Origin of the sequence: Pseudomonas sp. ACM7, assembly GCF_004136015.1 — a bacterium.
In the GTDB taxonomy this organism is placed as follows: domain Bacteria; phylum Pseudomonadota; class Gammaproteobacteria; order Pseudomonadales; family Pseudomonadaceae; genus Aquipseudomonas; species Aquipseudomonas frigoris.
The window spans coordinates 3,992,327-4,049,412 of sequence record NZ_CP024866.1; the positions used below are offsets into that span (position 1 = coordinate 3,992,327).

Genomic DNA, 57,086 nt, shown 5'->3' on the forward strand with positions numbered 1-57,086 from the left:
GCTGCGTCGTCTGGCGACAATGGAAGCGGCCCTCAACGAGGGCACGTAACTTGATGCGCCTGGGGCTTAGCGAAGCTCGCGCCTGCAAATCAGCCTTCAATGGCCGAGGCCCATGGTGGAGCTCAGGCGCATCTCATATGAATCAGGCGCTGCCGAAGAAACTATGGGGTCAGCTTGGGTTAGTTTCGGTACTGGATACGATAAACCGGCTTAGCCGCATAGCTTGAACCGCCGTATACGGATCCGTACGTACGGTGGTGTGAGAGGACGGCGGCTGTAAAGCCGCCTCCTACTCGATCAAACGATCGCAGCCTTTGGCAGCTCCTACAAAGGAATGCAATCCCATGTAGGAGCTGGCGCAGCCTGCGATCTTTTGATCTTGTCTTCAGGTGTACTTGCGCTTCTCAGGCGCAGGCGGGAAGTACTGGTACAACCAGGTCTCACTCAACGTCCGGTCATTGGTGCGAATGAACAGACGCAGCTCAACCGGAGCCACGCTGTCATTGGTCGGGTACCAATCGAAGGTAATCCGATAGCCCTTGATGTCATCCAGCACCAGCACATTGAAGTCCTTCACCTCTCCGTTCGAGCAGGTCACCACCGGCTCGATCCCCGCGCCTTCAGGCAAGCGGTCCAGACCGCCACCCGTGAAGTCCACGGCAAACCGTCGAGCCCAAACTTCCGGGTAATGCTCGCCAGGTGCCCAACCTTCGATGAAACCGCCCATGCCCGAACGAGTGGCGTTGACCCGCGCCAACGGCGTGCCGACCGGTGGCAGTGCGCTCCAGTACAGCTTGTAGCCGTAGTTCAGTGAGTCCCCGGCCGCGACCGGTTTTTTCGGGGTCCAGAACGCGACGATGTTATCCAGGGTTTCGCCGGTTGTAGGAATTTCCATCAGATCAATAGAGCCTTCGCCCCACGCGGTCGTAGGTTCTACCCACAGGCTCGGACGCTTGCTGTACCAGTCAACGGTGTCTTGATAGCTGTCGAACTCATGATCGGTCTGCACCAGGCCGAAACCTTTCGGGTCGGTGTCGGCGAAGGCATTGAATTGCAGGGTGGACGGGTTGTTCAGCGGGCGGCAGATCCACTCGCCGTTGCCACGCCACATGGCCAGGCGATCAGAGTCGTGGATTTGCGGGTGAATCGTGTCGCACATGCGCCGTTCATGGGTGCCGCAGCTGAACATGCTGGTCATCGGCGCGATGCCCAGTTGTTCGATGGCGGTGCGCGCATTGATGTGTGCGTCGATGCCCATGACGACCTGGCTGGCCTGACAGTCGATGTCGAAACGGTAGGCACCGGTGGCGCTCGGTGAATCCAGCAGGGCGTAGACCACGAAACGGGTACTGTCCTTGTCCGGAGTCTCGAACCAGAATTTGGTGAAGTCCGGGAATTCTTCACGCTTCTTGGCATAGGTATCAATCGCCAGACCGCGTGCCGACAGACCGTACTGGCCTGAGGCATCGACCGCACGGAAATAGCTGGCGCCGAGGAAGGACAGCACGTCGTGCTGGTCCAGCTCCGGGGCCTTGAACAGCTTGAACCCGGAAAACCCCAGGTCGCCCGTGAGCTGTTTGGTATCGACCGTGGTTTTTTCATAGTTGAACAGGGACGGGCGGAAATGCACCTCTCGCGCCTGACGTGTCTTGGGGTCGACGCTGTACATGCGCACCGGTTGTTTGAAACCCATGCCCACGTGGAAGAACTGCACATCCAGCTGACCGTTGAGGTCATTCCACAGCGAGTGGTTGCCGTCGTAGCGGATCGCGTTGAAGTTCTGCGGCGTCATGGTCGCCAGGGTCGGCGGCAGCACCTGCTTGGTGTCCTGATAGCGATTGCCGGCGAGCTGCTTGGCCTGGATCTTCAGCGCTTCGAAGTCGAACGCCTGAGCTTCGCCATCCGCCGCGCCGGTACCGGCCCAGGCCCACGAAGCCAGCAGGCCGGTGGCTGATAATCCGGTATAGGCAGCGATGGCCATGGATGCTTTGAGCAAATTCCTGCGGTGCATAAGTTCAACCTGTCGTGAACAATCCCGCGCCGTTCCTGGCACGTGCTGGATCAAAAATAAAGGTTCGGACATGCCTTCGGCCAAACGCAACGGACATTAAACAGATAACAAATAGCTTAAACCGTTCGGTTGTGTAGAAAAAATGATTGGTAGCACTTTGGCTTCGTGGCAATGAAACAAGAAATGTCGGTTAAGTTTTCCGACAGTACTTTCTGATTTATAGGGCATTCCTGCTTTTTTCGACTAATTACTCTAAAAACGCTTTTCAGCGCCCGGATAGTTTCTATTCTGTGGTCATGACCGGTTTCTGCCCTTCAGGCCGGCGACTAACAAGAAGGAGAGGGCGATGCGGTTTTTGAAGTTTTCTCGGGCTTATAGAAGGACATCGTCCATGACGAAAGTACAAGGCATCACCCAGTTGCTGGGAATCTTTCCTTGCCTGACCACTGTGCGCCGAAGGCGTCGGCTCAGTTCGGATGAGATGAAGTTGCTTGAGCGCTATCGGGAGCTGTCGGAAAGCGACCAGATTGCGATGCGGTATCTGGTGGATGCGATGAGGAGTGTTTCGAGGTTTTGACCGAGGATGGTTACCGTGAAAGCCATTTGGCTTTTACGGTGGCCAGGCGGGTCAGCTTGCCAGTATCGGCGTCGATGATGCCTTCGTGGATTGCTTGGCGACGAGCCGCGATATTTTTTTGCTCGATGGTTTGTTGCAGATACTTTTCTGAAAAGGCGCTATCACTTGGAATCACTTCAGTGACGCTTTGGCTGGTGATGCGCGGTTTGCTCATGGCTGCGGATTGCTCTTGCGGGAGATTGAACAGGCGTATTCAAACCAAAGGGGGCGGACTGTGAAGTCCGCCCCTTTTTCATTTTTTCACTCTACCTTCAACTGCAAGTGCCCACGATCGTGAACGGCCGTTGTGCCTGCATCAGATCAGGCATGTCCCGCCACTTGATCCACGCTTGATGCTGCCAATGCAACAGCGGCACCGAGATGCCTGCCCACTGCAATGAACTCAGGCTTGGAATGTTATCCACAGATGTCGCTTTCGACTCACGCAGCGAAGGTATGACTTCGTTGCTCAGCCATTGGCGCAGGTTTCGGTTTTCCGGGACAAAATGGTGAATCAATAGGGCGTACATCCCTGATTCGCTGACCATCAGCGATTCGACCGTTTTGCCGTTCTTGAGCAGCCAGACGTATCGACGCTGGTCCGGATCGAGTTTCAGGGTGAGGCGTTGGTCCATCGGGCGGCCCATCAAGCGACCGAGATCCTGGACGCAGAACCAGGCTTGGTTGTCCTGCATGAAGGCATGGAGGAAGCGGTTGTGGCGGGTGAAGATGGTTGGGGTGAAGTAAGGTAGAAGCGAGTTTTGAGCGTGTGCTGACATGAAGTGACTTCCGTTTTGAGTAGGAAAGTCGCCACCAACCCTTCGACAGGTTGGGTGGCGGACCGAGTGGCGTTCGAAGTCGGGACACTTCCAATCAAAACGGAAGCCGGAAGGCCCGCGCCACACGGCCCGCCATAAATCAGAACTGAAGACATAAAACTGCCTCAATCCTATGGGGGGCGCGTAAGCACCGTTTTGAAATTTCCCGGCTTCGACCCCGGGTCGCTGATTTGACAGCGACGAGGTAAAGCCTATCGTTCAGGCGCTCGCGGCGCCAAGTCTACCTTGGCGCCGCATGCTGTAGGAATCGGTGTCTATGCCGGAAGGTTCGATCTGTAGGAATTGCCTGTTTTTGCATGAGGTGCAGTCAAGCAGCATCACAGCCGTGGTTTTTCCTATAGTTTTTCCTGCATTCAGGAACGAACTGCAGGTTTGCTACATGTTGATCGAATTTTCAGTTTCCAATTATCGCTCCTTCCGTGACAAACAAACCCTGTCCATGGCTGCGACGCCGCGCTTGAGCAAAAAGCGCAACGTGTTCACACCTATCGTAAATGGAGAAAAACTGCCTGATTTATTGAAGGTGGCGGCGATTTACGGACCGAACGCATCCGGTAAGTCTTCGCTTATCCGGGCGATGGGGATCATGGGGAGTTTGCTCGCTTCGATACCTTCATCAAATGATGAGCCGCTACCGGTCTCGCCATTTCGTTTTGACCCGCAACTTCAAAACGAACCCAGTTCTTTTGAGTACAACTTCATTCAACGCGGGATCCGATATCGGTTTGTTCTGCGCATGACTGCGCAGCGGATTATCGAGGAACAATTGGTTTCCTATCCCAAAGGTAAGGAAACGCTGTTGTATTCACGTCGTTTTGTTGATGAGGGGGAGCATTATGTTTTTGGCTCAAGCCTTGAGGGCGGTAAAGAGATGCACAACGCTTGGCGGCGTCTGACGAGTCCCAAGATGTTGTTTATTTCGCAGGCGGTTGCGAACAGTAGCGAAGAGTTGACTCAGTTGCGGGCGCCGTTTAGCTGGTTTCAAACCGGTCTACTCGTTATTGAGCAGAACAACATGATGGGGTTGTCAGCAGCGTCCATCAGATTTCTTCGGATGGCATCGGATTACACACATGATTTACGAGACTTTCTAAAAGAAGTGGATATCCCGGTGTCAGCGATCCGGCTCAACACCGAAGACGCAGAGTCTGTTCAACGCACCAAAAAACTCACACTGAAAGAGTTCTTCGCAGCAGCCCAAAAAGACAAAGTGACCCTGACGCATACGAGTCTTTTAGGCCAGGCGGAGTTTGATTTTTCCGAGGAGTCAGGCGGTACGAAAAACCTGGTTGGATTCTGGCTGCCCTGGTTCATGATCAATCACGCCGATGGTAGCGGGATACTGTCTGTCGATGAGTTGGACAGCAGTCTTCATCCCTCAATAGTCGCGGACTTGATTGAGAAACACCTGGACAGTGGGTTGGAGAATCAACTGATCTTTACCACTCACGACACTCATCTAATGAACGCCAAAGCGCTTCGCCGCGATCAGTTCTGGATCACCGAAAGAGACGCTAACGGTGCAACCTGCCTTTTTTCTGTTTACGACTTTGAAGGACGGGAAGGGGAGGATGTCGAGAAACGCTACTTTGAAGGCCGTTATCGCGGGTTACCACTGATAAGGCGGGGTTGATCATGGCGCGTTCGATACGACTATTTGATCGAAAGGCACCGCGGTTCAAGCCTCAACCCAAAGTGTTGATCCTCTGTGAAGACAGCAAGTCAGGAAAACGAGGAGGCTGCATTTCATTTTCGCGCCAAAGCTCAAGTGGAAATTTCCCACTGTGGCGTCACACACCCAAGCGGCATTGTAGAAACAGCAATAGCCCGCCAGAAATGCTTCGACAAGGTGTTTTGTGCATTGGATCGCGATACACATCTGTGTTTTGAACGAGCAATAAATCTGGCGAGGCCTCATCCGAAAATCAAAGTCATCGCTTCCTACCCCTGTTTTGAGTTTTGGCTGCTTCTGCACTTCGGTTTCAATCGAAAGCCATTTCGAGCGGTTGGAAAGCACTCTCCAGGCGACTTGCTGGCCAAGAGCCTCAGAGAGAAACCCAACATGGATAAGTACGAAAAAGGCGAAGACACCAACTATTTCGCACAACTTTTAGGTGAGCCCTTCCAAAGGGCGAGAGATTTAGCACCAAAGATTATCGAGGACGCTGCTATCAGCGGCGAACCTAACCCCAGCACCGAAATCCATCTGCTGATGGACGAATTCGAAATTCTCTCCAAACCCCTACCGATCTAACACCTCAAACCCAGCCCGCATCACTGCGGGCTGGGTAATTACCCTTATCGACTAACCTTCCAAGCATCCCCCGCAGGCGCAGTCCCATGGTCATACGGCTTGGCAAGCCACATGTAAATCAACCCCAACCCAATAACAATCGCAGTGCTCAACACCATCGCGTAGTTGATGTACCACGCCGCATCCGGCGTGCGCGGCCAGGCCATGTTGATGATCGCGCCGACGCCATACACCAGCGCACCGATGTTCACTGCCCAGCCCCAGGCGCCGAGGGTGAATTTGCCACTTGGTTTCCAGCCCTTCAAACGCGCATACAACGCGGCGAGCACGATCATCTGGAACGCCAGGTAGATGCCGATGGCCGCGAAGCTGACGATGGTTGCCACGGCATCCTGCAGGAAGAAGCCCAGCACAATGATCAGCGCCGGCAGGACACCGGACACGAACAGTGCCGCAACCGGAACCTGAGTCGTAGGGGAAATCTTCTTCAGCAGTGAGCTGCCGATGACCATTTCATCCCGAGCGTAGGAATACAGCAGACGACTCGCCGCCGCTTGCAGGCTGATGACGCAAGAGATGAAGGAAATCATCACCACACCCATCACCACTTTCGAACCGACCGGGCCGAAGGCGTTGTTGAGGATGGTGGTGACCGGGTCCTTGTCGGTGCCGTTGATCACCGCTTGCATGTCCGGCACCGCGAGGATCAGCGCCAGGCAGGCGAACATCGCCGCGATGCCGCCGATGTAGATGGTCATGCGCATGGCCACCGGGATCTGTTTGCTCGGGTTCGGGGTTTCTTCGGCCACATCGCCGCAGGCCTCGAAGCCGTAGTACAGGAACATCCCCGCCAGCGAGGCGGTGAGGAACGCCGGCAGATACGAGCCATCGACGCTGATATCGAAGGTGTTGAACAACACACTGATCGATTGATGACGCTCGAAGATCAGCAGGTATAGGCCGACGATCACCGCGCCAACCAGCTCGCAGAGGAAGCCGAACATGGCAATCCGCGCCAGCACTTTGGTGCCGCTGAGGTTGACCAGGGTAGCGAACAAGGTCAGGAACAGTGCGATGACGATGTTGGTGGTGTTGCTCGGTTCAAAGCCCATCATGGCGGCCAGGTACGGACCGGCGCCCACCGCAACGGCGGCGATGGTGACGCACAGGGCGATGGAGTAGATCCAGCCGACCATCCACGCCCAGCGCTTGCCCACCAAGCGACGAGCCCACGGGTACACGCCACCGGAAATCGGGAACTGCGAGACCACTTCACCGAAGATCAGGCACACCAGCAACTGGCCGCATCCGACCAGCAAATAAGCCCAGAACATCGGTGGCCCACCCGCGGCGAGACACAGGCCGAACAGGGTATAAACCCCTACGACCGGAGAGAGATAAGTGAAGCCCAGGGCGAAGTTTTCCCACAGGCTCATGCTGCGATTGAAGTTCGAGGTGTAACCCAGCTTGCGTAGTTGCTCGGCATCGCTGTCGGCAACGGCTGCGGAGAGTTCGGGTGATGCACTCATGGTGTGTTAGCTCCGGAAAATCGGCAGATTTCGGATGTCCGAAACCGTGACAGGGCCATGACGGCGCTGCCGGGATCGGTGGTTATTGTTTTGGTTGCTTTGGTGTGGAACCTGGAGGTGCTGGGTGCCGGTTTCTTCCTTGATGTTGCGGTGAGGCCATCGCGAGCAAGCTCGCTCCCACAGGGGAATGCGATCAAATGTGGGAGCGAGCTCGCTCGCGATGCTTTTAATGCTTGAACATCACATGCCGAACGACGGTGTAGTCCTCCAGCCCGTACATGGACATGTCCTTGCCATAACCGGACAGTTTCTGACCGCCGTGCGGCATTTCGCTGACCAGCATGAAGTGCGTATTCACCCAGGTGCAGCCGTACTGCAAGCGTGCGGACAAGCGATGCGCACGACCGACGTCCGAGGTCCAGACCGACGAGGCCAGGCCGTAGTTCGAATCGTTGGCCCAGCCCAGCACCTGTGCTTCATCGGTGAATTTGGTCACCGACACCACCGGCCCGAACACTTCGCGACGGACGATTTCGTCGTCCTGTTGCGCGTCGGCCAACACCGTTGGTTCGAAGAAGAAGCCATTGCCTTCAACAGCTTTGCCGCCGGTGATCAATCGGATATGCGGCTGCGCCACAGCGCGCTCGACAAACCCGGCCACGCGGTCGCGGTGTTGAGCGGTGATCAACGGACCCAACTCGGTCGCCGGATCATCCTGCAAACCGTACTTGATGCTGCTGACCGCTTCGCCGAGCTTCTCGACGAACTTGTCGTAGATACCTTCCTGCGCGTAGATGCGGCAGGCGGCGGTGCAGTCCTGGCCGGCGTTGTAGAAACCGAAGGTGCGGATGCCTTCCACGGCAGCATCGATGTCGGCGTCGTCGAAGATGATCACCGGGGCCTTGCCGCCCAGTTCCATGTGCATGCGTTTGACGCTGTCGGCGGTGCTGGAAATGATGTTCGAGCCAGTGGCGATCGAACCGGTCAACGAGACCATGCGCACTTTCGGGTGTGTGACCAGTGGGCTGCCAACCGTAGGACCACGACCGAACACCAGGTTAAGCACGCCGGCCGGGAAAATCTCCGACGCCAGTTGCGCCAGACGCAGCGCAGTCAGCGGGGTTTGTTCCGACGGCTTGAGCACCACGGTATTACCCGCCGCGAGGGCCGGCGCGATTTTCCAGGCGACCATCATCAGCGGGTAGTTCCACGGTGCGATGGACGCGATCACGCCGACCGGGTCGCGACGGATCATCGAGGTGTGGCCGTGCAGGTATTCACCGCCCGCCGAACCGCTCATGCAACGGCTGGCGCCGGCAAAGAAACGGAACACGTCGGCAATCGCCGGGATCTCGTCGTTCAGCGCGGCGCTGTAAGGCTTGCCGCAGTTGTCCGACTCCAGTTTGGCCAGCTCTTCGCCGTGGGCTTCAATGGCGTCGGCGAGTTTGAGCAGCAGCAGCGAGCGTTCTTTCGGCGTGGTTTGCGACCAGCCTTCGAAGGCGCTGTCGGCGGCACGCACGGCGGCATCGACCTGGGCTTCACTGGCTTCGTTGATTTCCACCAACACACGACCGAGGGCCGGGTTGAACACCGGTTGGGCGGGGCCTTCGCCGTCGATCAGTTGGCCATTGATCAAGAGTTTGGTTTGCATGGCTTTGTCCTCTTCGGAACGGTTGTTTTTCCTCTATAGGAACCGGCTCTAAATGTGGGAGCGGGCTTGCTCGCGAAGGGGCCATCACATTCAAAATTGATGTTGGCTGATACACCGCTTTCGCGAGCAAGCCCGCTCCCACATTTGAACCGGTTCCTACAGGGAGTAGTCGTTGTTCGTTATTTCCCGCCACTGCCCGCAACGCTTTCGCCGCCACGGGTCAGGTAATAGGCGCCGAGGATCGGCAGCATGGTCACCATCATCACCAGCATCGCGACGACGTTGGTCACCGGCACGTCCCGTGGGCGGCTGAGCTGATTGAGCAGCCACAGCGGCAGGGTGCGTTCATGGCCGGCGGTGAAGGTGGTGACGATGATTTCGTCGAACGACAGGGCAAACGCCAACATGCCGCCGGCCAGCAACGCCGAGCCGAGGTTCGGCAGGACGATGTAGCGGAAGGTCTGCCAGCCGTCGGCGCCGAGGTCCATCGAAGCCTCGATCAAACTGTGAGAAGTGCGCCGCAAGCGGGCGATGACGTTGTTGTAGACGATCACCACACAGAAGGTCGCGTGGCCGACGATGATGGTGAACATTCCCGGCTCGATCCCCAGCGTCTTGAAGGTCGCCAGCAACGCGATACCGGTGATGATCCCCGGCAAGGCAATCGGCAGGATCAGCATCAGCGAGATGCCTTGCTTGCCGAAGAAATCCCGGCGGTACAACGCCGCCGATGCCAGTGTGCCAAGAACCAACGCAATTAACGTTGCGACGGAGGCGATTTGCAGCGACAGCTTGATCGCTTCCAGTACGTCGGGACGCGAGAACGCCACGCCGATCCACTTCAACGTGAAGCCTTTAGGCGGAAAACTGAACGCCGCGTCTTCGGTGTTGAAGGCGTACAGGAAGATGATCAGGATCGGAAAGTGCAGAAACACCAACCCGCCCCAGGCTGCGATGCGCAGGCCGAGCGAAGCTTTCTCCCCGTGGGTTTCTGGCCTTTGTTTTTTAGAGCGCATCGAAGGCCCCCAGTCGTTTCACGATAGTCAGGTAAATGGCGATCAACACAATCGGCACCAACGTGAAGGCCGCGGCCATCGGCATGTTGCCGATCGCGCCTTGCTGGGCGTACACCATGCTGCCGACGAAGTAGCCCGGCGGACCCACCAGTTGCGGCACGATGAAGTCGCCCAGGGTCAGCGAAAAGGTGAAGATCGAACCGGCCGCAATGCCTGGAATCGACAGCGGCAAAGTCACTTGCATGAAGGTCTGGCGTGGCTTGGCACCAAGGTCGGCCGAAGCTTGCAGCAACGAGGGTGGCAGGCGTTCCAGCGAGGCCTGGACCGGCAGGATCATGAACGGCAGCCAGATGTAGACGAATACCATGAACCGGCCCAGGTGTGAGGTCGACAAGGTGCTGCCGCCGACGCCCGGAATGCCCAGAATGAACTGCAAAACCGGCTCAAGACCCAGGTGCTGAACGAACCACTGCGCCACGCCGCCCTTGGCCAGCAGCAAGGTCCAGGCATACGCCTTGACGATGTAACTGGCCCACATCGGCATCATCACCGCGATGTAGAAAAACGCCTTGGTTTTGCCAGTGGTGTAGCGCGCCATGTAGTAGGCGATCGGGAACGCGACGATGGCGCTGGCGATCGAGACGACGACGGCCATGCTCAAGGTGCGCAGGATGATGTCGAAGTTCGACGGCTGGAACAGGGCAGCGAAGTTCGCCAGGGTCAGGTCGGGCGTGACCGCCATGGTGAAGTCATCGAAGGTGTAGAAGCCTTGCCACAGCAGAACCAGCAGCGAGCCGAGGTAGATCGCGCCGAACCAGAGCAGCGGCGGTACCAGCAGCAGCGACAGGTAAAAGTTCGGCCGGCGATACAGCAGGTTGGAAAACCTGCGCAGCGGCGAGCCGCCGGCCGGGGTTTGAGGGATAACCACGCTGTTCATCTCACACCCCGCCGACAACGTTGTCGTGCAGCGGGATCATCGCTTCCCGTGCCCAGCGTGCGCTGATGCGTTGGCCGGTCTGATGTTGCGCGCTGACGTCCAGCCACTGGACGTTGGCCTGGCTGATGTTCAGGGTCTGGCCGTTCTCCAGTTTCAGTTCATAGCGCGTGGCGCTGCCCTGGTACTGAATGTCATGGAGCAAACCGCTGACTTCGATTTCATGACTGGCCAGCGGACCTTCGGCGAAACGCACGTGTTCCGGGCGAATCGAAAACGGCTGTGGATTGCCGCTCAATTGTTTCGCCAGATCGCCACGAATCACGTTGGAGGTGCCAACGAATTCGGCGACAAAGGTTGTAGCCGGTTTCATGTAGAGGTTGCGCGGTGTATCGACCTGCTCGATACGGCCCTTGTTGAACACCGCCACGCGATCCGACATCGACAGCGCTTCGGTCTGGTCGTGGGTGACGAAGATGAAAGTGATGCCGAGCTGGCGTTGCAGCTTCTTCAGTTCACCCTGCATTTGCTCGCGCAGCTTCAAATCGAGGGCGCCCAACGGTTCATCTAGCAGCAGCACTCGCGGCCGATTGACCAGGGCGCGGGCCAGGGCCACACGCTGGCGCTGTCCGCCGGACAGCTGCACCGGTTTACGCTCGCCGTAGCCGCCGAGGGCGACCATGTCGAGGGCTTCTTCGGCGCGTTTCTGGCGTTCGGTTTTGCCGACGCCTTTGACTTTCAAACCGTAGGCGACGTTGTCGAGTACGTTCATGTGCGGGAACAGCGCGTAATCCTGGAACACGGTGTTCACGTCACGCTGATACGGCGGCAGCCCGGCGGCCTCGAAGCCGTGAATACGGATAGAGCCTGCACTCGGTTGTTCGAAACCGGCGATCAGGCGCAGACAGGTGGTTTTGCCCGAGCCGGAAGGGCCCAGCATGGAAAAGAACTCGCCGTCCTGGATATCGATGGAAACCCGGTCAACGGCCTTCACTTCGCCGAACTGACGGGAAACGTTGGTGAACTGGACTGCAAGCGTCATGGTGCGGTGCTCCAAAAAGGCGCGCTTTCTATCAATTGAATCGGGTGTGCCCTGAAAAGATCGCAGCCTGCGGCAGCTCCTACAGGTTTTGCATAGGGCGCCACATTTGCGGTGCAAGCGATCGGCGTAGGAGCTGCCGAAGGCTCGGGCTGCGATCAGACGATCTTTTGATCTTAAAAGGGCTTAACGGCCGCCCATGATCGCGATGTAGTCCTGGGTCCAGCGGCTGTACGGCACGAACTTGCCGCCTTCAGCTTGCGGGGTTTTCCAGAAGGCCAGGTTGTCGAATTGATCGTAACCATTGGTTTTGCAACCTTCGGCGCCGAGCAACTCGCTTTCCTTGCACCCCGCCGGAACCGCCGGCAACGAACCAAACCAGGCCGCCAGGTCACCCTGGACTTTCGGTTGCAGCGACCAGTCCATCCACTTGTAGGCGCAGTTCGGGTGCTTGGCTTCGGCGTGCAACATGGTGGTGTCGGCCCAACCCGTTGCACCTTCTTTTGGAATGACCGAGGCAACCGGCTGCTTGTCTGCCACCAGGCCGTTGACCATGTAACCCCAGGTGCTGGACGCCGCGACGCCTTCGTTTTTGACGTCACTCATCTGGACCGTTGCGTCATGCCAGTAGCGGTGGATCAAGGGCTGTTGCTTGCGAAGCAGCTCCAGCGCCGCTTTGTATTGCGCTTCGTTGAGCTGGTATGGGTCTTTGATGCCCAGTTCCGGCTGTTTCGATTTGAGATAAAGCGCCGCATCGGCGATATAGATCGGGCCGTCGTAGGCCTGGACCCGACCCTTGTTGGACTTGCCGTCCGGCAGGGTTTGCTCTTCGAACACCACGCTCCAGCTGTTCGGCGCCGTTTTGAAGATATTGGTGTTGTACATCAACACGTTCGGGCCCCATTGGTACGGGGTGCCATAGGTTTGCTTATTGACGACATACCAAGGGCCATCCTTGAGGCGAGGGTCAATGTTCTTCCAGTTCGGGATCAACGCCGTGTTGATCGGCTGCACACGCTTGCCGGCGATCAACCGCAGGGAGGCGTCTCCGGATGCAGTCACCAGGTCATAACCACCCTTGGACATCAGGCTGACCATCTCATCGGAAGTGGCGGCAGTCTTGACGTTGACCTTGCAGCCGGTTTCCTTTTCAAAGCCGGTGACCCAGTCGTAGGCCTTGTCGCTTTCGCCACGTTCGATGTAGCCAGGCCAGGCCACAATATCCAGCTGACCTTCGCCGGCGCCAACGGCTTTCAGCGGTTCGGCGGCCTGGATACTGGCACTGGCCAGCAGCGCCGTGGTGATTGCACTGAGCAGTGCGGTCTTGTGCACGAACATTGGGTTTCCCTCTTCTTTAATTATGGTCGGGGCAGTTTTGAACGTGGTGAAGCATGCCGTTAGCGGCTTGTTATAAGCGTAGTCAGAGATGCTGGCCGTGACGGGCCATGATGTGCCGCACCACGCTGTAGTCCTGAAGCGAATCGCTGGATAAGTCTTTGCCGTAGCCCGAACGCTTCAGGCCGCCGTGGGGCATTTCGCTGACCAGCATGAAATGGCTGTTGATCCAGGTGCAGCCGTACTGCAACCGCGCCGCGACCTGCATCGCCTTGTCCAGGTTCTGGGTCCAGACCGAGGAGGCGAGGCCGTATTCCGAGTCGTTGGCCCAGTCCACGGCTTGTTCGAGCTGATCGAAACGGGTCACGGTGACCACCGGCCCGAACACTTCGCGCTGGACGATCTCGTCGGTCTGTTTGCAACCGGCCAGCAAGGTTGGCTGGTAATAGAAGCCGGCACCGGAATGCACTGCCGCGCCGGTCACCCGCTCGATATGCGGCTGGCCAAGGGCGCGCTCGACGAAACTGGCCACGCGGTCGCGTTGGCGGGTGCTGATCAGCGGGCCGATCTCGTTGTCGGCGTCGCGCTTGCCGGCAAACCGCAGGCTGCTGACCGCCGCGCCGAGTTCGGCCACCAAGCGATCATGAATCCCGGCCTGTGCATAAATTCGGCAGGCCGCGGTGCAATCCTGGCCAGCGTTGTAATAGCCGTAAGTACGCACGCCTTCGACCACGGCTTGAATGTCGGCATCGTTGCAGACGATCACCGGGGCCTTGCCGCCGAGTTCGAGGTGAGTGCGTTTGAGGGTTTTTGCTGCGGCTTGCAGGATTTTTTGCCCGGTGACGATATCGCCGGTCAGCGACACCATGCGCACTTTAGGATGACTGACCAAGTGACTGCCGACGCCTTCACCACCACCGCAAATGATGTTGATCACACCACGCGGCAGGATCTCGGCCAGCGCGGGCGCCAGGGCCAGAATCGACAGCGGCGTGTGTTCGGAGGGCTTGAACACCAGCGTGTTGCCGGCGGCCAGTGCCGGGGCGATTTTCCACGCGGCCATCATGATCGGGTAGTTCCACGGCGCAATCGAGGCGACCACGCCAATCGGATCGCGGCGGACCATGCTGGTGTAGCCCGGCAGGTATTCGCCGCTGAGCTGGCCGATCTGGCAACGCACGGCACCGGCGAAGAAGCGGAACACATCGACCGTGGCGCTCAAGTCATCCTGACGGGCCAGATGCAACGGCTTGCCACAGTTCAGGGATTCGAGGCGGGCGAGGAGGTCGGCTTGTTTTTCGATGGCGTTGGCGATGTCCAGCAACAGGTTCGAGCGTTGTTGCGGCGTGGTCCGCGACCAACCGGCGAAGGCGCGGTGGGCGGCGAGGATCGCGGCTTCGACTTGTTCGGTGCTGGCTTCGGCAATGTGCGTCAGCACTTCCCCGGTGGCCGGGTTGAGGATCGGTTCGACAAACCCCTGGCCCGCGACCAATTCGCCATCGATCAACAACGCGGTGAACAACGGGGTCTGCGCGCCAGCCATTTTTCGGGTTCTCTTTTCTTGTGTGGCCATGCTGCTCCCTGTGACCGGGGCGCGGCCGTCTTATAGATGTACCAAGACTAGGCGCCGCACCCGAGGTCGACAAATACTAAATACTGAAGGTGGCGTTCGATTAAATAGATGGCTTGCGTCCGCCGTGGGGTTGCTCGCGGGCGACGGTCAGGAATGGGTCCACCAGCGCTGGGCGCGCGGTGCCACGACGCCAGGCCAGGCCGACGTCGAGGGTCTGACTAAGGTCGGCGATCGGGCGGGCTTCGATGATGTCGCCCTCCAATGACCATGGGCGATAGGTCATGTCGGGCTGGATCGACACGCCCAAACCCGCGGCCACGAGGCTTCGCACCGCTTCCGTCGAGGCCGTTCTCAAGGTGATGCGCGGTTGTAGGGAGGCCGCTGTCCACATGCGCTGGGCGTTGCGGTCCATTTCATCGACGTTCAGCTGAATCAGCGGCTCACGGGCCACGTCGGCGAGGTTGATGCTGTCGTGTTCCAGCAGCGGATGCTGGGCTGGCAGCCATAACCGATGGGGCGAGTGGGTCAGCACTTCGGTCTGCAAGGCGTGGCGGTCCTCGAGGTTGGAGAGGATCAGCACGCCAACATCGATCTCGCCGCTGACCAGCAAATGCTCGATGTACGGCCGCTCGTCCTCCATCACGCGGATCTCGACGTTGGGGTAGGCGCGCTGGAAACGGGTGAGTAGATCCGCAAGGTAGTAACCGGCCACCAGGCTGGTCACGCCGATGATCAACTGCCCGGCGACCTGATCGGTGCTCTGTTGCAGGCTGCGTTTGGCGTTGTCCACCGTCGCCAGAATCAGGTGCGCCTGACGTAGGAATTGGTGGCCCTGGTGGGTCAGCGTCATGCCCTTGGCGTGACGGTTGAACAGGCCGACGCCGATTTCCTGCTCCAGTTGCTGGATGGCCAGGGTCAAGGTGGACTGAGAAATGAACGCGGTTTGCGCGGCGGCGGAGATTGAGCCGGTCTCGGCCACGGCGATGAAGTGACGGATCTGACGCAAGGTCATCATGGAGAAAGTACCCGGTGGGCGGTTTTTATAGATTTGCTTGAGTGTATATCCATTTTTCTGAAGGGCCGTGCTCCGCTGAACGGCGCTGCGCAACATCTCGAAGCACTCTCGCCCCCGAATGCCGGGCACTTTCGATCTAGGCTGGTGGCCTTATTGATCCGGTTAACCCCTTTTTGGAGGCGGCAAATGAACACGCGTGGATTGCTCGATCAGCTACTCAAGTCCGGTCAGGACATGTTGCAGAACAAGGCCGGCGGCTCACAAAACAAGACCTCTGGCGGTGGCCTGGGCGGATTGCTCGGCGGCAGCAGCGGTTCGGGCGGCCTCGGCAGTTTGCTTTCGGGCGCAGGCGGCGGGGCGTTGGCGGCGGGTGCCATGGGTTTGCTGCTGGGCAGCAAGAAAGGGCGCAGTGTCGGCGGCAAGGTCCTGACTTATGGCGGCCTGGCTGCGTTGGGCGTGATTGCCTACAAGGCGTATGGCAACTGGCAGGCTCAGCAGGGCACCGCACCACTTTCTAATACAAGAAACGAACCACAAACCATTGATCGTTTGCCAGCAGAGCAAGTCGAGTTGCACAGCCAAGCGATTCTCAAAGCGCTAGTGGCCGCTGCTAAAGCCGATGGCCATGTCGATGAGCGCGAACGTGCGCTGATTGAAGGCGAATTCACCAAGCTCGATAACGATCAGGAGTTGCAGCACTGGTTGCACGCCGAACTCAACAAGCCGCTGGACCCTGCCGACGTTGCCCGCGCTGCCAGTACGCCGGAAATGGCCGCAGAGATGTACATCGCCAGTGTGATGTTGGTGGATGAAGAGAGCTTCATGGAGAAGTCCTACCTCGATGAGCTTGCACGTCAGTTGAAGCTTGAGCCGGGGTTGAAGGCTGAGTTGGAGAAGCAGGTGCGTCAGGCTTCTGTGTAAGTCAGCAGGCCGCCTTCAGTCGCGCTACATGCCCCCTCAGGGCCAATTCCGAGTGTTTTTGCCGGGGATGAGACGTGGGGCGCAACCCTTTCTAGATGTAACCCCGCCCTCGGCTATACTCCGCAGCATTTGAAATGCCCCCCGAGGACTGACTGTGAAGAACTGGACGTTGCGCCAACGCATCTTGGCGAGCTTTGCTGTGATTATCGCCATCATGTTGCTGATGGTCGTCGTCTCGTATTCCCGGCTGTTGAAGATTGAAATCAGCGAAACCAGCGTCCGTGAAGACGCGCTTCCCGGGTTGTATTACAGCTCGATGGTTCGCAGCGCCTGGGTCGACACTTATGTTCGCACCCAGGAAATGCTGGGCTTCAAGGCGGGGCAGGGCTTCAGTGCGGAAGAGGCCGAAAGCTTCAAAAACTTTGAGGTGCGTCTGCAAGAGCAGATGAGAAACTACCAAGGCACCGTCATCAGGGATGAAGACAAGGTCGAGTACGCCGTTTTTGAAAAACTTCATGAGAATTACAACAAGGCGCTGGCGGCCGTGCTCGATTTGCATAAGCGCAATCAGGAAGCCGAAGCCATCAAGATGTTCAACGAGCAACTGACCCCGACATGGACCGCCGGTCGCATGAAACTCAATGACATCATCCGCGACAACAAAGCGGTGGCCGACCAGGGCATCGCGAACATCGATGACGCCGTGGTCACCGCGAAAGTCATCATGGGCATTTCCCTGCTGGTCGCGGTGCTGGCCGCCAGCCTCTGCGGTCTGCTGCTGATGCGCGCGATCATGGCGCCGATGAACCGGATCGTCGAAATTCTCGACGTCATGCGCACCGGTGATCTCAGCAACCGCCTGAACCTGGCGCGCAAGGACGAATTCGGCGCCGTGGAAACCGGCTTCAACGACATGATGACCGAGCTGACGTCCCTGGTGTCCCAGGCCCAGCGTTCCTCGGTGCAGGTCACCACCTCGGTGACCGAGATCGCTGCCACCTCCAAGCAACAGCAAGCGACCGCCACCGAAACCGCCGCCACCACAACCGAAATCGGCGCGACGTCCCGTGAGATTGCGGCCACTTCGCGGGATCTGGTGCGCACGATGACCGAAGTCTCCACCGCCGCCGATCAGGCCTCGGTGCTCGCCGGTTCCGGGCAGCAAGGCCTGGCTCGGATGGAAGAGACCATGCACTCGGTGATGGGCGCAGCCGATCTGGTCAACGCCAAACTGGCGATCCTCAATGAGAAGGCCGGCAACATCAATCAAGTGGTGGTGACCATCGTCAAGGTCGCCGACCAGACCAATCTGCTGTCGCTCAACGCGGCGATTGAGGCCGAAAAGGCCGGTGAATACGGCCGCGGTTTTGCCGTGGTCGCCACCGAAGTGCGGCGTCTGGCGGACCAGACCGCCGTCGCCACGTACGACATCGAGCAGATGGTGCGCGAGATCCAGTCGGCAGTGTCGGCCGGAGTGATGGGCATGGACAAGTTCTCTGAAGAAGTGCGCCGCGGCATGTCCGAGGTGCAGCAAATCGGCGAGCAGCTGTCGCTGATCATCCATCAGGTTCAGGCATTGGCGCCGCGGGTGTTGATGGTCAACGAAGGCATGCAGGCCCAGGCCACGGGCGCCGAACAGATCAACCACGCGCTGGTGCAGTTGGGCGATGCCAGCAGCCAGACCGTCGAGTCCCTGCGCCAGGCCAGTTTCGCCATCGACGAACTGAGCCAGGTGGCCGTAGGGCTGCGTAGTGGCGTATCGCGATTCAAAGTCTGATGAGCGAACTCACGGCCAAACGCACCGCCGTGAAGCCGGCGCTGCAATCATTGTTTCTGGTGTTCCGCATCGGCAACGAGCGCTATGCCTTGCAGGCCATCGAGGTGGCGGAAGTGCTGCCGCGTCTGCCGTTGAAGCCGATTCCCCGCGCACCGGACTGGGTCGCCGGGGTGTTCGCCTATCGCGGCGCGGTGGTGCCGGTGATCGACCTCAGTGCGCTGACGTTCGGCCAACCGGCCCAGGCCCGCACCAGCACGCGCCTGGTGCTGGTCAATTACCGTCCGGATGAGTTCGCTGAGGCGCAATTGCTCGGGCTGATTCTGGAACAGGCCACCGATACCTTGCGCTGCAACCCGGCGGATTTTCAGCCCTATGGCCTGGACAATCGTCAGGCGCCGTACCTCGGGCCGGTGCGTGAAGATGCCCAGGGTTTGCTGCAATGGGTGCGGGTCGCCGACTTGCTCGACGATCAGGTTCGCGCGCTGCTGTTTCCGTCGACGCCGCTGGACCTGGCGCTGTTTGAGGAGCGGCCATGAGCAGCGATCAGCGGTTTTTCGATTTCCTCAAAGAGCGCATCGGTCTCGACGTGACCTCGGTGGGCCCGGCGATCATCGAGCGTGCGGTGCGCCAGCGCAGCACGGCATCCAACGCGCTGACGGCCGATGAGTACTGGCATACCTTGCAGGGTTCGCAGGACGAGCAGCAGGCGCTGATCGAAGCGGTGATTGTCCCCGAGACCTGGTTTTTCCGTTACCCGGAATCCTTCGCCACGTTGGCGAAACTGGCCACCAAACGCCTGAGCGACATCAACAACATGCGCGCGCTGCGGATTCTCAGCCTGCCGTGTTCCACCGGTGAAGAACCGTATTCCATCGCCATGGCATTGCTCGATGCCGGGTTGCAGCCGCACCAGTTCAAGGTCGAAGGCATGGACGTCAGTCCGTTGTCGGTGGAAAAAGCCCGGCGCGCGCTGTACGGCAAGAATTCGTTCCGGGGTCAGGACATCGCCTTTCGCGACCGGCATTTCACCGCCGAAGGCGAGGGCTATCGCCTCAGCGGGCGAGTGCTCGAACAAGTGCGTTTGCAGGTCGGCAATCTGCTGGATCCGATGTTGCTGGCCAACGAGTCACCCTATGACTTTGTGTTTTGCCGCAACCTGCTGATCTATTTCGATCAGCCGACCCAGCAGCAAGTGTTCGAAGTGCTCAAGCGTTTGACCCATGTCGACGGCGTGCTGTTTATCGGCCCGGCCGAGGGCAGTTTGCTTGGTCGTTTGGGCATGCGTTCGATCGGCATCGCGCAGTCCTTTGCGTTCAGTCGTCAGAGCGCACCAGAGCCTGCGCCCATTGCGACGTTCGTTCCGACGCCTCTGCCCGTGCACCAACCGGTGGGCAGCGTGACACCGCCGCCCGTTCGCAACCGGCCCTTCGCAACGGTGGCACCGCTGCCTGTCGTGACGAAAGTCGCCAACCCGGACACCGCCGCGCTGTTGGCGAACATCGCCGCGCTGGCCAACGAAGGCAAAAGTGCCGAGGCCCGCGCCGCGTGCGATAGCTATTTGCGCAGTCATGAACCCGTGGCTCAAGTCTTCTACTGGCTGGGCTTGCTCGGCGATGTCGCCGGCAGAGTCCTTGAGGCTCAGGGTTTTTATCGCAAGGCGTTGTACCTCGACCCGCAACATCCCGACGCGTTGATGCACCTGGCGGCGTTGCTGCAATCCTTGGGCGACACGGCGGGAGCCAGACGATTGCAGGACCGCGCCGCCCGCAGTGAGCGCGCCGCTGACAGTGAGCGTAACCGATGAACGCCGTCGACACCTTTAGCCTCACCCATGAAGATGCCCAGGCCATCGACGACTGCTGGAACCGCATCGGTATCCACGGCGACAAGTCCTGCCCGCTACTGAGCGATCACATTCACTGCCGCAATTGCGCGGTGTATTCGGCCGCTGCAACGCGATTGCTTGACCGCTACGCGTTGCAGCAGGAAGACCGCGGGCAAGTCTCCACGACGGTCGAGAGCGAAGTGAAAACCCGCTCGCTGTTGATGTTCCGTCTCGGCGAAGAATGGCTGGGCCTGGCCACTCGCAGTCTGGTGGAAGTGGCGCCGCTGCAAGCGATTCATTCCTTGCCGCACCAACGCTCCCGGGCGTTGCTCGGCGTGGCGAATGTGCGCGGCGCGTTGGTGGCGTGCCTGTCGCTGGTGGAATTGCTGGGGCTCGACGGCGCCAGTAGCGTGGCGTCCGGCGCGCGTGTCATGCCGCGAATGCTGATCATCGCCGCCCACGGCGGACCGGTGGTGGTGTCGGTGGATGAAGTGGACGGGATTCACGCCATCGACGAAAGCATCCTCGAGGCGGCGTCCCGCTCCGGCACGCAGGCCAGCGCCAAATACACCCGTGGCGTGTTGCAATTCCAAGGTCGCAGCCTGCGTTGGCTGGATGAAGAACAGCTGCTGTCCGCCGTGACCCGGAGCCTTACATGACCCCCGAGCAAATGCGCGACGCCTCTTTGCTGGAACTGTTCAGTCTGGAAGCCGAGGCCCAGACGCTGGTGCTGAGCGCAGGTCTTTTGGCGCTGGAGCGCGACCCGACCCAGGCCGATCACCTTGAATCGTGCATGCGCGCGGCGCACTCGCTCAAGGGCGCGTCGCGGATCGTCGGTGTCGACGCCGGGGTCAGCGTTGCACATGTGATGGAAGATTGCCTGGTCAGTGCCCAGGAGGGGCGCCTGTACTTGCGGCCCGAGCACATCGATGCCTTGTTGCAAGGCACCGATTTGCTGATGCGCATTGCGACGCCGGACAACAACCCTGAACTGGCGGAAATCGAGGCCTATGTGGTGTTGATGGCGTTGTTGCTTGATCCAATGGCGGCGCCTGCACCGGTCACTGCGCCTGTCGCCCCAGTGATGGCGGAACTTCAGCTCCAACCACCGACGCCCAAGGTCGAGGCGCCAATCCCGGTCGCCGAACTGCAACCCGCAGAGCCGCCGCGCAAGGCCAAGCGCACCACCGAAAACGGCGAGCGGGTACTGCGAGTCACGGCCGAACGCCTGAACAGCCTGCTTGATCTGTCGAGCAAATCCCTGGTGGAAACCCTGCGGCTCAAACCGCACCTGGCCACCATGCAACGCCTCAAGCGTATGCAGAACAACGGCCTGCGGGCCCTGGAAAACCTCAACGTCCACCTCAAGGAACATGCCTTGAGTCTGGAAGCACAGGAAGCTCTCGAAGTCGCTCGTCGGCTACTGGCCGAGTCTCAGCAATTGCTGGTGGAAAAGAACGCCGAACTGGATGAGTTCGCCTGGCAGGCCAGTCAACGGGCGCAATTGTTGTACGACACCGCGCTGGCCTGCCGCATGCGGCCGTTTGCCGATGTGTTGGCCGGGCAAGAGCGCATGATCCGCGACCTCGGCCGCAGCCTTGGCAAACAGGTACGACTGGAGATCGAGGGTGAGAAAACCCAGGTCGACCGCGACGTGTTGGAGAAACTTGAAGCGCCGCTGACTCACCTGCTGCGCAATGCCGTGGATCACGGCATCGAATCCCCGGAGCAACGGCTATTGGCGGGTAAACCCGCTGAAGGCCTGATCCGTTTGCGCGCTTCCCATCAGGCCGGTTTGCTGGTGCTGGAGCTGAGCGATGACGGCAACGGCGTCGATCTGGAAAAGGTCCGCCGCAGGATCATCGAGCGCCAATTGTCCCCGGCCGAAACCGCCGCGCAATTGAGTGAAGAAGAGCTGCTGACGTTCCTGTTTCTACCGGGTTTCAGCCTGCGCGACACGGTCACCGAAGTCTCCGGGCGCGGCGTCGGTCTGGACGCGGTCCAGCACATGGTCCGCCAGGTGCGCGGCGCGGTCGTGCTGGAGCAGGCAGCGGGCGAGGGCAGTCGTTTCCATCTCGAAGTGCCGCTGACCCTGTCGGTGGTGCGCAGCCTGGTGGTGGAGGTCGGTGACGAGGCGTATGCCTTCCCGCTGGCCCACATCGAACGGATGTGCGATCTGGAGCCGGCGGACATTGTCCAGGTCGAAGGCCGTCAGCACTTCTGGCACGAAGGCCGGCATGTCGGGCTGGTCGCGGCCAGTCAGCTGTTGCAGCGTCCGGCGAGCCAGAACAGTCAGCAAACCCTCAAAGTGGTGGTGATCCGCGAGCGCGAGGCGATTTACGGCGTGGCGGTCGAGCGTTTTATCGGCGAGCGGACGCTGGTCGTTTTGCCGCTGGACGAGCGTCTGGGCAAGGTGCAGGACATTTCCGCCGGGGCCCTGCTCGACGACGGTTCGGTGGTGTTGATCGTCGACGTCGAAGACATGCTGCGTTCGGTGGATAAACTGCTCAATACCGGGCGTCTTGAGCGCATTGCCCGTCAGGGCAGCCAGGTGGTTGAAGCGGCTCGAAAAAGGATTCTGGTGGTCGACGATTCGCTGACCGTACGTGAGCTGCAACGCAAGTTGTTACTCAATCGCGGCTACGACGTGGCGGTGGCGGTGGATGGTATGGACGGCTGGAACGCCTTGCGTTCGGAGGACTTCGATCTGCTGATCACCGACATCGATATGCCACGCATGGATGGTATTGAACTGGTGTCTTTATTGCGCCGGGACAATCGCCTGCAATCCCTTCCGGTTATGGTGGTGTCTTACAAGGATCGTGAAGAGGACCGTCGCCGTGGACTGGACGCTGGAGCCGACTATTATCTAGCCAAAGCCAGTTTTCATGACGACGCCCTGCTTGACGCGGTGGTTGAGCTCATTGGAGGAGCGCGTGCATGAAAATAGCGATCGTCAACGACATGCCCATGGCGGTAGAGGCTCTGCGCCGCGCCCTGGCATTCGATCCGGCACACGAGGTGGTCTGGGTCGCCAGTAATGGGGCCGAGGCGGTGCAGCGTTGCGCTGAAAATACGCCGGATCTGATCCTGATGGACCTGATCATGCCGGTGATGGATGGCGTGGAGGCGACCCGGCGGATCATGGCTGATACGCCGTGCGCGATTGTCATCGTGACGGTCGACCGCGAGCAGAACGTGCATCGGGTGTTTGAGGCCATGGGCCACGGAGCGCTGGATGTGGTCGATACGCCGGCCATCGGTGCCGGCAATGCCCAAGAGGCAGCGGCCCCGTTACTGCGCAAGATCATTAACATCGGTTGGCTGATCGGTGACCGGGGCAATCGGGAGCGATCGGCTCCGAGCCCGCTGCGCAGTTCGGCTTCGCGCCAGCGCCTGATCGCCATTGGCTCATCCGCCGGTGGGCCGGCCGCGCTGGAAGTATTGCTCAAGGGGTTGCCGCTAGATTTTTCGGCCGCCATCGTACTGGTGCAGCATGTTGACCAGGTGTTCGCCGCCGGCATGGCCGAATGGCTTAGCAGCGCCAGCGGCCTGAACGTGCGCCTGGCCCAGGAAGGTGAGCCTCCGCAGGCCGGCACGGTGCTGCTGGCGGGTACCAATCACCATATTCGCTTGTTGAAAAACGGTACGTTGGCCTACACCGCCGAACCGGTTAACGAGATCTACCGGCCCTCGATCGATGTGTTCTTCGAGAGCGTGGCCAATTACTGGAACGGCGATGCCGTGGGTGTTTTGCTCACTGGTATGGGACGCGATGGCGCGCAGGGGCTTAAACTCATGCGCCAGCAGGGCTACCTGACCATCGCTCAGGATCAGAACAGCAGTGCAGTGTACGGAATGCCGAAGGCGGCAGCGGCCATCGACGCCGCTGTGGAGATTCGCCCACTGGAAAAGATAGCGCCACGATTGCTGAAGATTTTCCCCAAATGAAGACTTTTCACAGCAATCTGGCCCAAGTAGTACTCAGGTGACTGCCCATGAATGATTTACAGCTCGACGACTTCAAAACCGACGAAAACGCCGCCATGGTGTTGTTGGTAGACGATCAGGCAATGATCGGCGAGGCGGTGCGCCGCGGGTTGTCGGACGAAGAAAATATCGACTTCCACTTCTGCGCCGACCCGCACCAGGCCATCGCCCAGGCGATCCGCATCAAACCGACGGTGATCCTCCAGGATCTGGTGATGCCCGGTCTTGACGGCTTGAGCCTGGTGCGCGAGTACCGCAACCATCCGGCGACCAAGGACATCCCGATCATTGTCCTGTCGACCAAGGAAGACCCGCTGATCAAGAGCGCGGCGTTTGCGGCCGGGGCCAATGATTACCTGGTCAAGTTGCCGGACAACATCGAACTGGTGGCGCGCATCCGCTATCACTCGCGCTCCTACATGACGTTGCTGCAGCGTGACGCAGCGTATCGCGCGTTGCGGGTCAGCCAGCAGCAGTTGCTCGACACCAACCTGGTGCTGCAACGCTTGATGAACTCCGACGGCCTGACCGGGCTGTCGAACCGCCGGCATTTCGACGAATACCTGGAGCTTGAGTGGCGCCGTTCGCTGCGTGACCAGAGTCAACTGTCGCTGCTGATGATCGATGTCGACTACTTCAAGTCCTACAACGACAGCTTCGGCCACCTTGAAGGCGATGAAGCCCTGCGCAAAGTGTCCACGGCGATTCGTGATGCCAGCTCCCGTCCTTCGGACCTGCCGGCCCGTTACGGCGGCGAAGAATTCGCCTTGGTGCTGCCCAATACTTCGCCGGGCGGCGCGCGACTGGTCGCGGAAAAACTGCGCCAGACCGTGGCTTCGCTAAAGATTCCGCATATTTTCCCGGTCGAAGGTTCGAGCCTGACCATCAGCATCGGCCTGTCGACCATGACCCCGCAACCGGGCGGCGATTGCCGTCAATTGATCTCGGCGGCGGACAAGGGGCTGTATCTGGCGAAGAACAATGGGCGTAATCAGGTGGGGATTGAGTAACCCGTTGAAACACAATGCCCTGTAGGAGCTGCCGAAGGCTGCGATCTTTTGATGTTGCTTTAAAAGCGAAGATCAAAAGATCGCAGCCTTCGGCAGCTCCTACAGTTCGGAGCGCAACCTCTACATGGTGTTCAGCCAAAAACCATTCGCCCCTAAAGCCGCCAGGCGGGCTGCCGTGACAGCCTGATTACGTTATACTCGCCGGCTTTCAAAAGTTCGCCAACGAGTGCTGCCCGCCATGGAAATCAACCCGATCCTTAACAGTATCAAGGACCTGTCCGAGCGCTCCGAAACTATTCGGGGGTATCTTTGACTACGATCAAAAGCATGAGCGTCTGACTGAAGTCAATCGCGAGCTTGAAGATCCGTCTGTCTGGAACAACCCGACGTACGCTCAGGAGCTGGGCCGCGAGCGGTCCCTGCTGGCTCAGATCGTCGAAACCCTCGACGAAATGCACACAGGCCTGGCCGACGCCAAAGACCTGCTGCTGATGTCCGCCGAAGAAGAAGACCAGGCTGCCGTCGATGACGTCGCTGCCGAAGTCGAGCGTCTGCGCGAATCCCTGGAAAAACTCGAATTCCGTCGCATGTTCAGCGGTGAGATGGACGCCAACAACGCTTACCTGGACATCCAGGCCGGCTCCGGCGGTACCGAGGCCCAGGACTGGGCCAACATCCTGCTGCGCATGTACCTGCGCTGGGCCGACAAACGCGGTTTCGACGCGACCATCATGGAACTGTCGGCCGGTGAAGTCGCCGGGATCAAGGGCGCCACAATCCACATCAAGGGCGAATACGCCTTTGGCTGGTTGCGTACCGAAATCGGCGTGCACCGTCTGGTGCGCAAGAGCCCGTACGACTCCGGTAACCGCCGCCACACCTCGTTCTCGGCCGTGTTCGTGTCGCCGGAAATCGATGACAACATCGAAATCGACATCAACCCGTCGGACCTGCGCATCGACACCTACCGCTCCTCCGGTGCCGGTGGTCAGCACGTAAACACCACCGACTCGGCCGTCCGTATTACGCACGTACCGACCAACACCGTGGTCAGCTGCCAGAACGAACGCTCCCAGCACGCCAACAAAGACACCGCGATGAAAATGTTGCGGGCGCGCTTGTACGAGCAGGAAGTGCAGAAACGCAACGCCGCCTCCCAGGCACTGGAAGACACCAAGTCGGACATCGGCTGGGGTCACCAGATTCGCTCTTACGTGCTCGATGCGTCGCGAATCAAGGATTTGCGCACTAACATCGAACGCAGTGACTGCGACAAGGTGCTCGACGGCGACATCGACGAATACCTGGTGGCCAGCCTGAAACAAGGCCTGTAAACCACCAGTCAAGACCTCAAGTCCCCTGCCACCGGTGGGGGCAACGAACCTGTGATGGAATTTTTAAAGACATGAGCGACCTAGAACTCGACCCGCAAGCCCTGCAACAGGAAGAAAACTCCCTGATCGCCCTGCGCAAGGAAAAGCTGGCTGCCGAGCGCGCCAAGGGCAATGCCTTCCCGAACGACTTCCGCCGCGACAACTACTGCGAAGACTTGCAGAAGCAGTACGCGGACAAGACCAAGGAAGAGCTGGCAGAGGCTGCGATCCCGGTCAAGGTTGCCGGTCGCATCATGCTCAACCGTGGCTCGTTCATGGTGATCCAGGACATGACCGGTCGCATTCAGGTCTACGTCAACCGTAAAACCCTGTCCGAAGAAACCCTGGCCTCGGTGAAAACCTGGGACATGGGCGACATCATTGCTGCCGAAGGCACCCTGGCGCGTTCCGGCAAGGGCGACCTGTACGTTGAAATGACCACCGTGCGCCTGCTGACCAAGTCGCTGCGCCCGCTGCCGGACAAACACCACGGCCTGACCGACACCGAACAGCGCTATCGTCAGCGTTACGTTGACCTGATCGTCAACGAAGAAGTGCGCCAGACCTTCCGCGTGCGTTCGCAAGTGATTGCGCACATCCGCAGCTTCCTGATGCAGCGTGACTTCCTGGAAGTGGAAACGCCGATGCTGCAAACCATTCCGGGTGGCGCGGCAGCCAAGCCGTTCGAGACTCACCACAACGCGCTGGACATGGAAATGTTCCTGCGTATCGCGCCGGAGCTGTACCTCAAGCGTCTGGTAGTCGGTGGTTTTGAAAAAGTGTTCGAGATCAACCGCAACTTCCGTAACGAAGGCGTTTCGACCCGTCACAACCCTGAATTCACCATGTTGGAGTTCTACCAGGCTTACGCCGACTACGAAGACAACATGGACCTGACCGAAGAACTGTTCCGCGAACTGGCACAGCTGGTTCTGGGCAGCACCGACGTACCTTACGGCGACAAAGTGTTCCACTTCGGCGAACCGTTCGTGCGTCTTTCGGTGTTCGACTCGATCCTCAAGTACAACCCTGAGCTGACCGCTGACGACCTGACCGACATCGACAAGGCCCGTGCTATCGCCAAGAAGGCCGGTGCCAAAGTGCTGGGCTTCGAAGGTCTGGGCAAATTGCAGGTGATGATTTTCGAAGAGCTGGTCGAGCATAAGCTGGAGCAGCCGCACTTCATCACTCAGTACCCGTTCGAAGTGTCGCCGCTGGCCCGTCGTAACGACGAGAACCCGAATGTCACCGACCGTTTTGAGCTGTTCATCGGTGGCCGCGAAATCGCCAACGCCTACTCCGAGTTGAACGACGCGGAAGACCAGGCCGAGCGCTTCATGGCTCAGGTGGCCGACAAGGACGCCGGCGACGATGAAGCCATGCATTACGACGCCGACTTCGTTCGCGCGCTGGAGTACGGGATGCCGCCAACGGCCGGTGAAGGTATCGGCATCGACCGTCTGGTGATGCTGCTGACCAACTCCCCGTCGATCCGCGACGTGATCCTGTTCCCGCACATGCGGCCACAAGCGTAAGTGTTTCAATAAAAAAGCCGCCTAAAACAGGCGGCTTTTTATTGCCTGTCTGGTACAAACGTATCAATTGGTTACTTTTGAAGTAAGAGAGGAATACCTGTCGTGAACCGTGCAATTGCTCAAGAGGGTGCAGCGGACGTCGCCACTGCGGTCGCTGAAAGTGTTCAGTACCAGGGTCGCAAGGCCAGCCGACAGGGCAGTGAGCAGCGTCGACAGGACATTCTCGATGCGGCGATGCGCATTGTCGTGCGCGATGGCGTGCGGGCCGTGCGTCACCGTGCGGTGGCCGCCGAGGCTGGTGTGCCGCTGTCGGCCACCACTTACTATTTCAAGGACATCGATGACCTGCTCACCGATACCTTTGCCCAATACGTGGAACGCAGCGCGGCGTTCATGGCCAAGTTGTGGGCCAGCAACGAAGGCCTGCTGCGCGAGATGGTTGCTTATGGCGATGGCAGCCCCGAGTCCCGTTCACAGCTGGCTGACGATATCGCACGGCTGACCGCCGATTACGTGCAGCGCCAATTGCACAACCGTCGGGAACACTTGATGGCCGAGCAGGCGTTCCGCCAGGAGGCCCTGTTGAACCCGCGTTTGGCGGAGTTGGTGCGCTCGCATCAGCAAATTCTTCTGCAAGGCACCTGCCATTTTTTCGAGGTGTTGGGTTCCCGCGAGCCACAACAGGATGCCAAAGTGTTGACGGCGATTATCGGACGGATGGAATATCAGGGCCTGCTCAACGACGCCGAGCCTGTCGCCGAAGCCGAAATGCTCGGCATCCTCACGCGGTATATGCACCTGGTATTGGCGTCGGTGTAACCCTGTCCCCAGTAGGAGCTGCCGAAGGCTGCGATCTTTTGATCTTGATCTCTTGATACCGCAGCGAAGCAGGATCAAAAGATCGCAGCCTTCGGCAGCTCCTACAGGTCCGCGTGTGTTCATAGGGAGTTGTTGAATGAAAGCCTGGCGTGTCGTTGTGATCGCCTTGTCGTTCCTGCTGCTCAGCGGCTGTCTGGTGACCTTCAAGGAGCCGCTGCCCTCGAGCGAGCCCGCGCCTAAAGGGTTGCTCGGCAAATGGACCAGCACCAACGCCTGGGGCGAGCCGCTGAATCTGGAGCTGACGCGCCTGGGCGACAATCACTATCAGGCCGTCAGCTACTTCAAGGCTAAGCCCAAGGAGCGTGAAGCCTATCCCTTCACGGTGACCCGCCATGGCAGTCGCTGGTACCTGTCGGCCAGGGTGCCGGCGCAATTCGGTGGGCATTTCACTCTCTTGGGTTTTGAACTCACCGATAAGCATGAGCTGGTGGTCTACAACCTCGACCTCGAGCAGATCAACCAGGCCCTGAGGCAAAAAGTCCTCAGCGGCGAAGGCTTCCAGACCGACGACGGCGACGGCGTGTTGATCAACAACAATCTGGACCAGGTCTTCGCCTACCTAGACGACCCGGCCAATTCCGATGTGTTCGTCGAGGCTGTGCGCTATCAGCGCCTGGCCAAAGCCAAATAAACCCAGCACGTAAACGGTTTTTCTACAGGAGTTTCGGGTGGACGATTACCAGCAGTCGATACGCATTTTGTCCGATCGCATTGTGCTGGCGCAGACGCCGATTCGCGTCCTCGATGCAGTCAAGTGGGACGACAACATTCGCAAGGGTTTCCTCAAGGCCAAGGGCAAGGAAATGCCGGCGGTGGACCGCGATTACTACCTGAACCGGCCGCTGGCGTTCGACTCCAGCAAGGTAAAGCTGGAATTCCAGAACATAGAACGCGACATCACCCGTCAGCTCGGACAGTTCAACCCGGTTGGCCAGATCATGCGCCGCATGTGCAAGGAATACCGGATGGTGGTGCGCATGCTCGAAGCGCGCGGCACCGAGGACTTCGGGCTGATTTCACAGGAGCTTTACGGTGCCGCTTCCGACGCGTTCCACGCCGGCGACCCGACCCTTTCCGACCTGGGCCTGATGCTCTCGGATTACCTGAACAATATCGATGGCCGTGGCGACCTGAAGGACGAACCGAAAATCCTCACCGCCAAGGAAGCCGTCCACCTGCTGCAAACCCGCTTGAACAAGGTATTCGGCGAAGCCGAGGAAACCATTCGCGTATTCGAGTCCGACGGGATCGTCGCCGATGCGGCGGCTGGCGCCGACTACATCAAGATCCGCGCCGACGCGATGTTCAACGACCGTGACGTGCGCGCCCTGGAAGTCCACGAAGGGCTGGTGCATGTGGGGACCACGCTCAATGGCCTGAACCAGCCGATCTGCACCTTCCTCTCCAAAGGTCCGCCGTCGTCGACAGTGACTCAGGAAGGCCTGGCGATCCTGATGGAAATCATCACTTTCGCCTCATACCCGAGTCGCCTGCGCAAACTGACCAACCGCACCCGCGCCATTCACATGGTGGAAGAGGGCGCGGACTTCCTGCAGATCTTTGAGTTCTTCCGCGAGCAAGGTTTTGAAATGGCGGAAAGCTACGGCAACGCCAGTCGGGTTTTCCGTGGCTCGGTGCCGACGGGTCTGCCATTTACCAAAGACTTGTCCTACCTCAAGGGCTTTATCATGGTTTACAACTACATTCAGTTGGCCGTGCGTAAAGGCAAGCTTGAGCAGATACCGCTGCTGTTTTGCGGCAAGACCACGCTGGAAGACATGCGGACCTTGCGCCAGTTGGTGGATGAAGGGCTGGTGGTGCCACCGAAGTATCTGCCGGATCAGTTCCGTGACCTGAACGCGCTGTCGGCGTGGATGTGCTTCTCCAACTTCCTCAACCACTTGAGCCTGGACCGGATCGAAGCGGATTACTCCAATATCCTCTAACGTGTACGCCGTCCAAATGTGGGAGCGGGCTTGCTCGCGAATACGGTGTGTCAGTCGACATTAATGTTGAATGTTCAACCGCATTCGCGAGCAAGCCCGCTCCCACATTTGGTCCGTATTCCAACCAAACTTCACGAGGTTTCATCGGATGAGAATCCTCGGCTTCTTCTGCCTTCTCCTGACCTTGAGCGGCTGCAGCTCGCTGCTGTTCTACCCCGAGCCGGGCCAGCTGTTTACCCCGGAAAAAGCAAAACTCGAATACCGCGACATCACCCTAACCACCGCCGACGGCCTCAAGCTGCACGGCTGGTGGTTGCCGGCCAAAAGAGGTGTCGAGGTCAAAGGCACGGTGCTGCATCTGCACGGTAACGGCGGCAATCTGCCCATGCATCTTGGGGGGAGCTGGTGGTTGCCCAAAGAAGGGTATCAAGTGCTGCTGCTGGACTATCGCGGTTATGGATTGTCCGAGGGTGAAGCGACGCTGCCGGAGATCTATCAGGACATCGACGCCGCGTTCAAATGGCTCGATCAGGCGCCGGAGGTCAAGGGCAAGCCGCTGATCCTGCTCGGCCAAAGCCTCGGTGGTTCGATGGCCGTGCACTATCTGGTTCAGCACCCTGAACGCCAAAAACAACTCAAGGCCTTCGTCCTCGACGGCGTGCCCGCCAGCTACCGCAGTATCGGTCAATTTGCCCTGAGTCAATCCTGGCTGACCTGGCTGTTTCAGGTGCCACTGTCCTGGCTGGTGCCGGACGGCGACAGCGCGATCCATTCCATGGAGCAGCTGGGCGGCGTACCGAAACTGATCTACCACAGCATCGACGATCCGATCGTGCCCCTTTCCAACGGCATCCGTCTGTATCAAGCTGCGCCGCCGCCGCGGGTGCTGCAACTGACCCGTGGCGGTCATGTGCAGACGTTCGCCGACCCGGTCTGGCGCAAAGTCATGCTGCGTTTTCTCGATGACCCGCAGCATTTCAACGGTCTGCGCCGCCTGGGTGAAATCCCGAATTACCCGGCGCCGAAAAATTCTGAAGATGAACCACCAGAGAGTCCGCAATGAGTGAAGAACGTAACGCCATCCCGCTGATCATCACCGGTATCTGCAGCATCCTCGGCACCGTCGGGGCCCTGTGGTTCTACGGCTACCTGCACTTCGCCAAACCCGAAGATGCGCTGCTGCTCAGCGACTTCACGATGCTCAAGACTGTGCCGGGCGAAGACTACAAAGTCTCCCTGGAACCGGCCCCGCAAGTCGCGCAGTGCATCGATGGCGTGCTGGTGATGTTCGACACCGAACAGAAAGGCCTGAGCGGCGTGTTGGTCAACAACAAGAAAAAAGCCGTGCGCTGCATGGGCGAGGAAACCCCGCAGAAGCTGCAACCGTAGCGCGCCCGAAAAGATCGCAGCCTCGTTTCACTCGACAGCTCCTACAGAAGCACGCGGTCTATGTAGGAGCTGTCGAGTGAAACGAGGCTGCGATCTTTTGATCTTAAAAACAAAAGCCCCGCCTGATCAGATCAGGCGGGGCTTTTGCGTTACAGCAGGTTCAACTCAGTTCGAGCTGACCGCAGAACGCGGGATCACCGGCTGGTTGTCGTTGGAAATGGTCACTTCCACCCGACGGTTCATTGCACGACCCGAGACGCTGCTGTTCTCGGCCACCGGGTATTCTTTGCCATAACCCTGCGACACGATACGCGTTGGATCAACGCCCATTTTCACCAGCGCCGTTCGCACGGAACCGGCACGACGCTCGGACAGCGACTGGTTGTGGTTCGCGGTGCCCGTGCTGTCGGTGTAGCCCTCGACGATCACTTTGCGATCAGGGTTTTCCGAGAGGAATTGCGCCAGTTTGTTGATATTCACCAGACCGCTGGACTTCAGATCAGCCCTGTCAGTGGCAAACAACACATCACCGAATGTCACCAAGGTGCCGCGATCAGTCTGCTTGGCGTTCAGGCTGTCCTGCAATTGCTTGATCTGCGCGTCGCGGGCATCCAGACGAGCTTGGGCGCGCTGCGCGGAAGCATTTTTCAGATTGGCTTCGGCGTTGCGCAGGGCGATGGTCTGCTTCGCCACTTCGACACGTTGATTGGTCAGGTAAGCCAGTTGATCGACCTTGGCCTGGTCCTCTTTGTCCTGGTAAGCCTTGTCAGCCTTGTCCAGGTAATCGCTGGCTTCTTTGGTTTCCAGCGCCGCGACTTTGCTGGCTTGCGGGTTGGTTTGCAGGCCGGTGTAGTTGGTGCGGGCCTGTTCCAGGTTCGCGTTTGGCGGCGTGGAGCAGGCGGCCAGTGCAACGCTTGCGGCCAGCAGGGCAGGGATCATCAATTGTTTACGCATGGTGGTTTCGTCCTTTTAGTCGAGTAAGAAGTGCGTCGTGCCGGCCGCTTATTGAACGGTGCGCTGGCTTTCCTGACGCAGTTCTTGAACACCTTTCTGAGAGTCCTTCACAGCCTGTTCAGCTTTCAACGCCTGGGCTTTGCGTTCAGCCACGCGAGCGTCCCACTCGGCCTGTTCGGCCAGGACTTTGGCTTCGTCATATTTTTTGTCGTGCATGGCGATTTCGGCTTGTTTGAGCTTGTCCTGCGCGGACTTCATTTCCACTGCCGCGAATTCGGTACCGCCGGCACTGACGGCGCTGTTGACCGCCGATTCCGTCACGGCGAATTGCTCGCTTGGCGGGTTACCGGCACAACCGGCCAGGACGAAGCTGCTGCCGATGGCCAGTGCAGCCAGTTTCAGGCTACGCAGAGGGGGGAACGAGGATTTGGCAGTTCGGGTCTTCATGGTCTTCAACTCCATTGGAAAAACTCCTGAAAAACTTAAAAATCCATCCTGGGCAAGGAGCCGCAACCTTCAATTTCCGGGGGTGTTTTGAAACGGCCGTCCCAGGCGTGGTTAATGGGTGTGACCCGAGGCGTTTTTCAAAAGTTCAGAGAATATGGCTCATTGCCCAAAAAACTTTGACCGGGCGGACAAGGCTCTAAACCGGGTATTTTTACCGCAAGCAGCAGTACTCCCGGCCCTGTAGTGGGCTGGGAGTACGCATTTTTGGAGGGGGAAGAAGTGCGGTAATCAGTGTTTCTGTTTGTCGTCGATGGCCGACAAATCGTGCAAATGACGACGGGACAATGCGAGAAAACGCGGAGTCGGACCGACGTCTTCGTACAGCGGATCACCTTCTTCGTCGGTGGCCACGACGGTCGAGCCCTTCACATACGGAAAGCTCTTTTCGAGCTCTTCCAGGGCGGCGCCGATCAGCTCGCCGAGCAGTTCTTCGGGCTGCCGTTTGGGGTACATATCGATAATGGCCGCCAGCCGTGCGGCGGCCTCCACATCCAGATGAATCGAGTATCCGGTGTCGGTCAGGCGACCCTTGGCGTTTTCTTCCCAGTGATGGGCAAGCTCGCGGATTTTCATAGTGACCTCAATGCGCACCTGCTCGTGGCAGGCAGTGTCAGTGTCCGGCAAAGGCCGGCGGCAGCCGTTGTACGGCTTACTCTTCAGACTAGCTTTAACGCCCAAGGTTTAAAGTCCCTTCGTCGTCTAATGGTGAACGTTGGGGGGGATTGGGTGTATATCCGTTTTTGCGGTAGCGGCGGCTATCGGTTTCGCTTTTACAGCGAGTCACTTGGAAATACGGAATGCCGCCCAACCCCAAGTAACCAAGGGCTCTTGCCCCTTTCGTTCGGTGCCTCGCCTAGGCTCGCCATGCCCTCGCTCCGGTCCTGCTCCGTGGGCCCGCCGCCATCGGCCATCCATGGCCGGGGGCGGCTAACCCGGCATCCATGCCGGGTTGCCCACTGCGCAGAACCTCCACTCGGCCTCTCGAGGGGGCGGTGCATCAAGATCAAAAGCTGCAGGCGAGCTAACGCTCGACCTGTTGAGTGGTGAGGAGCGTGCGTACACCCCCTCCCCCCGGTAGGAGCTGTCGAGTGAAACGAGGCTGCGATCTTTTGATCTTGCTGTGGCTGTGGCTGTGGCTGTGGCTGTGGCTGTGGCTGTGGCTGTGGCTGTGGCTTTTGATTTTGATCTACTGCCCCTTTCCCAGAGGCCGAACGCAGGCGTTGCGCAGGGGGCACCGCGGCAAGGATGCCGCGGTAGCCGCCCCCGGCCATGGATGGCCGATGGCGGCGGGCCCCCGGAGCAATGCCGGAGTGAGGGCATGCCGAGCCCAGGCGAGGCACCGAATGGAGGGGCAAAGCCTTTTGCTTACTTTTCGGCGTTTGGAAAAGTGAGTCGCTGTAAAAGCGAAACCGTAATCAGCCATCACCGCAGAAACGGATATGTACCCACCAACCCCAATCCCCAATCCCCAATCCCCAATCCCAAAACTTTCTCAGGCGAACAGCATTCCCATCGTCGTCTGCTTGTAAGAACCGCTTTACAGCGGCACTCTCTAACTCAAGAGCATGGACACCAAGTCACCCGGATTTTCGCTGGAGAACTGCTGATGACCGATATTGATGCACGCTTGCGCGAGGATGTTCACCTGTTGGGTGAGCTGTTGGGCAACACCATTCGCGAGCAGTACGGGGACGGTTTTCTCGACAAGATCGAGCAGATCCGCAAAGGCGCCAAGGCCGACCGTCGCGGTTCGATGGACGCTGAACTGAGCGCCAGCCTCAACCAATTGAGCGAAGAAGAGTTGCTGCCGGTGGCGCGGGCGTTCAACCAGTTTCTCAACCTGGCCAATATCGCCGAGCAATATCAGCTGATTCACCGTCGCGAAGAGTCGCAGCCTGCACCGTTCGAGGCGCGGGTACTACCGGAACTGCTCGCCCGCCTGAGCGCTGAAGGTCATGGCGCCGAATCCCTGGCCCGGCAACTGGGACGGCTGGAGATCGAACTGGTCCTCACCGCTCACCCGACTGAAGTGGCGCGCCGCACGCTGATCCAGAAGTACGACGCGATTGCCGCACAACTGGCCGCCCAGGACCATCGCGACCTGACCACCGCCGAATGCGAGCAGATCCACACGAAGTTGCAGCGTCTGATCGCCGAGGCCTGGCACACCGAAGAAATCCGTCGCACCCGCCCAACCCCGGTGGATGAAGCCAAGTGGGGCTTCGCAGTGATCGAGCATTCGCTGTGGCAGGCGATTCCCAACTATTTGCGCAAGGCTGATAAAGCCCTGCATGACGCCACTGGCCTGCACCTTCCACTGGAGGCCGCACCGATTCGCTTTGCCTCGTGGATGGGCGGCGACCGGGACGGCAACCCCAACGTGACCGCTGCCGTAACCCGTGAAGTCTTGCTGCTGGCGCGGTGGATGGCCGCGGACTTGTACCTGCGCGATGTCGATCGCCTGGCGGCCGAGTTGTCGATGCAGCAGGCCAGCGATGAATTGAAGGCCAAGGCCGGGGACAGCGCCGAACCTTACCGTGCGGTGCTTAAACAGCTGCGTGAACGCCTGCGCGCGACGCGTAACTGGGCTCACGCCTCCTTGACGACGACCACGCCGGCACCCGCCGATGTGTTGCAAAACAATCGCGAGCTGCTCGATCCGCTGGAGCTGTGCTACCACTCGCTGCATGAGTGCGGCATGGGCGTGATCGCTGATGGGCCGCTGCTCGATTGCCTGCGCCGGGCGGTGACGTTCGGGCTGTTCCTGGTGCGGCTCGATGTGCGTCAGGACTCGACGCGACATACCGCGGCGATGACCGAGATCACCGATTACCTGGGCCTGGGGCGCTACGAGGACTGGAGCGAGGAAGAGCGCATCGTCTTCCTGATGCGTGAGCTGAACAACCGCCGGCCGTTACTGCCGGCGTACTTCAAGCCATCGGCGGACACCGCTGAAGTGATGGCGACCTGCCGGGAAATCGCTGCGGCACCGGGTGCATCGCTCGGTTCTTATGTGATCTCCATGGCCGGCGCCGCTTCCGACGTGCTGGCCGTGCAACTGCTGCTCAAAGAGTCTGGCGTGTTGCGGCCGATGCGCGTGGTGCCGCTGTTCGAAACCCTTGCCGACCTCGACAACGCCGGCCCGGTGATTGAAAAGCTCTTGCTGCTTCCGGGTTATCGCGCGCGCTTGCAAGGGCCGCAGGAAGTGATGATCGGCTACTCCGACTCGGCCAAGGATGCCGGCACTACCGCGGCGGCCTGGGCGCAGTATCGGGCGCAGGAGCGCTTGGTCGACATCTGCCGCGAGCAGCAAGTGGAACTGCTGTTGTTCCACGGTCGCGGTGGCACCGTGGGTCGCGGCGGCGGCCCGGCACACGCGGCGATTCTGTCGCAACCGCCGGGTTCGGTGGCGGGGCGTTTCCGTACCACCGAGCAGGGGGAAATGATTCGTTTCAAATTCGGCCTGCCGGACATCGCCGAGCAGAACCTCAATCTGTATCTGGCAGCGGTATTGGAAGCGACCTTGCTACCGCCGCCGCCACCGGAGCCTGCCTGGCGCAATCTGATGGACGAATTGGCCGCCGACGGTGTCAGCGCTTATCGCGCCGTGGTGCGGGAAAATCCGCAATTCGTTGAGTATTTCCGCCAGTCCACCCCGGAGCAGGAACTGGGACGCTTGCCGTTGGGCAGTCGCCCGGCCAAGCGCCGCGCTGGCGGGATTGAAAGCCTGCGGGCGATCCCGTGGATCTTCGGCTGGACCCAGACGCGTCTGATGTTGCCGGCGTGGCTCGGCTGGGAAGCGGCGCTGAGCAAGGCGCTGGAGCGCGGCGAAGGCGAGCTGCTGGGGCAGATGCGCGAGCAGTGGCCGTTCTTCCGCACGCGCATCGATATGCTGGAAATGGTGTTGGCCAAGGCCGATGCCGATATCGCCCGGTCTTACGATGAGCGTTTGGTCGAGCCGGATCTGCTCCCTTTGGGGGCGCATTTACGCGACCTATTGTCGCAGGCGTGCTCGGTGGTCCTGGGGCTGACCGGTCAGTCGCAGCTACTGGCACATAGCCCAGCCACGCTTGAATTCATCCGCTTGCGCAACACTTACCTCGACCCTCTTCATCTATTGCAGGCTGAGTTGTTGGCGCGTTCGCGACAACAGGAAGTGGCACAGGGCAGTCCGGTAGAACAGGCGCTACTGGTGTCTGTGGCGGGGATTGCCGCCGGTTTGCGTAATACCGGCTAAGGTTTTCGTCGTGGGGCAAGGCACTCGGCGCGAGCGTCGAGTTGCCTGTGGGCGAGGGCTTGAAAAGTGCTGCCAGGCGACAGTTAGTGATGGGGTTGCGACTAGGGTTACCCCGACGAAAGGCCACATCAGGCGTGGGTTTCTCCGACTTTCGGCGGCTTGTGTGGTCCGGGCCTGCTGTGTATCTTGATCAGCCTTTGACCGTTTGGGCGGTCACGACCCTTTTATTGAGATTGGCCCCACGAGGCGAATCTGACGTTATCTATATAAAAAATTGAGGAGCACATCGATGCGCGTCATTCTGCTGGGAGCTCCCGGGGCCGGTAAAGGTACTCAGGCTAAGTTCATCACCGAAAAATTCGGTATCCCGCAAATCTCCACCGGCGACATGCTGCGTGCAGCGGTCAAGGCCGGCACCGAGCTGGGCCTGATCGCCAAGAGCGTCATGGACAGCGGTGGTCTGGTTTCCGATGACCTGATCATCAACCTGGTCAAGGAACGCATCAGCCAGGCCGATTGCGCCAACGGTTTCCTGTTCGACGGTTTCCCGCGCACCATTCCTCAGGCTGAAGCCCTGGTGAAAGCCGGCGTGGAGCTGGATCACGTGGTCGAAATCGCCGTCGACGACGAAGAAATCGTTCAGCGTATCGCTGGTCGTCGCGTTCACGAGGCCAGCGGCCGCGTGTACCACACCGTCTACAACCCGCCGAAAATCGCCGGCAAGGACGACATCACCGGTGAAGCACTGGTGCAGCGCAAGGACGACACCGAAGAAACCGTGCGTCATCGCCTTTCGGTCTACCATTCCCAAACCAAGCCTCTGGTAGCGTTTTACCAGAACCTGGCCGCTGATCTGGGCAAACCGAAGTACAGCCACATCGAAGGTGTTGGCTCGGTTGAAGCGATCACCGGCAAGGTGCTTGAAGCACTGAGCTGAAAAGTCTGAATCGCTTCATCTTCTACGGCCCGCTTGCGGGCCGTAGTTGTTTATACTGGCGCACTTTTTCTGACCTCTCTTACGGAAACATCGATGAGCACCTTGCTGGCCCTGGACACCGCGACTGAAGCTTGCTCCGTTGCCTTGCTGCATGACGGCAAAGTCACGAGCCATTACGAGGTGATCCCGCGCCTGCATGCGCAGAAGCTGCTGCCGATGATTCAGCAGTTGCTGGCGGATGCCGGGACCACCCTGCAAGCGGTCGATGCCATCGCTTTCGGACGTGGTCCGGGTGCGTTCACTGGCGTGCGGATCGCCATCGGCGTGGTGCAGGGGCTGGCGTTTGCGCTGGATCGTCCGGTGTTACCAGTATCGAACCTGGCCGTGCTGGCGCAGCGGGCTTATCGCGAACACGGCGTGAGCCAGGTCGCGGCCGCCATCGATGCGCGCATGGACGAAGTGTATTGGGGTTGCTACCGCGAAACGGCGGGGGAGATGCGGTTGGTTGGCAATGAAGCCGTGCTGCCGCCGGAAGTGGCCGCGTTGCCGGCAGACGCCAGCGGTGAGTGGTTTGGCGCGGGCACTGGCTGGGGTTATGCCGAGCGAATCGCCGTCAGCCTGACCGGGCAGGATGCGGGCATGCTGCCTCACGCTGAAGACCTGTTGACCCTGGCGCGTTTTGCCTGGGCGCGTGGCGAGGCGATCGTGGCTGATGAGGCTCAGCCGGTTTATTTGCGGGATAAGGTTGCGACCCCGAAGGCGCGTTAATTCATTGCAGCGAGTTGGCCCCATCGCGAGCAAGCTCGCTCCCACAGGGTTTACGCTAACCCCTGTGGGAGCGGGCTTGCCCGCGATGGCGGACTGCGCAACGCTGCCAATCGTCACTTTATGCCCCAGCTTTTAAACCTTTTCGCTTTTATGTGTTCTAGTTATCACTCGGCAGTTTGCGAAGCGGGCTATGCGCCACTAAACTGCCACCATTGATCCCGGACATGTACTCATGCGTATAGACGGCGTTCCCTCCCAGTCCTACCCCATCAAACGCAAGCCTCGCAAAGGCCCTGTGGCGGATGACGACTACGTCGATATTGACGGCGAGCTGGAAATTCCATCCGAAGAGCAAATGGCTGCCCGCGCTGCCAAAGCCTCTGCACAACGCTTGAGCAATCTCCCCGCCCGTCAACAAGACATGCTTTATCACCGTGCCATGAGCAGCAGTGTTGCGAAGGCCCTGGCCAGCTACCTGAGCACCGCCGGTTTTGTCGATTGGGATTCGGATGTGCTGGGCCTCGACCTGTACATCTGATGCTGCCTTACTACCTGGGCTGTCCGTCCTGGAGTGAAAACGCCTGGCGCGATTATCTTTATCCGTCAGACGCCAAACCCGCTGAGTTTCTGAATCTCTATTCCCAAGTGTTTAACGCTGTGGAAGGCAATACGACCTTCTACGCGAGCCCGGCTGCGACTACTGTGCAACGTTGGGCCGAGACCATGCCCGAACACTTTCGCTTCACTGCCAAGTTCCCCGGTGACATCAGCCACAGCGGTGACCTGCGCGAACAATTGACCGCTGCCGAAACCTTCCTGCAATTGCTCAGCCCCCTCGGCGAACGGGTTTCACCGCTGTGGCTGCAACTGTCCAAAAGCTTTACGCCGCAGCGACTGTCGGAGCTTGCCGGTTTTATCGATGCTGTGGACCGGCCTCTGGCGGTTGAAGTGCGGCATGACGAGTTCTTCGCCAAGGGCGATGCCGAGAGAATGCTCAATCGCCTGCTACTGGATCGCGGTGTCGAGCGTATCTGCCTTGATCCCCGCGCGCTGTTCAGCTGCACATCGACCGATCCCTCGGTACTTCACGCCCAATCGAAAAAGCCCAGGGTGCCGCCCCGTCCGGCCGCCTTCACGCAATGTCCGCAGGTGCGCTTCATCGGCCATCCGCAGCTTGAGGCCAACGACCCGTTCCTGCTGCCGTGGGTCGAGAAAATCGCCGTGTGGATCGAAGAGGGTCGTACGCCTTATATCTTCCTGCACACCGCCGACAACCTGCTGGCCGCCAAACTGGCGCAACGTTTCCACGCAAAACTGATGCTGCGTTTACCTGGCCTGCCGCCGCTGCCTGAGCTATACAGAGAGCCCGCTGCCGAGCAACTTGACCTGCTCTGAAGCGGATTCCCTGCCCTTTTCAGGAGCCTGCCAATGGATGCGCAAACCCTTCGAGCCCAAGCGTTTAAAGCACTGCACGAACGCGCGGGGGCTTTTGTCATTCCTAACCCGTGGGATGCCGGCTCGGCGAAAATGCTCGCCAGCCTTGGTTTCGAAGCGCTGGCGACCACCAGTGCCGGTTACGCCTTTTCCAACGCCCGCCCCGATGGCGCGCTGACGCTGGACGACACTCTGGCAAACGTTCGGGCGATTGTTGCGGCAACCGATCTGCCCGTCGCCGTCGATCTGGAAAACGGCTTCGCTGATGATCCAGCCGAATGCGCACAGAGTATTTTGCGTGCGGCAGAGGCCGGTGCGGTTGGCGGCTCTATCGAAGATGCCACTGGCCGTGCAGCAGCGCCGATCTACTGCTTCGAGCATGCCGTCGCGCGCATCGAGGCTGCCGTGGCAGCCGCTCGCAGCTTGCCGTTTCCCTTTATGTTGACCGCTCGCGCGGAGAACTTTCTGCACGGCAACCCTGATCTCGCCGATACCATTCGCCGCTTGCAGGCGTTTGCCGAGGCGGGGGCCGACGTGCTTTATGCGCCGGGTCTGCGCAGTGCTGAAGATGTGTTGGCGGTGGTCCGCGCCGTGGCGCCCAAGCCAGTCAATGTGCTGATGTCCGGTGGGCTCAAACTGACGGTCGAGCAGTTGAGCGAAATGGGCGTCAAACGCATCAGCGTCGGCTCGGCTCTGGCCCTGGCAGCCTATGGCGAGTTTTTCCGCGCTGCCGAAGAGATCAAGACGTCGGGCACATTCGGGTTCACGTCGCGGTCCATGCCGTACGCCCAGGCCAATCAATTGTTCAAAGGCTGACGATGCGGTTTCGGTGGTGGCTGCTGTTGATGCTGTTAATCATTGGCACGGCGGCGGTGAGCGTCTGGCGCGGCTGGATCTCTCTGCCACCACAGTGGAATCCCTGGGCGCCGCTGGACGTGAAGGCCGCGCCCAATTTTCTGACCCGCTACAAACTGATGCGCCTGAGCGATGATCCGCAGTTGTGCGATCAAGCCCTGAGCAGCTCGGGATTGCGCGTGACCCATCAGGCCGACAGCCCCGATGCGACGTGTCCATTGATCAACGCCTTGCGTGTGCAAGGCGGCGAGGTGGCGCTGAGCAGCAGTTTCCTCGCCAGTTGCCGCCTGGCGGTGTCGTTTGCCCTGTTCGAACACCACGCCCTGCAACCCGCCGCGCAAGCGGTCTACGGTCAAGCAGTAACGCGTGTCGACCATCTCGGCAGCTTTGCCTGTCGCAACGTCTACAGCCGCGAAAACGGCAGACGCAGCCAGCATGCAAGTGCCAATGCGCTGGACATCGCCGGTTTTCGCTTGGCCGATGGCCGATCCATCAACGTGCTCAAGGATTGGCCGAAGGATAATCAGGACGCACGGTTTTTACGTCAGGTTCGCGATAGCGCCTGCGACATGTTCAGTGTGGTATTGAGTCCGGACTACAACGCCGCCCATCGCAATCACTTTCATGTGGATGTCGGGCCGTGGTGGGTGTGTCGCTGAAGGCCTGTTATTGAAGGTCAGGCGGCGATACGCAGGTTCTGCAGGACGATCGGGCGAGCCCAGCCGTTATCGAAATCGAGTTGTTTCTGTTGCTCCACCAGCTCTTCGGGCGAGAACGGCGGGAATGGCTTGTCCAGCAGATCGAGTTCGAACTCGGCGATCGGCAGGTGCAGTGGACGCGGTTGCGGGGCGGCGCCAGGCACTGGCAGCGGTTGACCGGCAGTAAGCACGATCGGGCGGACCCAGCGGCTTTCGAAGTCCTGTTGCTTCTGTTGAGCGACGATTTCTTGTGCCGGGAACGGTGGGAAAGGTTTGTCGGCCAGGTCCATTTCGAACTCGGCAATCGGCAGGAACAGTGGCTCGGGAGGGCGGACCTCGGTTTCTTTCACATCGCATTCGCGCTGGGAAATGATATGAGCCAGCAGTTCGCTGCCAACGGTGGGTTCGACCGGGCTGTCGAGATCGACCGGTGGAAAGTTGAGAGAAGCCGGTACGACATCGCCCGACTGATCGGCCAGGGCCTGGGCAAAGAAATCCTGCCACAGGTGACTGACGCCGCTCAGTGCTTGGGAGTTTCGTAGACCAAAATCGCCGTGGGGCGAGATGTAGCCTATCGATGTGCGTTGAATGTCTGACATTTCTCTCGGTCGACGCTCAGCTCTGGCAAAATGCTCGATAGTTTTGTTATCGGCCGTTTTTGCCGATCATTAATTTTTTGAGCGTGTTTTCCCATGATTGAGCAACCTGCGGCCTGCCGCATCCATGTCGAGGCCCTGGCCGCGACTTTTCAGCCACAGGCCGAACAATGGGCCGAGCGCCTGGGTTTGCCGATGCAGGTGGATGACGGTGAGTTTGCCTTGCAGGTCGGCGACCAGGGTTTGCAGCTACAGCAACTGGGCCCGGACGCACCGGGGCCGGTGCGGGTGGACTTTGTCGAGGGCGGTGCGGCCCATCGCCGCTTGTACGGCGGCGGTAGCGGTCAGATGATCGCCAAGGCGGTCGGGGTTGCCCAAGGCGTGCGTCCGCGCGTGCTGGATGCCACGGCGGGGCTGGGCAAAGATGCGTTCGTGCTGGCGAGCCTGGGCTGCGAGATGAGCCTGATCGAGCGTCAGCCGCTGATTGGCGCGTTGCTCGAAGATGGCCTGGCACGCGGCGCGGAAGACTTTGACGTGGCGCCGATTGTGGCGCGGATGCGCTTGCTCAAGGGCAATTCGATCGAGGTGATGCGCAATTGGGAAGGCGAGCCGCCACAGGTGATCTACCTCGACCCGATGTTTCCCCATCGTGAGAAAACGGCCTTGGTGAAGAAGGAAATGCGCCTGTTTCGGCCGCTGGTAGGCGATGACCCGGATGCGCCAGCACTGCTCGAAGCGGCGTTGGCGTTGGCCAGCCATCGAGTGGTGGTCAAGCGCCCGCGCAAGGCGCCGTGTATCGAAGGGCCGAAGCCGAGTCATGCGCTGGATGGGAAATCCAGCCGGTATGACATTTACCCGAAGAAAGCGCTCAAGCCTTAAGACCGCGTCGCTCCCATCGCGAGCAAGCTCGCTCCCACATTCGACCGCGTTCCCTTGAGAAGACTCGGTCAAATGTGGGAGCGGGCTTGCTCGCGAAGGGGCCAGAACAGACAACCGAAACCTATCAGGCTGTCTCTGGTCTATACGCCCGCATAAACAACCCCACCACTTCCTGCACATGGCTCTCGGCCGCATCCCCGGTCAACGGCTCGCCACAGCCATAAAGCAGCCTGAAATTCCCCGCACCCTTGAGCAGGCAGAAGAAATGCTCGGCCGCATTGCGCGGTTTGTCGATGCTCAACGCGCCGCTCTGATCAACCTTGGTCAGCAACCGCTCCATGCCCTGCAGCATGCGCTCAGGCCCGGCCTCGAAGAAGATCAGCGAGAGTTTCGGGTCCTGGCTGCCCAGCGTCATCATCAGCCGGTGCAGATTGACCGATTCGTCACTGTTGATCAGTTGATGAAAGCCGCGCGCGATGTTCAACAGCACCGTTTCTACGGCAGTGCCGTCCGGCAATTCGAAAAACAACGTCGGCAATTGCTCTTCGCACTTGGCCATCACGGCGGCGGAGAACAGCGTCTCCTTGTCGTTGAAATGGCTGTAGACCGTCAGCTTCGACACACCGGCATCGGCCGCGACGGCGTCCATGCTGGTATTCGCATAACCCTTGCTCAGAAACAGAATTTTCGCCGCATCGAGGATCGCCTGGCGCTTGGCCAGATCCTTGGGACGGCCCGGACCGTTGGGTGCTGAAAGATTGTTCGACATTATTCGCTTTTAATACTGGACTGGTGAGTTTGCTATTAATAACATACCGCTCAGTATAATTATTCCAAGCACCATTAGCGAAAGGTCCTTCACCATGTTCCGCTATGCCTTGCCCCTCGCGTTGCCAGTCTGTCTGGCGTTTTTATTGTCTGCGTGTGGTCACGAAGAGGCGCCTCAAGTCACCGTTCGCCCGGCCATGGTCGTACAGCCAGAGCCGTCGTCCCAGGCGATGGAAAGTTTTCCCGGTGAAGTCCGCGCTCGCTATGAGCCAGACCTGGCGTTTCGCATTGGCGGTAAAGTCAGTCGACGACTGGTCGAAGAGGGGCAGCGGGTCAAGGCTGATCAACCTTTGGCGGAGCTCGATCCTCAGGACGTGCGCCTGCAACTGGAAGCCACCCGTGCCCAGGTCGCCGCTGCCGAGGCCAACCTGAGCCTGGTGCGCGCCGAACGTGATCGCTACAAGACCCTGATGGACCGTCAGATGGTCAGCCGTTCGCAGTACGACAATTCCGAAAACCTTTACCGATCCGGTGAAGCCCGCCTCAAGCAAATCAAAGCCGAATTCAACGTTTCGACCAATCAGGCCAGTTACGCCGTGCTGCGTGCGCCTCAGGATGGCGTGGTGGCTAAACGCGCGGTTGAAGTCGGGCAAGTGGTGGCGGCGGGGCAAACCGTATTTACCCTCGCCACCGATGGCGAACGCGAGGTGTTGATCAGCGTGCCGGAGCAGAGCTTTGGCCGCTTCAAGGTCGGTCAGCCAGTGTCAGTCGAACTGTGGACCCAACCCGACCAACGTTTCGCCGGGCGCATCCGTGAGCTGTCGCCCGCTGCCGATCCCAAATCGCGCACCTTTGCCGCCCGCATCGCGTTCACTGCCGGCAAGGTCCCCGCTGAACTCGGCCAGAGCGCCCGGGTGTTCGTTCAGACATCCGATGTGGTGCCGCTGTCGGTGCCGCTTTCCGCGCTGACCGCGGAAAACGGCGCGACCTACGTCTGGGTTGTCACTACCAACAACACCTTGAAGAAAACCCCGGTCCGGGTCGGTGCCTTCGGCGAGAAAACCGTACCGGTGCTCGAAGGCCTGAATGCCAGCGACTGGGTGGTGGCCGCTGGCGTCCATGTGCTGCTTGAAGGGCAGCAGGTGCGTCCGGTGGATCGCTCCAACCGCGTGGTCAATCTGGCGGACAAGGAGTAATCCCCAATGGGTTTCAATCTTTCCGAATGGGCGCTGCGTAATCGCCAGATCGTACTGTTCCTGATGCTCTTGCTGGCCATTGTCGGCGCACTGTCCTACACCAAGCTCGGCCAAAGTGAAGACCCGCCGTTCACCTTCAAGGCCATGGTGATTCGTACCAACTGGCCTGGGGCCACGGCGCAGGAAGTGTCGCGCCAGGTCACTGAGCGTATTGAAAAGAAACTGATGGAAACCGGCGAATACGAACGCATCGTTTCGTTCTCCCGTCCGGGCGAATCCCAAGTGACGTTCGTTGCCCGTGATTCCATGCACTCGGTGGAAATCCCGGACCTCTGGTACCAGGTTCGCAAGAAGATCAGCGACATTCGTCAGACCCTGCCACCGGGCATCCAGGGGCCATTCTTCAATGATGAGTTCGGCACAACGTTTGGCAACATCTACGCGCTGACGGGCGAAGGTTTTGATTACGCGGTGCTCAAGGACTACGCCGACCGCGTGCAGATTCAGCTGCAACGGGTCAAGGATGTGGGCAAGGTCGATCTGCTCGGGTTACAGGACGAGAAGATCTGGATCGAACTCTCCAACGTCAAACTCGCCACCCTCGGCCTGCCTTTGTCGGCGGTGCAGCAGGCCCTTGAAGAGCAAAACGCGGTGTCCACCGCCGGGTTCTTCGAGACCTCCAGCGAGCGATTGCAGCTACGCGTCTCGGGGAATTTTCAGACGGTCGAAGAGATCAAGAGCTTCCCTATCCGCGTCGGTGATCGTACGTTCCGCATCGCCGATGTGGCGGATGTGCGTCGGGGTTTCAACGATCCGCCAGCGCCAAGCATGCGCTTCATGGCGGAAAACGCCATCGGTCTGGCCGTGGCCATGAAGGACGGTGGCGACATTCTGGTGCTGGGCAAGGCGTTGGAAATCGAATTCGACCGCATCCAGAAAAATCTCCCTGCCGGTATGCAGCTGCGCAAGGTCTCCGACCAGCCCGCCGCTGTGAAAAGCAGTGTCGGTGAATTTGTTCAGGTGCTGGTGGAAGCACTGGCAATCGTCCTGCTGGTGAGCTTCTTCTCCCTCGGCGTGCGCACCGGCATGGTGGTCGCGTTGGCGATTCCTTTGGTATTGGCGATGACGTTCGCCTGCATGTATTACCTGGGAATCGGCCTGCACAAGATTTCCCTCGGGGCGTTGGTGCTGGCGCTGGGTTTGTTGGTGGACGACGCGATCATCGCCGTGGAAATGATGGCGATCAAAATGGAGCAGGGCTTCGACCGGATCAAGGCGGCCAGTTACGCCTGGACCAGCACCGCATTCCCGATGCTCACCGGTACGCTGATCACCGCTGCCGGCTTCCTGCCGATTGCCACTGCGCAATCGGGCACGGGTGAATACACGCGTTCGATCTTCCAGGTGGTGACCATCGCGTTGCTGGCCTCGTGGGTGGCCGCTGTTGTGTTTGTGCCTTATCTGGGGGAAAAACTCCTGCCGGATCTGGCGAAGATTCATGCAGCCAAACATGGCACCGGCGACGGTCAGCCCGACCCTTACGGCACGCCGTTCTATCAGCGCGTCAGACGCTTGGTTGAGTGGTGCGTACGGCGGCGCAAGACGGTCATTGTCCTGACGGCCGTGTTGTTTATCGGCTCTGTCATCCTGTTTCGCTTTGTGCCGCAACAGTTCTTCCCGGCATCGGGTCGTCTGGAGTTGATGGTCGATCTGAAACTGGCGGAAGGTGCCTCGTTGAGCAACACCCGAGATGAGGTCAAACGCCTCGAAGCACTGCTGAAGGATCACGCCGGTATCGACAACTATGTCGCTTACGTTGGCACCGGTTCGCCACGTTTTTACCTGCCGCTGGATCAACAACTTCCTGCAGCGAGCTTCGCGCAGTTTGTAGTCCTGGCCAAAACCATCGAGGAGCGCGAAACCCTGCGCACCTGGCTGATCGAAGCCCTCAAGGAACAATTCCCGGCCCTGCGCGCGCGGGTGACGCGTCTGGAGAACGGGCCACCGGTTGGCTATCCGATGCAGTTCCGGGTCACCGGTGAGCACATCGAGGAAGTCCGCGCGCTGGCCCGTAAAGTGGCCGCCAAGGTTCGCGAGAACCCGCATGTGGTCAACGTCCATCTGGATTGGGAAGAACCGAGCAAAGTCGTTTATCTGAACGTCGATCAGGACCGCGCCCGGGCGCTTGGCGTGAGCACCGCGAACCTGTCGAAGTTCCTGCAAAGCTCTCTGACCGGTTCCAGCGTCAGCCAGTACCGTGAAGACAACGAGTTGATCGAGATTCTATTGCGCGGCACGTTGCATGAACGTACCGAACTGTCATTGCTGCCAAGCCTGGCGGTGCCGACTGACAACGGTCGCAGCGTGGCGCTGTCGCAAATCGCGACGCTGGAATACGGCTTCGAAGAAGGCATCATCTGGCACCGCAACCGCTTGCCGAACGTGACGGTCCGCGCCGACATTTACGGTAAGGAGCAACCGGCGACGCTGGTGCAGCAGATCATGCCGACCCTCGATCCGATCCGCGCCGAACTGCCGGACGGCTACTTGCTGGAAGTCGGCGGCACTGTAGAGGACTCGGCTCGCGGGCAGAATTCGGTGAAGGCCGGTGTGCCGCTTTTCATCGTGGTGGTGCTGACATTGCTGATGCTGCAACTGCGTAGTTTCTCACGCACGGTAATGGTGTTTCTGACGGCGCCTTTGGGTTTGATCGGTGTGACCTTGTTCCTGATGGTGTTCCGTCAGCCGTTCGGTTTCGTCGCCATGCTCGGCACCATCGCGCTCTCCGGGATGATCATGCGTAACTCGGTGATTCTGGTGGACCAGATCGAGCAGGACATCGCTGCAGGGCTCAAGCCTTGGCAGGCGATTATTGAAGCCACGGTGCGGCGTTTCCGACCGATTGTGTTGACTGCACTCGCGGCGGTGCTGGCGATGATTCCGCTATCACGCAGTGTGTTTTTCGGGCCGATGGCGGTGGCGATCATGGGCGGGTTGATTGTGGCAACGGCGCTGACGTTGCTGTTTTTGCCGGCGCTGTATGCGGCGTGGTTCAGGATCAAAAAGGACCCAGCCTAACGTCCTACGTGTATTTCAGATCCCTCTGATATTGAGTCATAGGGATCGGAATGCTGTACTCAAAACTCAGTTTTACGAGTTTTTGAGACAGCAATAATGAAAAAGCCGCCCATTTTGAGGGGAAGGACCGACCCGGTATTCGACCTGTTGGGGAAGTCGCCCCACAAGGAACGCCTCTCGGACTACCTTGCCCTGCTCAAGCCGCTGGACGATCAGGGGCGTTATCTGCCTTTCGATGAGTTGCGCTACCGCTGGGCGCCGGGGCTGGATTCGAATCTGTGCTGGGCGCTGGTGAAGAAAGCCCGGACTGCGCAGTACTCAAGTCTTTTGCCGCTAGGCGAGCCGCTTCAATGGGGCAAATTCGTGTTCACGCCGTTGGCGCAGAAAGCTATTTCCGCCGTCGATCGGCAAGCCACAACGGCCGCGCTCGAGTACATGACCAGTCAGATCGGTGAACACGCGCATTTCAGTTATCTGTTGAATGACTTGATCGAAGACGAAGCCATCAGCAGCAGCCAGCTCGAAGGCGCGGCGACCACCACGCGGGCGGCCAAGGACATGCTCAAGCGCAATCGCCTGCCGCGCACGCCGGATGAGCGAATGGTGATCGGCAACTACAAGATGATGAATTTCGCCTGGGAAAAGCGTTATGACGCCCTGAGTGTCGAACTGATTTCAGCCATGCACCGGGTGGGTGTCGAGGGCATTGATGACGCGCAATATTCGCCGGGGGCGTTCAGGGCCAACGATGATGTGGTGGTGCAGGACGGCGAGGGCAACACCGTGCATACACCGCCGCCCGCAGCAGGGCTGTTGTCACGATTGCGGGTGCTGTCGACGTGGATCAACCAGCTCCACAACGATCCCGATCAAGTGGATTACCTTCATCCACTGATCAAAGGCATCGCACTGCATTTTGCTCTGGGCTATGAGCATCCGTTCCGCGATGGTAACGGCCGGGTCGCGCGGGCACTGTTTTATTGGTTCATGTTCAAGAATGACTTCTCTGCCTTTCGCTACATTGCGATCAGCATTTTGCTGCGCAGTGCGCCGGTGAAATACGGGCGGTCTTATCTGAACACTGAGGCTGATGACCTCGACCTGACTTATTTCATCGATTTCCAGTGTTCGGTCATCCTGCGGGCTGTCAGCGGTTTTACCGATGCTTATCGGAAAAGTCTGGCGTATGCCGAAAGCTTTGATCGCTGGTTGTTGGAGTCCGGATTTTTTGACCGATTGACCGAGAAGCAACGAGCCGTATTCCAGGTTGCCAAGAGCGGGATGGCCAAGGAGTTTACGGCGGTCAATGTGAAGGAGAATCTGGACTGTTCTTACAACACCGCGTCAGCCACGTTGAATGGGCTGGTCGAATTGGAGGTGTTTGAGAAAAGGAAGATGGGACGCGAGTGGGTGTTCTTTCTGCGGGCTGCATCGACTGCTTGACCCTATGTGGGAGCGAGCTTGCTCGCGATGGCGGTGTATCAGCCACAGTTAATGTCGACTGACACGGCCTCATCGCGAGCAAGGTCGGTGTTAAGGCTTAGAGCGTACCGAAGACTTTCTTCGCCAAACTCGTCGCTGCCGCCGCAGGATTCTGGCGAATGGCTTCTTCCTGTTTACCAATCATCTCGAACAGACCGTTCAATGCCTGCTCGGTCACGTAGCTTTCGATGTTGGCGCTCTTCGCATCCACCACACCCATCGTCGCGGCTTGCCCGGCGAACGAGTTGTACTGCTTGGCCAGGCCCACCTGGTCGGTGGCTTGCTTGACGATTGGCAGGAACTTGACGCGGATCTGTTCGCGGCTGGTTTTGCTCAGGTACTGAGTGGCCGAGTCCTTGCCGCCGCTGAGAATGCCCTTGGCATCCTCCACGCTCATCTTCTTCACCGCGTCCACCAGGATCGGCTGGGCTTGCGTCACGGCGGTTTCAGCCGCTTTGTTCATGCTGGTTTCCAGCTGGTCAACCTGGTCGCCCATGCCGAACTGTTTCATCTTGCTGGCGACTTTGCCCAGTTTGCCCGGCAGCTCGATTTTCACGTCCGGGTTGTTGCTGAACCCGCCCGGCGTGCCGAGTTGTTTCACGGCCAGCTGCGCGCCTTGGGTCAGGGCATCCTTGAGGCCGCCGGTGGCGTCCTTTTGCGACAGGTCGTTGAGCGACAGCGCCAGGGCGCTGGCGGAGATCATCAGGCCTGCGCACAGGCCGGCGAAGCGAAGGGTAGGGCGGAACATGGCAGCTTCCTTTGTTCAAAAAATGAGAGTTAGCGAGCGGCGTCGACGCGGATTTTCAGAGGCTGAGGGTCGCTTCCATCCAGCTGCACGGCGTGATGTTCGGTGGTGATGAACATCAGCTCGCCGTTGACTTCGATCCGAGCGCTGACCGAATAACGATGGCCCGGTTTGACCTGCGTTGGATCGTAACTCAGATGAAACGGCAGCGGCACCTGGCCTTTGACCGGGCCTTTCTGTTCGTCAAGGACCACGGCGGGTGCGTCGGCCAGGGAAACGTCCTGCAAGCTGACGCTTAACGTGGCGCTCGGCGGCAGGGCGATGCGTTGCAAGTAGAAGACTTCGCCATCGAGGCTGGTTTTGGCGGCAGGTTGTACGGTCTGGCAGGCTCCGAGCAAGGCAGTAAGCCCCAGAAGCGAGAGTTTTTTCATGAGTTGAATCCCTGTCGTTGGCGCCCGAAGTAGATGAACGCCGACGACAATTTAACGGATTTTTCCGGTGATTTCGCCCTATGGATCTTTTGATATGCGCTTTTTTCAAATTCTACTAAAGGGTTTCAATACAACGGACCCGGGATATACCGCAATTGAATTGTGGTATTCATTTTCAGTGGCTGTCAGCGTATAGCGTTTGCCAGGTACGACAGTCTCCGGGTCGTATTCCAGATAGAACGCCTCGGCCATTTCTTCGCTGATATGTATTGGCGCCAGTTGCGCAGTCGTATCGTCGTGCTCGTGGACGACAACAGTGACGGCGTGTTCAGGTTGAACCGCTTGAGGCGCTTGCGCCTGCAGGTAGAGGCGGCCAACAGGGCTGAGATGCAGGGTTTGTCGGTGCGGCGCACGATGGACAATCACGAAGTAGTCCAGGTCAATCAGCAGTGGAACGCCGTTGTGGGTCATGCTGATCGTGACAAGGTATTTGACGCTGATATCGGAATAGTTGTGCATGAATGAGAAATTCCAACGCCCGCTATACAGTTCCGGTTTGCGGGATTGCGCAACTTTTATGGGAGTGGTTGAGTTGGCAGTTTGCACGCTTATATAGGTTTCGCCTTCGCCATCATCCGGGGGTAGAAAGTCTTCAGGCAAACTGAAAGTTAGAGTGACGTAGTTGCTGGTGTTTTCTAATGGGTTCATCGCGATATCCGTATCGGGATTCAAATGGGCCTCTATTAATCCATAATTGACAGGTTATAAGAACATCCTTGTTCCTATGGTTATTGTCAGAAAGTTACAGCCAACTCCAACTAAGCCTGATCCGCCGCATCTTCACTGCGATGCAACGCGACCTGACGGATCGACAAGCGAATCTCCGCCGGCAACACCCGCTTGGCCGCGCCTTCGGCCAATTCGCCGAGCAGTTCGTGATAGCTCAGCTTGCCGGCTTCGTCGCGCTTGAGTACATCCAGATCCAGCATTGTCTGGATGAAATGGCGGAACAGGCTTTTGTCGAAGAACTCCGGGGCGTTGAGGCCATGGAGGATGGACAGGCGCTGGGCCATGACCGTGCACAGGTCTTCCAGCTCTTCGGCGCTGATGCTGTTCTGACCGCTATTGAGCAGCAGCGAGACCGTCATGTAGAAGCGTTGCAGGGTCTGGGCGATGCTTTTCGACAGCAGGGTCAGCAGCACGAAATGCCGCGAGCTCGGTGCCGGACGCAGGTAAACGTCATTCTCAAAACGCAGCAGACCTTGCTCGACGAAGGCTTCGAGCCATTGGTCGATCACCGCATCCAGCTCGTCCAGCGACCAGCGAATGAACAGCTCCGATTGCAGGTACGGGTACAGCGCGCGGGTGTAGCGCAGGATCTGTTCGCGGCTCATGCGCGAGGCGCTCTGGAAGAAGCTCGCCAGCAACGCCGGCAAGGCGAAGATGTGCAAAACGTTGTTGCGGTAGTAGGTCATCAGGACGGCATTCTGTTCGTCCAGATACAGAATCTTGCCCAGGGCATCGCTCTGCTCGGACAGAAGATCCATGTCCTTCACATGCTCGATCAACGCGCGGCCGTCACCTTCCGGCAGAGTGGTGTGCGGTGAGTACGGGACCTTGCGCAACAGCGCCAGGTACAGATCGAGCACCCGCGCCATAGCGCGATCATCCAGCGCGAGACGGCTGGTGGACAGCAGCGCCAGGGCCACGAGGTTGACCGGGTTGATCGCCGCCGCTTCGTTCAGATGCTGCGCGACTTTCTCGCCGAGGCGGTTGGTGGTTTCGTTGAGCCAGGCCGGTTTGAACTGTGGGCCGAGTTCCTGTTTACGCCAGTCCGGCTGTTCGCTGTCGAGGAATTCCGCCAGTTTGATCGGCTCGCCGAAGTTCACCGCCACTTGACCGAAACGCTGCTTGAGCGCGCCGATGACTTTGAAGATGTCGAAGATAGATTCTTTTTTCTTGCTCGCGCCACGCAGTTCGCCGAGGTAGGTCCGGCCTTCCAGCACACGCTCGTAACCGATGTAGACCGGGATGAAAACGATCGGCATCCGCGACGAACGCAGGAAGCTGCGCAAGGTAATCGCCAGCATCCCGGTTTTTGGTTGCAGCATGCGCCCGGTGCGCGAACGACCACCCTCGACGAAGTACTCCACCGGGAAGCCTTTGGTGAACAGGGTGTGCAGGTATTCGTTGAACACCGAGGTGTAGAGCGGGTTGCCCTTGAAGGTACGGCGCATGAAGAACGCACCGCCGCGCCGCAGCAGGCTGCCAATCACCGGCATGTTGAGGTTGATCCCGGCGGCGATGTGCGGCGGGGTCAGGCCGTTGCGAAACAGCAAATAGGACAGCAGCAGGTAGTCGATGTGGCTGCGATGGCACGGCACGTAGATCACTTCGTGACCCTGAGCGACCTTCTGCACGCCTTCGATGTGGTTGACCTTGATTCCGTCGTAGATCTTGTTCCAGAACCAGCTCAGCACCACTTCCAGAAAGCGGATCGCGGTGTAGGTGTAGTCGGAGGCGATCTCGTTGCCATAGCGCAGGGCTTGGGCCTTGGCTTTCTCCGGGGAAATGTTTTCACGCTCGGCTTCGTCGAGGATCGCTTGCTTGACCAGCGGCTGATTGAGCAGGCCTTTGACCAGGTTGCGGCGGTGGGAAATGTCCGGACCGATCACCGCTGCTTTCAGGTTGCGAAAATGCACCCGCAGAATCCGCTGGGCCATGCGCACGGTGCGCTCGTGGCCCTTGTTGTGGTCGATCAGCTCGCGCAAATGGATCGGCGCCGAGAACTGCACCCGGGTTTTGCGCCCCAGCACGATGATGCTCAACAACCGACGCAGGCGCCCGGTGACTGCCCAGCTGTCGGCGAAGAGCAGTTTCCACGGGCTCGATTCGCTGTCCGGTGACTGACCCCAGAACACGCTGACCGGAATGATCTGCGCGTCTTCGACGGCGTTCTGGCTCAGGGCGCTGACCAGGCGAGTCAAGGTCGGCGGTGCACCACGCTTATCCTGACGGCCGAGCCAATCGGGCTCTGGCGTCAGGTAAAAGAACGCGGCGGGTTCCTCCAGCGTACCTACCGAGACCGGCAACACCGGGCGGGGCAAACCCGCCTTGCTGCACTCGGTATCGACCACGGCCAGGTCGGTCAGCGAAGGGTTTTGCAGGACGTAGAACACCGGACGGCTGCGGTCGAGGTTGAGGGTGAACGACGACTGATTGATCGTCTCCGAGCGAACCCAGAGGTACAACAGTCGGCGCAGGGTGCCAAACACAAGACGGCGGAGCGGGGAACGGGTCATACGGCTTCTGCATGAGTGAATAAAACCGAGCGTTTGCTCGGGCGGTCGATAGTGTGCCGTATTCGCCGAAAATCGGCAAAAAAGCGCCTAAGTAAACTTGAGTTGAGAGTTTTGGCGGCTGTCATATACTCGGCCGTTCAAAATAAAAACAAGGGGGGTACAGATATGGCTACGCGCGAAACCGGCAATGTGAAGTGGTTCAACGATGCCAAGGGTTACGGATTCATTCAGCGCGAGGACGGGGTGGACGTGTTCGTGCACTACCGCGCGATTCGCGGCGAGGGGCATCGTTCGTTGGCTGAAGGCCAGCAGGTTGAATACGGCGTGGTGACGGGCGAGAAGGGCTTGCAGGCCGAGGATGTGGTGGGGCTCTAAACCCACTCTTCAGATCACACAAAATCAATGTGGGAGCGGGCTTGCTCGCGAATGCGGTGTGTCAGTTGACATAAACTTTGACTGACACACCGCATTCGCGAGCAAGCCCGCTCCCACATTTGATCCGCTTCGTTTTTAAGCGGTTTTCCAGGTGATCTCTTCTTCACCGTCAGCGCTGATGCGCATCCAGCGATCCGCTGTCTCTTCACCTTCTTCTTCGACCCAGCTACCCGGTGCGCAACGCACTTCGACGTTCAGCGCGGCAAAGGCGGCGCGGGCGCAGGCGATGTCGTCTTCCCACGGGGTCTGGTCGCTGTCCAGGAACAGGCTGTTCCACTTGCCCACGGCTTTCGGCAACCAGGTGACCGACACGTTGCCGGCCTTGCACTTGTAGGTCTGGCCTTTCTGGACCCAGTCGGTGCATGGGCCCAAAGCAGTGCCGAGCCAGGCTGCGACGGCTTTATAGTCGACGTCGGCGTCTTTCAGGTAAATCTCGATATCGGGTTGGCGCATGGATGTCCTCACTGCGGGTCTGAAAAATCCATTCGCGGATTTAGCCGGCCTACGGCAACTGCCGAAGACCAAAAAATTAAAGAGTTATTGAAGAACAAAGTAATCGTAGCGCATTGAAACAGTGACCTCGAACGGCTCGACCTGTTCGATGACCGACGCCCGGCGTTCGGCACTGGCGCGCCAGCCGTGGGGCGTCATGGCCAACAGGTTCGCACGGTCCTGACCCTTTTCCAGCGTCAGTTTGAACTCCAGAGTTTCGCTGTGTTGCAACGCCATGCCTTCCGGCACCAAAGCCAAATGCTTGTCGTCGGTGTATTCACGCACTTCGTCGTACAGACGCTCGCGCAATTCCATCAGATGGCCGCTGGTCGGCCCGACTTTCATCAAGCCACCACCGGGGCTGAGCAGACGTTTGGCTTCCTCCCAATCCAGCGGGCTGAAGACACTGGCGAGAAACTGGCAGCTGCCAGAGGCCAACGGCACCCGCGCCATGCTGGCGATCAACCACGTCAGTTGCGGGTTGCGTTTGCAGGCGCGTTTGACCGCTTCCCGGGAAATATCCAGCGCGTAACCGTCGGCACTCGGCAAAGCCTCGGCGATTTGCGCGGTGTAGTAACCCTCGCCACAACCGATGTCCAGCCAGCGCTGAGGCGCGTATTGCGCCGCCAGTTCGGCCAGACGTTTGGCCACTGGTGCGTAATGACCAGCGTTCAAAAAGTCGCGTCGGGCTTCGACCATCGCCAGGTTATCCCCAGGGTCGCGGCTGTTCTTGTGCTGCACCGGCAACAGGTTCAGGTAACCCTGACGCGCACGGTCGAAACGATGCCCGGCGGGGCAGGCCACGCCGTTGTCCACCGCGTTCAGCGGTTCGCTG

The 57,086-nt window shown here is 59.3% G+C and carries 51 protein-coding genes and 2 pseudogenes (1 of these 53 cut by a window edge); 31 read left to right on the plus strand and 22 right to left on the minus strand.

Annotated elements, in window-relative coordinates; all coding sequences use genetic code 11:
* Positions 1–227, plus strand: a pseudogene (locus CUN63_RS32255) (group II intron reverse transcriptase/maturase); the annotation flags it as partial.
* A 158-nt stretch (positions 228–385) separates the two neighbouring features.
* Here CUN63_RS32255 and CUN63_RS18895 read toward each other — a convergent pair.
* Positions 386–2,011 (minus strand): glucan biosynthesis protein D, encoded by a 1,626-nt coding sequence (locus CUN63_RS18895; protein WP_129441510.1) that lies wholly within the window; start codon positions 2,009–2,011, stop codon positions 386–388.
* Positions 2,012–2,402: 391 nt separating this feature from the next.
* On the opposite strand from CUN63_RS18895, the gene CUN63_RS18900 reads away from it, so the two are divergent.
* On the plus strand, positions 2,403–2,588 hold the full coding sequence (locus CUN63_RS18900) for a hypothetical protein (protein WP_129441512.1): 186 nt from the start codon (positions 2,403–2,405) through the stop codon (positions 2,586–2,588).
* A gap of 10 nt (positions 2,589–2,598) precedes the next feature.
* Here CUN63_RS18900 and CUN63_RS18905 read toward each other — a convergent pair whose 3' ends face one another.
* A complete protein-coding gene (locus CUN63_RS18905; RefSeq protein ID WP_129441514.1) occupies positions 2,599–2,802 on the minus strand; it encodes a hypothetical protein in 204 nt (67 codons plus the stop codon).
* 97 nt (positions 2,803–2,899) lie between these two features.
* Positions 2,900–3,406 (minus strand): Bro-N domain-containing protein, encoded by a 507-nt coding sequence (locus tag CUN63_RS18910; protein WP_129441515.1) that lies wholly within the window; start codon positions 3,404–3,406, stop codon positions 2,900–2,902.
* A 439-nt stretch (positions 3,407–3,845) separates the two neighbouring features.
* Between CUN63_RS18910 and CUN63_RS18915 the strand changes: the two genes are divergently transcribed.
* Positions 3,846–5,099: an ATP/GTP-binding protein gene (locus CUN63_RS18915; protein WP_129441517.1), complete on the plus strand. Its 1,254-nt coding sequence runs from the start codon at positions 3,846–3,848 to the stop codon at positions 5,097–5,099.
* Positions 5,100–5,101: 2 nt separating this feature from the next.
* Positions 5,102–5,720, plus strand: a pseudogene (locus CUN63_RS18920) (RloB family protein).
* A gap of 44 nt (positions 5,721–5,764) precedes the next feature.
* Here CUN63_RS18920 and CUN63_RS18925 read toward each other — a convergent pair.
* From CUN63_RS18925 to CUN63_RS18965, 8 genes are all read right to left on the minus strand, one after another.
* Positions 5,765–7,249 (minus strand): APC family permease, encoded by a 1,485-nt coding sequence (locus tag CUN63_RS18925; RefSeq protein ID WP_129441519.1) that lies wholly within the window; start codon positions 7,247–7,249, stop codon positions 5,765–5,767.
* Positions 7,250–7,475: 226 nt separating this feature from the next.
* Positions 7,476–8,900: a gamma-aminobutyraldehyde dehydrogenase gene (locus CUN63_RS18930; protein ID WP_129441521.1), complete on the minus strand. Its 1,425-nt coding sequence runs from the start codon at positions 8,898–8,900 to the stop codon at positions 7,476–7,478.
* Positions 8,901–9,079: 179 nt separating this feature from the next.
* Positions 9,080–9,916 (minus strand): ABC transporter permease, encoded by an 837-nt coding sequence (locus CUN63_RS18940; RefSeq protein WP_129441525.1) that lies wholly within the window; start codon positions 9,914–9,916, stop codon positions 9,080–9,082.
* On the minus strand, positions 9,906–10,853 hold the full coding sequence (locus CUN63_RS18945) for an ABC transporter permease (protein ID WP_129441527.1): 948 nt from the start codon (positions 10,851–10,853) through the stop codon (positions 9,906–9,908). The genes CUN63_RS18940 and CUN63_RS18945 overlap by 11 nt, the downstream gene beginning before the upstream one ends.
* Position 10,854: 1 nt before the next feature.
* Positions 10,855–11,892 (minus strand): ABC transporter ATP-binding protein, encoded by a 1,038-nt coding sequence (locus tag CUN63_RS18950; protein ID WP_129441529.1) that lies wholly within the window; start codon positions 11,890–11,892, stop codon positions 10,855–10,857.
* Between the two features lie 183 nt (positions 11,893–12,075).
* Positions 12,076–13,227: a putative ABC transporter substrate-binding protein YdcS gene (gene ydcS, locus CUN63_RS18955; protein ID WP_129441531.1), complete on the minus strand. Its 1,152-nt coding sequence runs from the start codon at positions 13,225–13,227 to the stop codon at positions 12,076–12,078.
* An 82-nt stretch (positions 13,228–13,309) separates the two neighbouring features.
* Positions 13,310–14,797 carry a gamma-aminobutyraldehyde dehydrogenase gene (locus tag CUN63_RS18960; protein ID WP_129441532.1) on the minus strand — a complete coding sequence of 496 codons (1,488 nt, stop codon included), beginning with the start codon at positions 14,795–14,797 and terminating at the stop codon, positions 13,310–13,312.
* A gap of 100 nt (positions 14,798–14,897) precedes the next feature.
* Complete coding sequence (locus CUN63_RS18965; RefSeq protein ID WP_008151654.1) at positions 14,898–15,812, minus strand: LysR family transcriptional regulator; 915 nt, start codon at positions 15,810–15,812, stop codon at positions 14,898–14,900.
* 186 nt (positions 15,813–15,998) lie between these two features.
* Between CUN63_RS18965 and CUN63_RS18970 the strand changes: the two genes are divergently transcribed.
* The 15 genes from CUN63_RS18970 (at position 15,999) to CUN63_RS19045 (ending at position 32,457) form a co-directional block, all read left to right on the plus strand.
* On the plus strand, positions 15,999–16,733 hold the full coding sequence (locus tag CUN63_RS18970; RefSeq protein ID WP_129441534.1) for a tellurite resistance TerB family protein: 735 nt from the start codon (positions 15,999–16,001) through the stop codon (positions 16,731–16,733).
* Positions 16,734–16,887: 154 nt separating this feature from the next.
* Entirely contained in the window at positions 16,888–18,510 is a 1,623-nt protein-coding gene (locus CUN63_RS18975; RefSeq protein ID WP_129441535.1) for a methyl-accepting chemotaxis protein, read from the plus strand.
* Entirely contained in the window at positions 18,510–19,046 is a 537-nt protein-coding gene (locus tag CUN63_RS18980; RefSeq protein WP_129441537.1) for a chemotaxis protein CheW, read from the plus strand. The genes CUN63_RS18975 and CUN63_RS18980 overlap by 1 nt, the downstream gene beginning before the upstream one ends.
* The gene (locus CUN63_RS18985) at positions 19,043–20,314 is read left to right on the plus strand and encodes a protein-glutamate O-methyltransferase CheR (protein WP_129441539.1); all 1,272 of its coding nucleotides are present in this window, start codon (positions 19,043–19,045) and stop codon (positions 20,312–20,314) included. The genes CUN63_RS18980 and CUN63_RS18985 overlap by 4 nt, the downstream gene beginning before the upstream one ends.
* The gene (locus tag CUN63_RS18990) at positions 20,311–20,994 is read left to right on the plus strand and encodes a chemotaxis protein CheW (protein WP_129441541.1); all 684 of its coding nucleotides are present in this window, start codon (positions 20,311–20,313) and stop codon (positions 20,992–20,994) included. Before CUN63_RS18985 ends, CUN63_RS18990 begins: the two co-directional genes overlap by 4 nt.
* The gene (locus tag CUN63_RS18995) at positions 20,991–23,279 is read left to right on the plus strand and encodes a hybrid sensor histidine kinase/response regulator (protein ID WP_129441543.1); all 2,289 of its coding nucleotides are present in this window, start codon (positions 20,991–20,993) and stop codon (positions 23,277–23,279) included. The genes CUN63_RS18990 and CUN63_RS18995 overlap by 4 nt, the downstream gene beginning before the upstream one ends.
* On the plus strand, positions 23,276–24,286 hold the full coding sequence (locus CUN63_RS19000; protein ID WP_129441545.1) for a chemotaxis response regulator protein-glutamate methylesterase: 1,011 nt from the start codon (positions 23,276–23,278) through the stop codon (positions 24,284–24,286). The genes CUN63_RS18995 and CUN63_RS19000 overlap by 4 nt, the downstream gene beginning before the upstream one ends.
* A gap of 47 nt (positions 24,287–24,333) precedes the next feature.
* Positions 24,334–25,335, plus strand: a complete 1,002-nt coding sequence (locus tag CUN63_RS19005) for a PleD family two-component system response regulator (protein WP_129441549.1) — start codon at positions 24,334–24,336, stop codon at positions 25,333–25,335.
* Positions 25,336–25,573: 238 nt separating this feature from the next.
* A protein-coding gene (gene prfB, locus CUN63_RS19010) for a peptide chain release factor 2 (RefSeq protein ID WP_129441551.1) occupies positions 25,574–26,669 on the plus strand; the annotation gives its coding sequence in 2 pieces (ribosomal slippage) (positions 25,574–25,645 and positions 25,647–26,669; 1,095 coding nt in all).
* A 71-nt stretch (positions 26,670–26,740) separates the two neighbouring features.
* The gene (gene lysS, locus CUN63_RS19015) at positions 26,741–28,243 is read left to right on the plus strand and encodes a lysine--tRNA ligase (protein WP_129441553.1); all 1,503 of its coding nucleotides are present in this window, start codon (positions 26,741–26,743) and stop codon (positions 28,241–28,243) included.
* A gap of 102 nt (positions 28,244–28,345) precedes the next feature.
* Entirely contained in the window at positions 28,346–29,062 is a 717-nt protein-coding gene (locus CUN63_RS19020) for a TetR/AcrR family transcriptional regulator (protein WP_046048164.1), read from the plus strand.
* A 136-nt stretch (positions 29,063–29,198) separates the two neighbouring features.
* Entirely contained in the window at positions 29,199–29,753 is a 555-nt protein-coding gene (locus CUN63_RS19025; protein WP_129441555.1) for a hypothetical protein, read from the plus strand.
* A 37-nt stretch (positions 29,754–29,790) separates the two neighbouring features.
* Positions 29,791–31,068 carry a flavohemoglobin expression-modulating QEGLA motif protein gene (locus tag CUN63_RS19030; protein ID WP_129441557.1) on the plus strand — a complete coding sequence of 426 codons (1,278 nt, stop codon included), beginning with the start codon at positions 29,791–29,793 and terminating at the stop codon, positions 31,066–31,068.
* Between the two features lie 148 nt (positions 31,069–31,216).
* Positions 31,217–32,131 (plus strand): alpha/beta hydrolase, encoded by a 915-nt coding sequence (locus CUN63_RS19040; protein WP_129441559.1) that lies wholly within the window; start codon positions 31,217–31,219, stop codon positions 32,129–32,131.
* A complete protein-coding gene (locus tag CUN63_RS19045; protein ID WP_033056344.1) occupies positions 32,128–32,457 on the plus strand; it encodes a hypothetical protein in 330 nt (109 codons plus the stop codon). Before CUN63_RS19040 ends, CUN63_RS19045 begins: the two co-directional genes overlap by 4 nt.
* Positions 32,458–32,622: 165 nt before the next feature.
* Here CUN63_RS19045 and CUN63_RS19050 read toward each other — a convergent pair whose 3' ends face one another.
* The 3 genes from CUN63_RS19050 to CUN63_RS19060 form a co-directional block, all read right to left on the minus strand.
* Positions 32,623–33,411 (minus strand): OmpA family protein, encoded by a 789-nt coding sequence (locus tag CUN63_RS19050; protein ID WP_129441561.1) that lies wholly within the window; start codon positions 33,409–33,411, stop codon positions 32,623–32,625.
* 48 nt (positions 33,412–33,459) lie between these two features.
* Entirely contained in the window at positions 33,460–33,873 is a 414-nt protein-coding gene (locus CUN63_RS19055; RefSeq protein ID WP_129441563.1) for a DUF4398 domain-containing protein, read from the minus strand.
* A gap of 273 nt (positions 33,874–34,146) precedes the next feature.
* On the minus strand, positions 34,147–34,491 hold the full coding sequence (locus tag CUN63_RS19060; protein ID WP_129441565.1) for a pilin assembly protein: 345 nt from the start codon (positions 34,489–34,491) through the stop codon (positions 34,147–34,149).
* Positions 34,492–35,524: 1,033 nt separating this feature from the next.
* On the opposite strand from CUN63_RS19060, the gene ppc reads away from it, so the two are divergent.
* The 7 genes from ppc to CUN63_RS19100 all read left to right on the plus strand — a co-directional run bounded on the left by ppc (position 35,525) and on the right by CUN63_RS19100 (position 42,808).
* Positions 35,525–38,155 (plus strand): phosphoenolpyruvate carboxylase, encoded by a 2,631-nt coding sequence (gene ppc, locus CUN63_RS19070; protein WP_129441567.1) that lies wholly within the window; start codon positions 35,525–35,527, stop codon positions 38,153–38,155.
* Positions 38,156–38,444: 289 nt separating this feature from the next.
* On the plus strand, positions 38,445–39,092 hold the full coding sequence (adk, locus tag CUN63_RS19075) for an adenylate kinase (protein ID WP_129441569.1): 648 nt from the start codon (positions 38,445–38,447) through the stop codon (positions 39,090–39,092).
* A gap of 93 nt (positions 39,093–39,185) precedes the next feature.
* A complete protein-coding gene (gene tsaB / locus CUN63_RS19080) occupies positions 39,186–39,860 on the plus strand; it encodes a tRNA (adenosine(37)-N6)-threonylcarbamoyltransferase complex dimerization subunit type 1 TsaB (protein WP_095128123.1) in 675 nt (224 codons plus the stop codon).
* A 232-nt stretch (positions 39,861–40,092) separates the two neighbouring features.
* A complete protein-coding gene (locus CUN63_RS19085) occupies positions 40,093–40,398 on the plus strand; it encodes a hypothetical protein (RefSeq protein ID WP_008156859.1) in 306 nt (101 codons plus the stop codon).
* Complete coding sequence (locus CUN63_RS19090; RefSeq protein ID WP_129445118.1) at positions 40,395–41,255, plus strand: DUF72 domain-containing protein; 861 nt, start codon at positions 40,395–40,397, stop codon at positions 41,253–41,255. The genes CUN63_RS19085 and CUN63_RS19090 overlap by 4 nt, the downstream gene beginning before the upstream one ends.
* A gap of 33 nt (positions 41,256–41,288) precedes the next feature.
* Positions 41,289–42,110, plus strand: coding sequence for an oxaloacetate decarboxylase (locus CUN63_RS19095; protein ID WP_129441571.1), 822 nt, complete (start codon positions 41,289–41,291; stop codon positions 42,108–42,110).
* A gap of 2 nt (positions 42,111–42,112) precedes the next feature.
* Positions 42,113–42,808 carry an extensin family protein gene (locus tag CUN63_RS19100; RefSeq protein ID WP_129441573.1) on the plus strand — a complete coding sequence of 232 codons (696 nt, stop codon included), beginning with the start codon at positions 42,113–42,115 and terminating at the stop codon, positions 42,806–42,808.
* 17 nt (positions 42,809–42,825) lie between these two features.
* Here the strand turns inward: CUN63_RS19100 and CUN63_RS19105 are convergent, their stop codons facing one another.
* Entirely contained in the window at positions 42,826–43,446 is a 621-nt protein-coding gene (locus tag CUN63_RS19105) for an energy transducer TonB (protein WP_129441575.1), read from the minus strand.
* Between the two features lie 93 nt (positions 43,447–43,539).
* Here CUN63_RS19105 and CUN63_RS19110 point away from each other — a divergent pair, with 93 nt between their 5' ends.
* Entirely contained in the window at positions 43,540–44,322 is a 783-nt protein-coding gene (locus CUN63_RS19110; RefSeq protein WP_033056325.1) for a class I SAM-dependent methyltransferase, read from the plus strand.
* A 124-nt stretch (positions 44,323–44,446) separates the two neighbouring features.
* On the opposite strand, the gene CUN63_RS19115 is transcribed toward CUN63_RS19110, so the two are convergent.
* The gene (locus CUN63_RS19115; RefSeq protein WP_129441577.1) at positions 44,447–45,091 is read right to left on the minus strand and encodes a TetR/AcrR family transcriptional regulator; all 645 of its coding nucleotides are present in this window, start codon (positions 45,089–45,091) and stop codon (positions 44,447–44,449) included.
* 94 nt (positions 45,092–45,185) lie between these two features.
* Between CUN63_RS19115 and CUN63_RS19120 the strand changes: the two genes are divergently transcribed.
* The 3 genes from CUN63_RS19120 to CUN63_RS19130 all read left to right on the plus strand — a co-directional run bounded on the left by CUN63_RS19120 (position 45,186) and on the right by CUN63_RS19130 (position 50,807).
* Positions 45,186–46,286: an efflux RND transporter periplasmic adaptor subunit gene (locus CUN63_RS19120; RefSeq protein WP_129441579.1), complete on the plus strand. Its 1,101-nt coding sequence runs from the start codon at positions 45,186–45,188 to the stop codon at positions 46,284–46,286.
* 6 nt (positions 46,287–46,292) lie between these two features.
* The gene (locus CUN63_RS19125; protein WP_129441581.1) at positions 46,293–49,364 is read left to right on the plus strand and encodes an efflux RND transporter permease subunit; all 3,072 of its coding nucleotides are present in this window, start codon (positions 46,293–46,295) and stop codon (positions 49,362–49,364) included.
* Positions 49,365–49,460: 96 nt separating this feature from the next.
* On the plus strand, positions 49,461–50,807 hold the full coding sequence (locus CUN63_RS19130; protein ID WP_129441583.1) for a Fic family protein: 1,347 nt from the start codon (positions 49,461–49,463) through the stop codon (positions 50,805–50,807).
* Between the two features lie 97 nt (positions 50,808–50,904).
* Here CUN63_RS19130 and CUN63_RS19135 read toward each other — a convergent pair whose 3' ends face one another.
* The 4 genes from CUN63_RS19135 to plsB form a co-directional block, all read right to left on the minus strand.
* Positions 50,905–51,594 (minus strand): DUF4197 domain-containing protein, encoded by a 690-nt coding sequence (locus CUN63_RS19135; RefSeq protein ID WP_129441585.1) that lies wholly within the window; start codon positions 51,592–51,594, stop codon positions 50,905–50,907.
* A gap of 29 nt (positions 51,595–51,623) precedes the next feature.
* Positions 51,624–52,022 (minus strand): YbaY family lipoprotein, encoded by a 399-nt coding sequence (locus CUN63_RS19140; protein ID WP_129441587.1) that lies wholly within the window; start codon positions 52,020–52,022, stop codon positions 51,624–51,626.
* Between the two features lie 105 nt (positions 52,023–52,127).
* Positions 52,128–52,730 carry a hypothetical protein gene (locus CUN63_RS19145; RefSeq protein WP_129441589.1) on the minus strand — a complete coding sequence of 201 codons (603 nt, stop codon included), beginning with the start codon at positions 52,728–52,730 and terminating at the stop codon, positions 52,128–52,130.
* Positions 52,731–52,840: 110 nt separating this feature from the next.
* Positions 52,841–55,324 carry a glycerol-3-phosphate 1-O-acyltransferase PlsB gene (gene plsB / locus CUN63_RS19150; RefSeq protein ID WP_129441591.1) on the minus strand — a complete coding sequence of 828 codons (2,484 nt, stop codon included), beginning with the start codon at positions 55,322–55,324 and terminating at the stop codon, positions 52,841–52,843.
* A 165-nt stretch (positions 55,325–55,489) separates the two neighbouring features.
* On the opposite strand from plsB, the gene CUN63_RS19155 reads away from it, so the two are divergent.
* Entirely contained in the window at positions 55,490–55,699 is a 210-nt protein-coding gene (locus tag CUN63_RS19155; protein WP_008146705.1) for a cold-shock protein, read from the plus strand.
* Between the two features lie 135 nt (positions 55,700–55,834).
* Here the strand turns inward: CUN63_RS19155 and CUN63_RS19160 are convergent, their stop codons facing one another.
* Together CUN63_RS19160 and CUN63_RS19165 are read right to left on the minus strand one after the other, a co-directional pair.
* Positions 55,835–56,212 (minus strand): hypothetical protein, encoded by a 378-nt coding sequence (locus CUN63_RS19160; RefSeq protein ID WP_074879738.1) that lies wholly within the window; start codon positions 56,210–56,212, stop codon positions 55,835–55,837.
* 84 nt (positions 56,213–56,296) lie between these two features.
* A protein-coding gene (locus CUN63_RS19165; protein WP_129441593.1) for a putative RNA methyltransferase crosses the window boundary here: on the minus strand, positions 56,297–57,086 show its 3' portion. Its footprint extends 20 nt past the window's final position; 790 of the gene's 810 nt are visible here — the last part of the coding sequence; its start codon lies beyond the right edge, outside the window; it ends in the stop codon at positions 56,297–56,299.

Bases quoted from the DNA above. Each gene is read 5' to 3' on its own strand.
- CUN63_RS18960 (WP_129441532.1), bottom strand. From the start codon at position 14,797: ATGGCCACACAAGAAAAGAGAACCCGAAAAATGGCTGGCGCGCAGACC.
- CUN63_RS18965 (WP_008151654.1), bottom strand. From the start codon at position 15,812: ATGATGACCTTGCGTCAGATCCGTCACTTCATCGCCGTGGCCGAGACC.
- CUN63_RS19025 (WP_129441555.1), top strand. From the start codon at position 29,199: ATGAAAGCCTGGCGTGTCGTTGTGATCGCCTTGTCGTTCCTGCTGCTC.
- CUN63_RS19060 (WP_129441565.1), bottom strand. From the start codon at position 34,491: ATGAAAATCCGCGAGCTTGCCCATCACTGGGAAGAAAACGCCAAGGGT.
- CUN63_RS19130 (WP_129441583.1), top strand. From the start codon at position 49,461: ATGAAAAAGCCGCCCATTTTGAGGGGAAGGACCGACCCGGTATTCGAC.
- CUN63_RS18995 (WP_129441543.1), top strand. From the start codon at position 20,991: ATGACCCCCGAGCAAATGCGCGACGCCTCTTTGCTGGAACTGTTCAGT.
- CUN63_RS19145 (WP_129441589.1), bottom strand. From the start codon at position 52,730: ATGAACCCATTAGAAAACACCAGCAACTACGTCACTCTAACTTTCAGT.
- CUN63_RS19110 (WP_033056325.1), top strand. From the start codon at position 43,540: ATGATTGAGCAACCTGCGGCCTGCCGCATCCATGTCGAGGCCCTGGCC.
- CUN63_RS18950 (WP_129441529.1), bottom strand. From the start codon at position 11,892: ATGACGCTTGCAGTCCAGTTCACCAACGTTTCCCGTCAGTTCGGCGAA.
- CUN63_RS19160 (WP_074879738.1), bottom strand. From the start codon at position 56,212: ATGCGCCAACCCGATATCGAGATTTACCTGAAAGACGCCGACGTCGAC.
- tsaB (WP_095128123.1), top strand. From the start codon at position 39,186: ATGAGCACCTTGCTGGCCCTGGACACCGCGACTGAAGCTTGCTCCGTT.
- ppc (WP_129441567.1), top strand. From the start codon at position 35,525: ATGACCGATATTGATGCACGCTTGCGCGAGGATGTTCACCTGTTGGGT.
- CUN63_RS19085 (WP_008156859.1), top strand. From the start codon at position 40,093: ATGCGTATAGACGGCGTTCCCTCCCAGTCCTACCCCATCAAACGCAAG.
- CUN63_RS19100 (WP_129441573.1), top strand. From the start codon at position 42,113: ATGCGGTTTCGGTGGTGGCTGCTGTTGATGCTGTTAATCATTGGCACG.
- CUN63_RS19000 (WP_129441545.1), top strand. From the start codon at position 23,276: ATGAAAATAGCGATCGTCAACGACATGCCCATGGCGGTAGAGGCTCTG.
- CUN63_RS19005 (WP_129441549.1), top strand. From the start codon at position 24,334: ATGAATGATTTACAGCTCGACGACTTCAAAACCGACGAAAACGCCGCC.
- CUN63_RS19140 (WP_129441587.1), bottom strand. From the start codon at position 52,022: ATGAAAAAACTCTCGCTTCTGGGGCTTACTGCCTTGCTCGGAGCCTGC.
- lysS (WP_129441553.1), top strand. From the start codon at position 26,741: ATGAGCGACCTAGAACTCGACCCGCAAGCCCTGCAACAGGAAGAAAAC.
- CUN63_RS19045 (WP_033056344.1), top strand. From the start codon at position 32,128: ATGAGTGAAGAACGTAACGCCATCCCGCTGATCATCACCGGTATCTGC.
- CUN63_RS18900 (WP_129441512.1), top strand. From the start codon at position 2,403: ATGACGAAAGTACAAGGCATCACCCAGTTGCTGGGAATCTTTCCTTGC.
- CUN63_RS19095 (WP_129441571.1), top strand. From the start codon at position 41,289: ATGGATGCGCAAACCCTTCGAGCCCAAGCGTTTAAAGCACTGCACGAA.
- CUN63_RS18910 (WP_129441515.1), bottom strand. From the start codon at position 3,406: ATGTCAGCACACGCTCAAAACTCGCTTCTACCTTACTTCACCCCAACC.
- CUN63_RS18985 (WP_129441539.1), top strand. From the start codon at position 19,043: ATGAGCAGCGATCAGCGGTTTTTCGATTTCCTCAAAGAGCGCATCGGT.
- CUN63_RS18980 (WP_129441537.1), top strand. From the start codon at position 18,510: ATGAGCGAACTCACGGCCAAACGCACCGCCGTGAAGCCGGCGCTGCAA.
- CUN63_RS19125 (WP_129441581.1), top strand. From the start codon at position 46,293: ATGGGTTTCAATCTTTCCGAATGGGCGCTGCGTAATCGCCAGATCGTA.
- CUN63_RS18895 (WP_129441510.1), bottom strand. From the start codon at position 2,011: ATGCACCGCAGGAATTTGCTCAAAGCATCCATGGCCATCGCTGCCTAT.
- CUN63_RS18915 (WP_129441517.1), top strand. From the start codon at position 3,846: ATGTTGATCGAATTTTCAGTTTCCAATTATCGCTCCTTCCGTGACAAA.
- CUN63_RS19105 (WP_129441575.1), bottom strand. From the start codon at position 43,446: ATGTCAGACATTCAACGCACATCGATAGGCTACATCTCGCCCCACGGC.
- CUN63_RS18990 (WP_129441541.1), top strand. From the start codon at position 20,311: ATGAACGCCGTCGACACCTTTAGCCTCACCCATGAAGATGCCCAGGCC.
- CUN63_RS18945 (WP_129441527.1), bottom strand. From the start codon at position 10,853: ATGAACAGCGTGGTTATCCCTCAAACCCCGGCCGGCGGCTCGCCGCTG.
- CUN63_RS18905 (WP_129441514.1), bottom strand. From the start codon at position 2,802: ATGAGCAAACCGCGCATCACCAGCCAAAGCGTCACTGAAGTGATTCCA.
- CUN63_RS19040 (WP_129441559.1), top strand. From the start codon at position 31,217: ATGAGAATCCTCGGCTTCTTCTGCCTTCTCCTGACCTTGAGCGGCTGC.
- CUN63_RS18940 (WP_129441525.1), bottom strand. From the start codon at position 9,916: ATGCGCTCTAAAAAACAAAGGCCAGAAACCCACGGGGAGAAAGCTTCG.
- CUN63_RS18970 (WP_129441534.1), top strand. From the start codon at position 15,999: ATGAACACGCGTGGATTGCTCGATCAGCTACTCAAGTCCGGTCAGGAC.
- ydcS (WP_129441531.1), bottom strand. From the start codon at position 13,227: ATGTTCGTGCACAAGACCGCACTGCTCAGTGCAATCACCACGGCGCTG.
- plsB (WP_129441591.1), bottom strand. From the start codon at position 55,324: ATGACCCGTTCCCCGCTCCGCCGTCTTGTGTTTGGCACCCTGCGCCGA.
- adk (WP_129441569.1), top strand. From the start codon at position 38,445: ATGCGCGTCATTCTGCTGGGAGCTCCCGGGGCCGGTAAAGGTACTCAG.
- CUN63_RS18925 (WP_129441519.1), bottom strand. From the start codon at position 7,249: ATGAGTGCATCACCCGAACTCTCCGCAGCCGTTGCCGACAGCGATGCC.
- CUN63_RS19055 (WP_129441563.1), bottom strand. From the start codon at position 33,873: ATGGAGTTGAAGACCATGAAGACCCGAACTGCCAAATCCTCGTTCCCC.
- CUN63_RS19135 (WP_129441585.1), bottom strand. From the start codon at position 51,594: ATGTTCCGCCCTACCCTTCGCTTCGCCGGCCTGTGCGCAGGCCTGATG.
- CUN63_RS19155 (WP_008146705.1), top strand. From the start codon at position 55,490: ATGGCTACGCGCGAAACCGGCAATGTGAAGTGGTTCAACGATGCCAAG.
- CUN63_RS19115 (WP_129441577.1), bottom strand. From the start codon at position 45,091: ATGTCGAACAATCTTTCAGCACCCAACGGTCCGGGCCGTCCCAAGGAT.
- CUN63_RS19050 (WP_129441561.1), bottom strand. From the start codon at position 33,411: ATGCGTAAACAATTGATGATCCCTGCCCTGCTGGCCGCAAGCGTTGCA.
- CUN63_RS19120 (WP_129441579.1), top strand. From the start codon at position 45,186: ATGTTCCGCTATGCCTTGCCCCTCGCGTTGCCAGTCTGTCTGGCGTTT.
- CUN63_RS18930 (WP_129441521.1), bottom strand. From the start codon at position 8,900: ATGCAAACCAAACTCTTGATCAATGGCCAACTGATCGACGGCGAAGGC.